Source organism: Flavobacterium sp. GNP010 (genome assembly GCF_056428945.1).
Genome location: NZ_JBWJVK010000008.1, coordinates 1 through 57671 on the forward strand (window position 1 = coordinate 1; position 57671 = coordinate 57671).

Annotated in this window: 50 protein-coding genes (1 of these 50 running past the window's edge); 25 read left to right on the forward strand and 25 right to left on the reverse strand. The window is 34.2% G+C overall.

Features of this window, described 5'->3' with window-relative positions:
* Positions 1–133: 133 nt before the first annotated feature.
* Entirely contained in the window at positions 134–1612 is a 1479-nt protein-coding gene (gene proS / locus AC061C_RS04630) for a proline--tRNA ligase (RefSeq protein ID WP_478290220.1), read from the reverse strand.
* A 100-nt stretch (positions 1613–1712) separates the two neighbouring features.
* Here proS and AC061C_RS04635 point away from each other — a divergent pair, with 100 nt between their 5' ends.
* From AC061C_RS04635 to AC061C_RS04655, 5 genes are all read left to right on the forward strand, one after another.
* The gene (locus AC061C_RS04635; RefSeq protein ID WP_478290221.1) at positions 1713–2741 is read left to right on the forward strand and encodes a hypothetical protein; all 1029 of its coding nucleotides are present in this window, start codon (positions 1713–1715) and stop codon (positions 2739–2741) included.
* 54 nt (positions 2742–2795) lie between these two features.
* The gene (locus AC061C_RS04640) at positions 2796–4382 is read left to right on the forward strand and encodes an OmpP1/FadL family transporter (RefSeq protein WP_478290222.1); all 1587 of its coding nucleotides are present in this window, start codon (positions 2796–2798) and stop codon (positions 4380–4382) included.
* A 274-nt stretch (positions 4383–4656) separates the two neighbouring features.
* Entirely contained in the window at positions 4657–5970 is a 1314-nt protein-coding gene (gene rimO, locus AC061C_RS04645) for a 30S ribosomal protein S12 methylthiotransferase RimO (protein WP_417943736.1), read from the forward strand.
* Positions 5971–6002: 32 nt separating this feature from the next.
* Entirely contained in the window at positions 6003–6482 is a 480-nt protein-coding gene (locus tag AC061C_RS04650) for a hypothetical protein (protein WP_478290223.1), read from the forward strand.
* A 34-nt stretch (positions 6483–6516) separates the two neighbouring features.
* Entirely contained in the window at positions 6517–7419 is a 903-nt protein-coding gene (locus AC061C_RS04655; protein WP_309756884.1) for an N-acetylmuramoyl-L-alanine amidase, read from the forward strand.
* Positions 7420–7604: 185 nt separating this feature from the next.
* Here AC061C_RS04655 and AC061C_RS04660 read toward each other — a convergent pair whose 3' ends face one another.
* Positions 7605–8654: an outer membrane beta-barrel protein gene (locus AC061C_RS04660; RefSeq protein ID WP_478290224.1), complete on the reverse strand. Its 1050-nt coding sequence runs from the start codon at positions 8652–8654 to the stop codon at positions 7605–7607.
* Between the two features lie 812 nt (positions 8655–9466).
* Between AC061C_RS04660 and AC061C_RS04665 the strand changes: the two genes are divergently transcribed.
* Complete coding sequence (locus tag AC061C_RS04665; RefSeq protein WP_478290225.1) at positions 9467–9949, forward strand: hypothetical protein; 483 nt, start codon at positions 9467–9469, stop codon at positions 9947–9949.
* A gap of 130 nt (positions 9950–10079) precedes the next feature.
* Here the strand turns inward: AC061C_RS04665 and AC061C_RS04670 are convergent, their stop codons facing one another.
* The 9 genes from AC061C_RS04670 to AC061C_RS04710 all read right to left on the reverse strand — a co-directional run bounded on the left by AC061C_RS04670 (position 10080) and on the right by AC061C_RS04710 (position 23732).
* Positions 10080–11432 (reverse strand): NAD-dependent succinate-semialdehyde dehydrogenase, encoded by a 1353-nt coding sequence (locus tag AC061C_RS04670; RefSeq protein ID WP_478290226.1) that lies wholly within the window; start codon positions 11430–11432, stop codon positions 10080–10082.
* Positions 11433–11628: 196 nt separating this feature from the next.
* Positions 11629–13740, reverse strand: a complete 2112-nt coding sequence (locus tag AC061C_RS04675; RefSeq protein ID WP_478290227.1) for an ATP-binding protein — start codon at positions 13738–13740, stop codon at positions 11629–11631.
* A gap of 415 nt (positions 13741–14155) precedes the next feature.
* Positions 14156–15697, reverse strand: coding sequence for an acyl-CoA carboxylase subunit beta (locus tag AC061C_RS04680; protein WP_478290228.1), 1542 nt, complete (start codon positions 15695–15697; stop codon positions 14156–14158).
* 110 nt (positions 15698–15807) lie between these two features.
* Positions 15808–17247 (reverse strand): acetyl-CoA carboxylase biotin carboxylase subunit, encoded by a 1440-nt coding sequence (accC, locus tag AC061C_RS04685; protein WP_478290229.1) that lies wholly within the window; start codon positions 17245–17247, stop codon positions 15808–15810.
* Between the two features lie 100 nt (positions 17248–17347).
* Entirely contained in the window at positions 17348–17833 is a 486-nt protein-coding gene (locus AC061C_RS04690; protein WP_478290230.1) for an acyl-CoA carboxylase biotin carboxyl carrier protein subunit, read from the reverse strand.
* 100 nt (positions 17834–17933) lie between these two features.
* A complete protein-coding gene (locus AC061C_RS04695) occupies positions 17934–20171 on the reverse strand; it encodes a B12-binding domain-containing radical SAM protein (protein ID WP_478290231.1) in 2238 nt (745 codons plus the stop codon).
* Complete coding sequence (locus AC061C_RS04700; protein WP_478290232.1) at positions 20168–20812, reverse strand: hypothetical protein; 645 nt, start codon at positions 20810–20812, stop codon at positions 20168–20170. Before AC061C_RS04700 ends, AC061C_RS04695 begins: the two co-directional genes overlap by 4 nt.
* A gap of 4 nt (positions 20813–20816) precedes the next feature.
* Complete coding sequence (locus tag AC061C_RS04705; RefSeq protein WP_478290233.1) at positions 20817–22049, reverse strand: AAA family ATPase; 1233 nt, start codon at positions 22047–22049, stop codon at positions 20817–20819.
* A gap of 399 nt (positions 22050–22448) precedes the next feature.
* Positions 22449–23732, reverse strand: a complete 1284-nt coding sequence (locus AC061C_RS04710; protein ID WP_478290234.1) for an MFS transporter — start codon at positions 23730–23732, stop codon at positions 22449–22451.
* 104 nt (positions 23733–23836) lie between these two features.
* Between AC061C_RS04710 and bshC the strand changes: the two genes are divergently transcribed.
* On the forward strand, positions 23837–25426 hold the full coding sequence (gene bshC, locus AC061C_RS04715; RefSeq protein ID WP_478290235.1) for a bacillithiol biosynthesis cysteine-adding enzyme BshC: 1590 nt from the start codon (positions 23837–23839) through the stop codon (positions 25424–25426).
* Positions 25427–25511: 85 nt separating this feature from the next.
* Positions 25512–25931: a nucleoside-diphosphate kinase gene (locus tag AC061C_RS04720; RefSeq protein WP_039109514.1), complete on the forward strand. Its 420-nt coding sequence runs from the start codon at positions 25512–25514 to the stop codon at positions 25929–25931.
* A gap of 139 nt (positions 25932–26070) precedes the next feature.
* Here AC061C_RS04720 and AC061C_RS04725 read toward each other — a convergent pair whose 3' ends face one another.
* Positions 26071–26367, reverse strand: a complete 297-nt coding sequence (locus tag AC061C_RS04725) for a DciA family protein (protein ID WP_073355171.1) — start codon at positions 26365–26367, stop codon at positions 26071–26073.
* On the reverse strand, positions 26348–26788 hold the full coding sequence (locus AC061C_RS04730) for a hypothetical protein (protein WP_478290236.1): 441 nt from the start codon (positions 26786–26788) through the stop codon (positions 26348–26350). Before AC061C_RS04730 ends, AC061C_RS04725 begins: the two co-directional genes overlap by 20 nt.
* Before the next feature lie 239 nt (positions 26789–27027).
* Here AC061C_RS04730 and AC061C_RS04735 point away from each other — a divergent pair, with 239 nt between their 5' ends.
* Positions 27028–28104, forward strand: coding sequence for a serine hydrolase domain-containing protein (locus tag AC061C_RS04735; RefSeq protein WP_478290237.1), 1077 nt, complete (start codon positions 27028–27030; stop codon positions 28102–28104).
* A gap of 186 nt (positions 28105–28290) precedes the next feature.
* Here AC061C_RS04735 and ftsY read toward each other — a convergent pair whose 3' ends face one another.
* The 10 genes from ftsY to AC061C_RS04785 form a co-directional block, all read right to left on the reverse strand.
* Positions 28291–29271 carry a signal recognition particle-docking protein FtsY gene (ftsY, locus tag AC061C_RS04740; RefSeq protein ID WP_417943721.1) on the reverse strand — a complete coding sequence of 327 codons (981 nt, stop codon included), beginning with the start codon at positions 29269–29271 and terminating at the stop codon, positions 28291–28293.
* A gap of 127 nt (positions 29272–29398) precedes the next feature.
* Positions 29399–29551 carry a DUF4295 domain-containing protein gene (locus AC061C_RS04745; RefSeq protein WP_072941281.1) on the reverse strand — a complete coding sequence of 51 codons (153 nt, stop codon included), beginning with the start codon at positions 29549–29551 and terminating at the stop codon, positions 29399–29401.
* A gap of 75 nt (positions 29552–29626) precedes the next feature.
* A complete protein-coding gene (gene rpmG / locus AC061C_RS04750; RefSeq protein ID WP_016988713.1) occupies positions 29627–29809 on the reverse strand; it encodes a 50S ribosomal protein L33 in 183 nt (60 codons plus the stop codon).
* A gap of 27 nt (positions 29810–29836) precedes the next feature.
* Entirely contained in the window at positions 29837–30073 is a 237-nt protein-coding gene (rpmB, locus tag AC061C_RS04755) for a 50S ribosomal protein L28 (RefSeq protein WP_024980263.1), read from the reverse strand.
* A 72-nt stretch (positions 30074–30145) separates the two neighbouring features.
* Positions 30146–31399, reverse strand: a complete 1254-nt coding sequence (locus AC061C_RS04760; protein ID WP_478290238.1) for a CinA family nicotinamide mononucleotide deamidase-related protein — start codon at positions 31397–31399, stop codon at positions 30146–30148.
* Positions 31400–31581: 182 nt separating this feature from the next.
* Positions 31582–31926 carry an Hpt domain-containing protein gene (locus AC061C_RS04765; RefSeq protein ID WP_309758546.1) on the reverse strand — a complete coding sequence of 115 codons (345 nt, stop codon included), beginning with the start codon at positions 31924–31926 and terminating at the stop codon, positions 31582–31584.
* Positions 31926–32537 (reverse strand): fumarylacetoacetate hydrolase family protein, encoded by a 612-nt coding sequence (locus AC061C_RS04770; protein WP_478290239.1) that lies wholly within the window; start codon positions 32535–32537, stop codon positions 31926–31928. Before AC061C_RS04770 ends, AC061C_RS04765 begins: the two co-directional genes overlap by 1 nt.
* Before the next feature lie 42 nt (positions 32538–32579).
* A complete protein-coding gene (locus tag AC061C_RS04775) occupies positions 32580–33356 on the reverse strand; it encodes an exonuclease domain-containing protein (protein ID WP_478290297.1) in 777 nt (258 codons plus the stop codon).
* A 172-nt stretch (positions 33357–33528) separates the two neighbouring features.
* A complete protein-coding gene (locus tag AC061C_RS04780; protein ID WP_417970242.1) occupies positions 33529–34830 on the reverse strand; it encodes a dihydrolipoamide acetyltransferase family protein in 1302 nt (433 codons plus the stop codon).
* A gap of 84 nt (positions 34831–34914) precedes the next feature.
* Entirely contained in the window at positions 34915–36090 is a 1176-nt protein-coding gene (locus AC061C_RS04785; protein ID WP_478290240.1) for a glycosyltransferase family 2 protein, read from the reverse strand.
* A gap of 359 nt (positions 36091–36449) precedes the next feature.
* Between AC061C_RS04785 and AC061C_RS04790 the strand changes: the two genes are divergently transcribed.
* The 5 genes from AC061C_RS04790 to AC061C_RS04810 all read left to right on the forward strand — a co-directional run bounded on the left by AC061C_RS04790 (position 36450) and on the right by AC061C_RS04810 (position 42378).
* Positions 36450–38312 (forward strand): ABC-F family ATP-binding cassette domain-containing protein, encoded by a 1863-nt coding sequence (locus AC061C_RS04790; protein ID WP_478290241.1) that lies wholly within the window; start codon positions 36450–36452, stop codon positions 38310–38312.
* A gap of 354 nt (positions 38313–38666) precedes the next feature.
* Positions 38667–39473, forward strand: a complete 807-nt coding sequence (locus AC061C_RS04795; RefSeq protein WP_478290242.1) for a DUF2971 domain-containing protein — start codon at positions 38667–38669, stop codon at positions 39471–39473.
* Between the two features lie 320 nt (positions 39474–39793).
* On the forward strand, positions 39794–41365 hold the full coding sequence (locus AC061C_RS04800) for a carboxypeptidase-like regulatory domain-containing protein (RefSeq protein WP_478290243.1): 1572 nt from the start codon (positions 39794–39796) through the stop codon (positions 41363–41365).
* A 79-nt stretch (positions 41366–41444) separates the two neighbouring features.
* Positions 41445–41897, forward strand: coding sequence for a Gmad2 immunoglobulin-like domain-containing protein (locus AC061C_RS04805; RefSeq protein ID WP_478290244.1), 453 nt, complete (start codon positions 41445–41447; stop codon positions 41895–41897).
* 196 nt (positions 41898–42093) lie between these two features.
* A complete protein-coding gene (locus AC061C_RS04810) occupies positions 42094–42378 on the forward strand; it encodes a hypothetical protein (protein WP_478290245.1) in 285 nt (94 codons plus the stop codon).
* A gap of 131 nt (positions 42379–42509) precedes the next feature.
* On the opposite strand, the gene AC061C_RS04815 is transcribed toward AC061C_RS04810, so the two are convergent.
* Positions 42510–44057, reverse strand: coding sequence for an SDR family NAD(P)-dependent oxidoreductase (locus AC061C_RS04815; RefSeq protein WP_478290246.1), 1548 nt, complete (start codon positions 44055–44057; stop codon positions 42510–42512).
* A 171-nt stretch (positions 44058–44228) separates the two neighbouring features.
* On the opposite strand from AC061C_RS04815, the gene AC061C_RS04820 reads away from it, so the two are divergent.
* On the forward strand, positions 44229–45020 hold the full coding sequence (locus tag AC061C_RS04820; RefSeq protein WP_478290247.1) for an O-methyltransferase: 792 nt from the start codon (positions 44229–44231) through the stop codon (positions 45018–45020).
* Between the two features lie 55 nt (positions 45021–45075).
* Here AC061C_RS04820 and AC061C_RS04825 read toward each other — a convergent pair whose 3' ends face one another.
* Positions 45076–45750 carry a DUF6565 domain-containing protein gene (locus AC061C_RS04825; protein WP_478290248.1) on the reverse strand — a complete coding sequence of 225 codons (675 nt, stop codon included), beginning with the start codon at positions 45748–45750 and terminating at the stop codon, positions 45076–45078.
* Positions 45751–46130: 380 nt separating this feature from the next.
* On the opposite strand from AC061C_RS04825, the gene AC061C_RS04830 reads away from it, so the two are divergent.
* The 10 genes from AC061C_RS04830 to AC061C_RS04875 all read left to right on the forward strand — a co-directional run.
* Positions 46131–46817, forward strand: coding sequence for an ABC transporter ATP-binding protein (locus tag AC061C_RS04830; RefSeq protein WP_309760796.1), 687 nt, complete (start codon positions 46131–46133; stop codon positions 46815–46817).
* A 161-nt stretch (positions 46818–46978) separates the two neighbouring features.
* Complete coding sequence (locus AC061C_RS04835; protein ID WP_478290249.1) at positions 46979–47836, forward strand: ATP-grasp domain-containing protein; 858 nt, start codon at positions 46979–46981, stop codon at positions 47834–47836.
* A 339-nt stretch (positions 47837–48175) separates the two neighbouring features.
* Positions 48176–48745 carry a cob(I)yrinic acid a,c-diamide adenosyltransferase gene (locus AC061C_RS04840; RefSeq protein ID WP_478290250.1) on the forward strand — a complete coding sequence of 190 codons (570 nt, stop codon included), beginning with the start codon at positions 48176–48178 and terminating at the stop codon, positions 48743–48745.
* A gap of 162 nt (positions 48746–48907) precedes the next feature.
* Complete coding sequence (locus AC061C_RS04845) at positions 48908–49129, forward strand: DUF2795 domain-containing protein (RefSeq protein WP_007138072.1); 222 nt, start codon at positions 48908–48910, stop codon at positions 49127–49129.
* An 84-nt stretch (positions 49130–49213) separates the two neighbouring features.
* Positions 49214–52555: a preprotein translocase subunit SecA gene (gene secA, locus AC061C_RS04850; protein ID WP_478290251.1), complete on the forward strand. Its 3342-nt coding sequence runs from the start codon at positions 49214–49216 to the stop codon at positions 52553–52555.
* Positions 52556–53040: 485 nt separating this feature from the next.
* On the forward strand, positions 53041–54918 hold the full coding sequence (locus AC061C_RS04855; RefSeq protein WP_478290252.1) for an AAA family ATPase: 1878 nt from the start codon (positions 53041–53043) through the stop codon (positions 54916–54918).
* Positions 54919–55070: 152 nt separating this feature from the next.
* Positions 55071–55757 (forward strand): hypothetical protein, encoded by a 687-nt coding sequence (locus AC061C_RS04860; protein WP_478290253.1) that lies wholly within the window; start codon positions 55071–55073, stop codon positions 55755–55757.
* A gap of 165 nt (positions 55758–55922) precedes the next feature.
* The gene (locus AC061C_RS04865; RefSeq protein WP_478290254.1) at positions 55923–56612 is read left to right on the forward strand and encodes a DUF6624 domain-containing protein; all 690 of its coding nucleotides are present in this window, start codon (positions 55923–55925) and stop codon (positions 56610–56612) included.
* 207 nt (positions 56613–56819) lie between these two features.
* Positions 56820–57389, forward strand: coding sequence for a hypothetical protein (locus AC061C_RS04870; RefSeq protein WP_478290255.1), 570 nt, complete (start codon positions 56820–56822; stop codon positions 57387–57389).
* A gap of 141 nt (positions 57390–57530) precedes the next feature.
* On the forward strand, positions 57531–57671 hold the start of the coding sequence (locus tag AC061C_RS04875) for a hypothetical protein (RefSeq protein ID WP_478290256.1). 879 nt of this gene lie beyond the right edge of the window; 141 of the gene's 1020 nt are visible here — the first part of the coding sequence; it begins with the start codon at positions 57531–57533; its stop codon lies beyond the right edge, outside the window.

Consider the following 57671-nt stretch of genomic DNA (forward strand, 5'->3'; position numbering starts at 1 on the left):
GAACCGCTCTTACATGGATGAAAACCATGCGTCCTAACCGATAGACGAACGGGCCCTGCTTCTCTAATGCGGATGCAAAAATACAACTATTTTTGAAACGTACAATAGGACATGCAAAAAAAATATTTTTTTTTTAATACGCCTTTGCAAACAACACTCGCCCAACTGATTTTTCTCCAGTAAACACGCAACTTCCAGCCTCTTCAGCTCTATCTAAAGGTATGCATCTAATGGTCGCTTTCGTTAGGTCTTTGATCTTTTCTTCTGTAGCTGCAGTTCCATCCCAATGGGCTGATACAAAACCACCTTTAGTTTCTAAAACTTGTTTAAACTGATCAAAACTATTTACTTCCGTAATATGCGTATTTCTGTAATCCAATGCTTTTTCAAACAATTCCTTTTGAATCTGCTCTAATAAATCACTCACATATGATGTAATACTATCTTTAGCTACTACTTCTTTGGTCAATGTATCCCTTCTTGCAACCTCAAAAGTTCCATTTTCTAAATCTTTTGGTCCTACAGCAATCCTCACAGGAACTCCTTTCAGCTCCCATTCTGCAAATTTGAAACCTGGTTTTTGAGTAGTTCTGTTATCAAATTTTACAGAGATATTTAATTTCCGTAAAGTAGCAATCAAACTATTTACCTCAGTAGATATAGATTCTAACTGCTCATCCGTTTTATATATAGGAACGATCACCACTTGTATTGGCGCTAAGCTCGGAGGAAGCACCAAACCTTGATCATCTGAATGTGTCATAACCAATGCTCCCATCAAACGAGTCGAAACCCCCCAAGAAGTCCCCCATACATATTCCTGCTTCCCTTCGGCATTGGCGAATTTCACATCAAAAGCTTTTGCAAAATTCTGACCTAAAAAGTGTGACGTACCAGCTTGTAGCGCTTTACCATCTTGCATTAAAGCTTCGATACAATACGTTTCTTCAGCCCCTGCAAAGCGTTCGGTTTCTGTTTTTATCCCTTTTATTACTGGAATTGCCATGAAATTTTCAGCGAAATCTGCATACACATTCATCATTTTTTCTGACTCTTCCACAGCCTCTGCTTTTGTGGCATGAGCAGTATGCCCTTCTTGCCATAAAAATTCTGCAGTTCTTAAAAACAATCTCGTTCTCATTTCCCAACGCACTACATTTGCCCATTGATTAATTAACAAAGGCAAATCCCTGTAAGATTGCACCCAACCCTTATATGTAGACCAAATAATAGCCTCACTAGTAGGACGAACAATTAATTCTTCTTCCAGTTTTGCATTAGGATCCACCATTAACTTTCCGGGTTTATCTGGATCATTTTTTAATCTATAGTGTGTTACAATGGCACATTCTTTTGCAAATCCTTCCGCATTTTTCTCCTCAGCTTCAAACATACTTTTAGGAACAAATAGCGGAAAGTAAGCATTTTGATGCCCCGTCTCTTTAAACATTCGATCCAATTCCCCTTGCATTTTTTCCCAAATAGCATATCCGTAAGGTTTGATAACCATACAACCTCTCACTCCTGAATTTTCGGCTAAATCAGCTTTCACAACCAATTCGTTATACCATTTTGAATAATCTTCTGCTCGTGTAGTTAAGTTCTTACTCATATTGAATGTTTTGGCACAAATTTTGCATTAATATTTTTAAATAAATAGTTCAGCAAAACTAAGTATTTTTGTAATGTGCAACAATAAAAACTCCATATATATGAAAACTAGTACTCTTCCCTTACGAAACCCAATAAGCTATTACTTTATTGGTGTTTTGAGCATTCTGTTGACATCTTGTGGTTCTTACCAAAACAGCTCTTACTATGATTCTGATGGAATATATGGTAGCACTCCCAGAAGCGCCGTTCAAGAAGAAACACAAAGCGCTCCTAAGAACCAATATAAAGACTATTTTGGATCTTTACAGAATAACAATCAATCAGTAGAAATTTTTACAGACGTTGACAACTATGGCAATTACAACGTCGAAAACGACTCTTTACAAGACAACAATAATTATCCTGGCTGGGGAAGCAACCCACAAAGCGTAAGCATCAATGTTTATGACAATAATTGGGGCATGAACAATTGGTACGGTAACAATTGGGGATGGAATGGTGGTTATGGCTATGGCTTCAACAATTGGTACGGAAACAATTGGGGTTGGAATGGCGGTTTTGGATGGAACAATTGGTACGGAAATAATTGGGGCTGGAACAACTGGGGTTGGAATGGCGATTTTGGATGGAATAACTGGTATGGCAACAATTGGGGCTGGAACAATTGGGGATATTCAAATAATAACTACAACAGAAACTATGCTTATAACTCCGGCAGAAGAGGCTCTGCTTATGCAAACAATAACACTGTAGATCGTACTACTTCAAATTATTCTAGAGGTCAAAGAAATTACTCCACTGGACGAACTGTAGATTCTAATTATAGAGGCTCCAATACTAATTTTGGTAGAGGTTCAGCTACTCGAATGAACAGAACGAGCCCGAATTTCTCTAGAAATCAAGGTCAATCACAAAATAATTCTAATAACAATCCTACTAGAAGAGGAAGTTATAACACCACACGAAACGAGAGCAATAGGTCTGAGAGATCTTATACCCCGAGCACCAGGAATGATAATAATTCTAGATCCTATAGTCCTAGTTCCAATAGCAGATCAAGCAGCTCTGGCAATTATGGTGGTGGCGGAAGATCATCTGGCGGTGGCGGAAGAGGCGGAAGAGGATAAAGAACCCGTCTTAACTTTCAATTTTGATATTAAATTAAAACCAACCAATTAAATATGAAAAAATATATATTCCTACTCGCTTTAGGGCTATCCATAAACAATGCCAGATCACAAGACATCTCTGATGCTATGCGTTACGCACAGGACAATTTAACTGGCACAGCTCGATATAGGTCTATGAGTGGTGCTTTTGGTGCACTGGGCGGCGACCTTTCCTCTTTAAATGTTAATCCAGCAGGTTCTGCGGTGTTTTCTAATAACCAAATGGGATTGACGTTGAGTAATTATAACGTAAAAAACAATTCGAACTACTTTGGTACCTCAACTAAAGACGCCTCTAACTCATCTGATTTAAATCAAGCAGGGGCAGTTTTTGTTTTCAACAATAATAATGCTAACAGCAATTGGAAAAAAGTTTCATTTGGAATCAACTACGAAAATGCCAATAATTTTGATAACAGTCAATTTTCTGCTGGAACCAATACAAACAATTCTATAGATCAATATTTTTTGAGTTATGCAAATACTGGAAATAATGGAGCGCCCGTTCCGCAACAGTTTGTAAATAGAGAAATAGGTGAATCAAATACTGATTTATATTCATTTTTAGGAACTAACTTACCTAACAGCCAATTTCGCCAATTAAGCGGTTTTGCTGCACAACAAGCAATGATTGCGTTTTATAATCAAGGATTTATAATTGATGCTACTGATATAAATGACCCAAACAGTCCATACATATCAAATGTGCCTGCCGGAGCCGATTATTACCAAGAAAATAGTGTAACTAGCACTGGATATAATGGCAAATTATCATTCAACGCAGCTACATCATACAAGGATAAAATATACTTAGGAATCAACTTAAATTCCCATTTTACGGATTACATTCGATCTTCTCGATTTTATGAAGACAATAACGCACCACTTACCAATGATTTTAGTGTTTTAAGAGTACAGTTTGATAATGATTTGAACACCTACGGAACCGGTTTTTCGTTTCAATTAGGCGCTATTGCAAAGTTAACGAATGAAGTGCGCGTAGGAATAGCCTACGAATCCTCAACTTGGTATACCTTGACAGATAAACTATCACAGAGACTTGTTGCAGTAAGTGCCAATACTAGCGAAGAACTCGAGCCTGATGTGGTAGATCCACAGTTTATAAATGTTTATGAACCGTACAAATTGCAAACACCAAGCAAACTGACTGGAAGTTTTGCCTATGTTTTTGGAAAATCAGGGCTCATAAGTGTCGATTACGCAATGAAAGATTACCGAAATACTAAATTTAAACCCGAAAACGATTCCTATTTTAGTGCTCTAAACAGCAATATGAATTCTATTTTGGATACTACTGGAGAACTACGAATTGGTGCCGAATATAAAATTGACGCATTAAGCTTACGAGGTGGATACCGATACGAGCAAAGCCCTTATAAAAACAAAACAACAATAGGAGACTTAACTGGATATTCGGCAGGTTTAGGGTATAATTTTGGTTCAACCAAAGTAGATTTATCGTATTCGTATGCCAAAAGAAATTCGCAACAAGGATTTTTTAGTCAAGGATTTACGGATGGCGCCAGCATTGATGGTATAAACAACACGGTTTCAGTAACGTTATTATTTGAATTGTAAACGCATTATGAATTAAAATAGTGATCCGTCTCGTTATGCAAACAAGACGGATTTTTTTTAGCCCTGATGGTCCTGAAGCATTGGGAGAAATCCTCCCGTTTTTTTCGAGAAATTGCTTCACCTAGCACTCATTTTCATAGGAGTTGAGTGAATTTTGTTTGCAACGCACAGCAGGAAATAGCTCCTAATAATCTGAAAAGGGTTTGAAAAAAGTTCAGATTGAATAAAAAATTGTAATTTTGCAAAATTCCCAAATTATCGGGATTATACCGCTATGAGAACGAAGTCTTTAAAAAAGAATAAAATAAATGTGATCACTCTTGGGTGTTCAAAAAATGTATATGACAGTGAAGTGCTAATGGGTCAACTTCGCGCCAGCGGAAAAGACGTTACACACGAAGCACCTGAGGCTGAAGAGGGAAATATTATTGTAATAAATACGTGTGGCTTTATTGATAACGCTAAAGCGGAATCCGTAAATATGATTCTGGAATATGCCGATAAAAAAGAAAGAGGATTGGTAGATAAAGTATTTGTTACCGGATGCTTATCTGAACGATACCGTCCTGATTTAGAAAAAGAAATACCTAATGTAGATCAGTTTTTTGGTACAACAGAATTACCACAACTATTGAAAGCTTTGGGCGCTGATTACAAGCACGAATTATTAGGTGAGCGTCTAACGACTACGCCCAAAAATTATGCTTACTTAAAGATTTCTGAAGGGTGTGATAGACCTTGTAGTTTTTGTGCCATTCCGCTTATGCGAGGAAAAAACGTTTCACAAACCATCGAAAAATTGGTAAAAGAATCGGAAGGTTTGGCTAAAAATGGAGTGAAAGAATTAATTTTAATTGCCCAAGATTTAACCTATTACGGATTAGATATTTACAAGAAAAGAGCCCTAGGAGAATTACTAGAAGCACTTGTAAAAGTTGAAGGAATCGAATGGATTCGTTTGCATTACGCCTTCCCTACTGGTTTTCCAATGGATGTGTTAGAAATTATGAAGCGCGAGCCTAAAATATGCAATTATTTAGATATTCCGCTGCAACACATTTCAGATTCTATTTTAAAATCCATGCGACGAGGAACTACACAAGCAAAAACAACAAAATTACTTAAAGAATTCCGTGCAGCTGTTCCTGGCATGGCTATTCGAACTACTTTAATAGTAGGATATCCTGGAGAAACTCAGGAAGATTTCAACATCTTGAAAGATTTTGTTCAAGAAATGAAATTTGACCGAATGGGCTGTTTTGCCTATTCTCACGAAGAAAATACACATGCCTACTTATTGGAAGATGATGTCCCTGACACGGTAAAACAAGACCGTGCAAACGAAATTATGGAATTACAATCACAGATATCCTGGGATTTAAACCAAGAAAAAGTAGGACAAACATTTAAATGCATTATTGACAGAAAAGAAGGCGCTCATTTTGTGGGACGTACAGAATTTGATAGTCCCGATGTTGACAATGAAGTCTTGATTGATGCTTCAAAACATTACGTAAAAACGGGTGAATTTGTAATGATCAAAATTATTGAAGCAACAGAATTTGATTTGTACGGAGAACCAGTATAATTTTTCTAATTGATTTTAATTCTTACCACAATATGAAGATGCAATCCTTTAATTCTTACCTACTAATAGGCTTTATTGTTTTTTTTGCTAATACATCTTTTGCACAATTTGGAAATGGTGGGTATGGAAACGGCTATGGTAATGGCTACGGTGGTAATGGTAGAATGAACAACACAATGGATCAAACCAGAACGCCTCAAAAACCGAAAGAAGTTCCTGTTGAAGTAACAGTCGGAAAGATCATGGAAAGACTAAAACCAGACCTTACTCTTGATGAACTTCAAGTTATTGCCATTTCGAATATTTTAATGGAGAGTATCAGAACCCAAGGAATGTTAATGAAAGCTGAAGTAAGCGAAGAGGATAAAATAAAAAACCTGACTGCGCTCTCAGAAACAACCGATAGAAAAGTAACAGAATTATTAAACAAAGAACAAAAAGAGAAATTTATTGCTTTAAATGAAGAAGCCAAAAATCCTAAAAAATCGAAATCAAAAAAAAAATCTAATTAATCGATTCCACTCTGTTGCAAAAGTATAAGCTCGTATGAAAAAAATAGTCTCTTTCCTTTTAATAACTGTTATAGCTTTGTCTTGCGCTACGAATCCTTACAAAAAAAGTGAGAAAATTTACGATTCAAAGCTCAAATCATTAAAGCAAACAATTTCGAATAAAAATTCTCAGCCTTTACCAATTATACCGCACTTAGAGATAAATATCGACACTTTATACACTAAACAACTGCATACGTACAAGGACACTCTTTTTAAGATGGGCCCTACTCCTTTACAAAACGGAATCAATACCGAGTGGATAGGAACTGTGAATTTTAATTTAAGAAAGCCCAATTTTATCATTATTCATCATACGGCTCAAGACTCTTTGCAGCAAACATTAAAAACGTTTACTAAAATAGAATCACAGGTTAGTTCACATTACTTAATTTCTGATGATGGTAAAGTAGTTCAAATGTTGAACGACTATTTACGAGCCTGGCATGCAGGTGCTGGAACTTGGGGGAAAAACACAGATATTAACTCTACATCTATTGGTATAGAATTAGACAATAATGGTACAGAAGTTTTCTCTGAATTACAGATCAACAGCTTATTAGCACTTTTGACAAAGCTAAAGAAAGATTATAATATCCCCGCTCAAAACATTATCGGTCATGCTGATATTGCACCTACACGAAAGAAAGATCCAAGTCAATTGTTTCCCTGGAAAATATTAGCCGAAAATGGTTTTGGTATCTGGTACGATGAGTTTTTAGAAACTGCTCCAACTGATTTTAATGTTGAACAAGGATTGCGTATTATAGGATATGACACCAAAAACTTACCAGCAGCAATAACCGCTTTTAAACTGCATTATATTCAAACAGAAGTCAATGCAATTTTAGATGAAAAAACAATAAACACTATTTATTCTATTTATAAAAAACAATAAGCAGATATATAGATTGCTAATACCAATAAAAATGGTTTTTTGATTCTTTCAAAAAACCATTTTTATTTTATACAACTTCAATTTTGAATGACAACTCAAACTAATGTATTACTGAAAGTCAAAACACAAAAAAACTGCCAAAATTTATAAAGCATTTTGGCAGTCAAAAAAAAATAGTTGAGAAATTAAAAAGTATAGGTTGTTGCCAGTAAAGCATACGCTGTTGAACCTTTTGAAGCTGCAGCACTGTTTGTAAAAATATCCTCCGAAGCAGTATCTAAGCGGAATTCCGGGATAATAGTCAAGTTCCCTACTTTATAATTTAATGATAAAGTATTGCCAACCACACTTGTCCCAGCTAGTAGTCCAAAACCAGCCGTAGCATCTTTAGCATCGAAATACTCCAGTCTGTAGGCTAAACTCAACGTTTCTTTTAATGCAAAGTTTGCATACCCAACCAAAGCAAACCATTCGCCATCTAGTGTGCTATCAAAATCATTTTTAGTCATTGCATAGGTACCGTTGAATCCTAGTGAAAAAGAATCACTTACTTTTTTTGACCCTACAAAATCAAATTGAGTTTTGTTTTCGTTAGAAACAGGATTACTGCTTCCTGAAGTAACATTAAAATACGCACTTCCCTTATCTCCCAAATACCCTAACTGACCAATAAACGCTTTTTGGGTGGAACCTGCTTCAAGTGTTGTCTTAAAATCTGTTGGGTTGGTTACTCCAGCCATAAAGCTGAATTTACCAGAAGTATATTGCGCTTTTACTCCTGTATTAAAAAATGGACCATAAGTAAAGGCATACGACATGCTGTAATTTTTATTATCTACTGCATCAACCAGCTCATATCCGAGATGAGTGCTAAAGCTTCCTGCAATCACTTTCAATGCATCTGAAAACTCGTAAGTGAAATTTAATTGTTTAATCATAAAAGTTGATGCGTCATCATTGTATGTAAATTGGGCAGCTCTGTTTCCAAATCCTAAATCAACAAAAACAGAGGCTTTATCCATTTTATGTGAAGCTTCAATAGACGCCATTCCTAATTCAAATGAATTGTGAGAATTCGTAAAACTAGTAAGACTGTTGTCTATACCAGAAAAATCATATTTATAATACGCATCAGCAGATCCTGCAAATGTTGTTGATGCCGATGCTGGAGCGCTTTGAGCAAAGGTAAAAGATGTTGTTAGCACTAATACAATAAAGGATAGTTGGTTTTTCATGTTGGGTAGTTTTAGTTAGTAGTTTGCTTTGTTTGTTACTGTAGCATATTTTAAAAATCAAATTGAAATAGCTCAAATAAGGCATTTAAATACGCTTTTGAAAATTCATTTTTTTTAGATTTATAGAGCGAATTTATTAACTTTTATCTCATTTTAATTACTATTTTCTAGTTTTTTAACTTGATACACAAAGAATTATCAATACCAAAAAATCATCAAAAAATAATAGCTATTCTATATTTTAAAGAGATAATTTTGAAAATTAAATAATTAAAAAATTTAGATACACCCCCTATTTTTTTTAATTTATTAGAATTAATATTTAAAAAATGAGCCTTAACCGCATTTTTTAATAAAAAACAAAAACAAAACCCCATTAAAATAGGCCGTTATTGTAAATTTAATTTTAAATGATTTTTAATTTTTTCGCAAATAAATAATTCAAACTCAAAATTTTCATCAAGTTAATACACGATTTACAAAAAATTCAGCAAGCATATACATCAAAAATTTGAAGAAAAAAATCAAAAGGATATACCGCAATATCAAGTTATTATTTTGGTCTATTAATTCCTTTTTTTGTAATTTTATGTCAAGATTCAATTTGGACCAAAAATCTATTTTAGGCGTTTAAAAATTTTATTTAAAAAACAGAAGAAGTATTCTTTTAGTCGATTTATTATTATTCATAAGAGGTAGTATAAAAATTATATACCGTCACCAGAAAAGATTTTATCTCCATATTTGTAAATAGTTCTTGTAAAGATCCTAATTACAAATAAGAACTTATACAAACACAAATAGCTACAGATATGAAAATTTCAGTACTAACAGTCTTTATTTTATTCACCTCTTCATTGATTGCTCAAACGCATCAAATGATCAAACACAATGGTATAACAGTTGACATCAACTTAATTAAAATAGAAAATAATGTAGTGTATTATACTTTTCCCCAGAGTTTAGAAGAACAATCCATCAGTAAATATGCTGTGGCAAAATTGAATGAAAAGTCAAAAACCACTCCTTTCATTGTCTCTGAAAAAATTCAATTGAATGGAAAATCCGATTATAATAAAGTTATTGTTCTACAAAAACACCAAACTTTAGGATTGAAAGAGTCTGGAATAATTACTTCCTTTTATTTGGGAACAAAAGGAGAATCTCCGCTATCGTTTACTGAAAATGGTAAAAAGCGATTAAAACAAAATGCTGCCCAAAATGGAGCTCCGTTTATTGTTATTCTTTCTAATAAACCAAAGGATTTAAAAGCTGCGATCTATACCTATGAATAAGTATATAAAGTATCAATTTGTAGCTCGATAGGCTATAAAATAGAATTAAAGTCTATTTAAATCGAGAACGAATTTGTGTAAAACACAATTGCTATTCCCGATTCTTTGATTAAATAACTACGAAAATCTATTATTCAATAATTAATGATTTGGCATTCATAAATTCCTTAATCCCTATTGCACCAAGTTCTCTGCCATATCCTGATTTTTTTATTCCACCAAAAGGAACTCTAGAATCAGAGCGAACTAAGGAATTCACAAAAACACTTCCTGCTTCTATTTTTCTTGACAAGTGGTAAGCATGCTCACGATCCGTTGTCCATATTGAGGCGGCCAAACCATATCGGTGATTATTGGCAATAGCGATTGCTTGATTCTCGTCTTTGACCCTAATGACAGTTGCTAGCGGTCCAAAAGTTTCTTCCTGAAAAGCTATGGAATCTGAATCGAAACACTCGATTAATGTGGGTTGAAAATTGCAATTTTCTCGTGCTCCTCCTACTATTATCTTCGCGCCCTGTTGTATTGATTTTTGTAATTGATTTTCTAATTTTTCTGCTAAATCCAATCGAGCAAGAGGCCCCATAGTAGTCCCTTCCATCATTGGATCTCCTTGCTTGAGCAAATTAATTTTATTGGCAAACAGCGTTATAAATTCATCTGCTACTTCATCGACGACTATAAAACGCTTGGCACAAATACATGCTTGGCCAGCGTTGAGCATTCGCGATTGAGTGGCAACTGTTGCAGCCTTTTCAAGATTTGCATTATTTAAAATTATAAACGCATCAGAACCTCCTAATTCTAGAACTGTTTTTTTAATATGCTTCCCCGCCAATGAAGCCACTGCGGATCCTGCCATTTCACTTCCCGTTAAAGTAATGCCCTGAACTATATTTGACGCAATGACATTTTCTACCAGAGGAATATCTATTGTAATTTGTTGAAAAACACCTTCTGGAAAACCGGCTTCCAAAAAAGCATTTTCGATAGCTTTTGCACAACCAATAACGTTGGGTGCATGCTTCAAAAGAGTCACATTGCCCGACATAATTACTGGAGCCGCATACCGCAATACTTGCCAAAATGGATAATTCCAAGGCATTATTGCAAAAATAGCTCCCATTGGATCATAAACTGACATACTTTTAAAAGGCGTGTCATAGTGCTCATCTTTCAACATTATTTCCGCATTCTCCGCATAGAAATCACAGTTTGCAGCTGATTTTTCAACTTCAGAAATACTTTCAAACAGTACTTTTCCCATTTCATTTGTAATCAAAAAACCGAGCTCTTCTTTCTTTTTTCTAAGAATGTCAGCTAGTTTTTTCATCAGTAATGCTCTTTGTTCAAATGTAGTTTGCTTCCAGTTTTTGAAAGCTCGCTCAGACAACTGCAATTTTTTATTCAATTGGGACTCTGTTAGAACTTCATGTTCTTCTATTAAAAGTTGCGAATACGGATCTATTGATTTAAAAATCATGTGTTTGTAATTAAATTTTAAAAAATATCCTAGAAATAAAACTAAGGTACCGCCAAAAATCATCGAACTTTGGGCGATTAATGAAAAAACATAAAGAGAAATGAAGCAAATCTGATTTTGAAAAATTGGATAAAATAGCACAATTAAATAAAACAGTGCAATGCAAATTGTTTGTGTAAGTTAAATTTGCTGCATTTTATTTATAAATTTCAACAAAAACAGCATCCAATACCTCATATACTTTTTCCTTATCCAGTGGTTTTGTAATGCAATTTACAAAACCCATTTTCATGATTTTTTCTTTATCTTCAAATGAGGAATAGGCAGTTTGTGCGATGACGGGAAGTTCTGGCCTAAATACTTTAATCTTTTCGTAGGCTTCAAAACCATTTAATACTGGCATTCTTATATCCATAAATACTACAGATATGTTTGGATTATTTGCACATATATCAACTGCTTCTTGCCCGTTTTTGGCCCTGATAACTGTATGGTTTTTGGACTGTATGATTTTTTTCAACAGCATGAAATTTATACCGTCATCCTCTGCAATTAAAACAATTTCTTTTCCAAAATTCTTGGTAACCGATTTTACTTTTGTGGGTTGGACTACTTTAGCCGTTTGATCTATATCTAATGGAATGGTAAATGTAAATACAGATCCCAATCCAAGGGTAGACTCTACTTTGATCTCACCACCTAACATTTCTACATACGCTTTTGTTATTGACAAACCCAAACCTAAACCAGATAAATCGTGAGTTGCATCGCCTTCTATCCTTCTAAACCTCTCAAAAATTACTTTCAAATAATTTTCACTTATACCCATACCCGAATCTTCTACTTTAAACTCTAAGCATCCTTTTTCTTTATTAACAGAATAGCCAAAAGCAACAAAACCTCTATCGGTAAATTTCAACGCATTTGTAATTAGGTTAACGATAATCTGTTTTAGTTTTGTTTCATCAGTATTAATATTTTCAAGAATTTTATTTGGGTTTTCAAGAATATAAAACTGAATGTCTTTATCCTTAGGAATCGTAACTTTTATAGCATTATACAATTCGACAATACAATTTTCTATGTCTAATCCTTTATAATTAGGCATAATTTGCTTGGCATCAATTTTAGACATTTCTATAAGGTCTTCAATAATAGACACCAAACTATTTCCACTATTTTTTATAATTTTTAAATATTCAATTCGCTCTTTATTATCTAAATTTGGATCCTGAAGCAAATCACTAAATCCCATAATAGCATTCATGGGTGTTCTAATTTCATGAGACAAATTAGCCAAAAAAGATGATTTTAATCGATCACTTTCTTCAGCTTTTTTCTTAGCTATTTCTAATTGCTTCCGTTGATTGTTATTTTCTTCAAATAAGTTTCCAATATATCCAAACTCACCATCGGACTTTTTTAAACTTTCGATAGCATTACTATTTCCTGTTTCAAGAATACTCTTGATCAATTTTAATGGATTGTATACCCATCGCTTGGTATGGTACGCGTACACAAAAATACTTAGCACAGAAACCAGTACAACAATAAAAAGAATCTCTTTTGTATTTGTATAATTTAAATTGAACCGTCTTTTAAAAAGCACTTTAGCGACCACTTCATTTTTCCAATCCTTTAAATCAATCCCTACAACTACAAAATTATCTTCGTGTGCAATTATATATTTTCTTGGAGCCAAACTTACTTTTGAACTACTGATATTACCAACAGCATTAAAAAAAGATTCATCTAAAAGCCTTGCCATAAAAAAATAACCGGCAGGTTCCGTTTTATTCTTTTTAGGATCATTTGATGCATGAATTGTTGCGCCAAAAACCTCCACAATTCCTTCAGGAATTTTTACATAAAATCGTTTTAGTTTTGATTTATGAAGTGCTGCCATCATCTCTTTTGGAATGAAATCAATGCTTTTGAGCTTAGGAGAGACGGTCTTGTTGATTATTTTTTTATCCAAACCATACACTCCAATATAATCTACTTCATAGGAATCAAATTCACTTTCAATGTATTTATTATACCATTTTACTTCTTTTGTTTTAGTAAAATTGACCAACTCGTCCCAATAGGTAACGTCAATAACAGTGGCCAATGAAGTTTTTGAGTTAAGTCTAAAAAGAGACTTCACCTCTTTATCGTATTGATCGTAAGTAGTTTTATAGAAATGTTTTTCTTCTTTAATAGTATACAAGTAAAGAGAAATATAAATGATCAAAAAGAAAATACTCGTTGAAATTATCAACAAAAGTAATTTAGAGTAGGTATTTAAATTAAGTAATCTCTTCATAAATTATCGAGCAGTAAAAAGTAAATCAAAAAAATATTAGATATATTTGTAAGATATATCGCTTTGTTTTGATGGTGCAAGTTAAGTTATTTTGTTAGAGAAAAAAAGACAACCAAAAATTTTGATACAATTAATTTTATTAACAGTTTACCTATCAACAGAATACTTTTAGAAATGTTTCAAATCCGGTTTAAAAACGCCTTAATTATTCCATCCACTTTGCTAATGTTTTTTTGATGGGAAATTTAAAAACGTAAATTGATTTGCTCGATCGTTTATTTTAAATCCTACCAACTAATCGTTTCAAAAAAAATAGGAAACAAAATATTTTTATGTGGAATTTGATTGTAAATAAAAACTTCATTAAAACAAAAAAACCATCTTAAATGATGGTTTTTAGTGCGGCTATTGCAAACTACAAGGGAATATTACCGTGTTTTCTATTAGGTGTTATGCTTACTTTATTTTCGAGCATGCTAAACGCTTTTATCAATTTGCGTCTGGTATCTTGCGGCAAGATTACCTCATCTACAAATCCACGTTGCGCGGCAGTATACGGATTCGCAAACAACTCCGCATATTCGGCTTCTTTCTCCAAAAGCTTTGCTTCATGATCTTCGGCTTCGTTAATTTCTTTTTTAAAGATAATTTCCGAGGCACCTTTGGCTCCCATCACGGCAATTTCGGCAGTTGGCCAAGCAAAATTCATATCGGCACCAATGTGTTTCGAGTTCATCACATCATAAGCACCACCATAGGCTTTACGGGTGATTACCGTTACTCTCGGCACAGTTGCCTCACTTAAAGCATAAAGCAATTTCGCACCGTGAACGATAATCCCGTTCCATTCTTGATCCGTTCCCGGTAAAAAACCTGGTACATCCACCAAAACCAATAACGGAATATTAAAACAATCACAAAAACGAGTAAATCGAGCCGCTTTTTTTGAACTATTCACATCGAGACAACCCGCTAAGATCATGGGTTGATTGGCAATAATCCCAATACTTTTTCCTCCCAACCGAGCAAAACCTACTAAGATATTTTCGGCATAATTTTTATGAATTTCAAAAAAAGAATCCTCGTCAATAATTGAACCAATAACCTCGTGCATATCATACGGCTTGTTGGGATTATCTGGAATAATAGTCGCTAATTTAGTTCGCACTTCATCATTCAGTGCGTAGGGTAAGCTGTGTGCTTTATCTTTATTGCTTTGTGGTAAATAACTTAGTAACCGTTTCAAGTCTTCTAGACATTCTATATCATTGGTAGAAGTAATGTGCGCTACACCTGATTTAGTAGCATGCGTACTCGCACCACCCAATTCCTCAGAAGTTACGTTTTCATTGGTTACGGTTTTCACAACATTCGGACCTGTTACAAACATGTAACTGGTATCTTCAACCATCATCGTAAAATCAGTCATTGCAGGAGAATACACAGCTCCACCGGCGCAGGGTCCCATAATTGCAGAAATTTGTGGAATAACTCCTGAAGCTTGTACGTTTCTATAAAAAATATCGGCATAACCACCCAAAGAACGAACTCCTTCCTGAATTCGCGCTCCACCAGAATCATTCAATCCAATCATAGGCGCTCCCATTTTAACGGCCATATCCATGACTTTGCAGATTTTCTCAGCATGAGTTTCGGATAAAGAACCTCCAAAAACTGTAAAATCCTGCGCAAAAATATAAACCAATCTTCCGTTTATGGTTCCGTATCCTGTGATGACTCCATCGCCATAATACTTTTCTTTTTCCATTTCAAAATCAGTCGTGCGGTGTGTAACCAACATCCCTATTTCTTCAAAGGAACCTTCGTCCATCAAATAATTAACGCGCTCTCTTGCGGTTAGTTTTTTATTCGAATGTTGTTTTTCGATACGTTTTTTACCGCCACCCAAATGTGCTTCGGCAATTTTATCGTTTAATGTGTTTATTTTGTCTTTCATATTTATTTTTTTTGACCGCCAATTCGCTAATTATATTTTAAACCCATTTAGAGATTAAGTCTCATTTGAAAAAAACAGTACTTATTTTTCTTGATGATAAAAAAAATATTTTAATTCGGTAATCGTACGATTTTTTGATCTTCAAAATATTGTCTCATTGCCACAAGAGCTGCAATTTCAGCTTCTTTAGCCATTTGTTTTTTCAACACATCGGCATTGTAATAATTCTTAACGAAATGCGTGTCAAATTTCCCGGAACGAAACGCCTCATGTTCAAAAACAAATTTCCCAAATGGCAATGTTGTCTGCACGCCTTCCACTTGATACTCTTCAATGGCCTTAAGCATAATTTGAATGGCTTCTTCACGAGTTTCTCCATAAGTGATTAATTTGGCCAACATTGGATCGTAATAAATAGGAATATCCATGCCTTGTTCAAAACCGTTATCTACACGAATTCCTTCGCCAACCGGCAATTGATAGACATCTAAATGACCCACACTTGGCAAGAAATCATTCATAGTATCTTCGGCATACACACGCAATTCCATCGCATGTCCTTTTATTTTTAAATCTTCTTGCTTGATAGCTAATGCTTCTCCCCTAGCCACTCTGATTTGTAGTTCGACCAAATCGGTTCCAGTTATCCATTCCGTAACGGGATGTTCCACTTGCAAACGCGTATTCATCTCCAAGAAGTAGAAATTATTATTTTCGTCCAATAAAAACTCTACAGTTCCAGCTCCTAAATAATCACAAGATTTGGCTACCAAAACGGCTGCTTCTCCCATTTTTTTGCGCAGTTCTGGTGTTAAAACCGAAGAAGGCGCTTCTTCAATTACTTTTTGGTGACGACGCTGGATGCTGCATTCTCTTTCGAATAAATACAGCACATTCCCATAAGTGTCTGCCATAACTTGAATTTCGATATGTCTTGGCGAACCCACATATTTTTCGATAAAAACAGAGCCATCTCCAAAAGCAGCAATTGCTTCACTGATGGCGCGATCCATTTGAGATTCGAAATCAGCTTCGCTTTCTACCACACGCATTCCTTTTCCTCCACCACCGGCAGAAGCTTTAATAAGTATTGGAAAATCAACTTCCTTAGCAATAACTTTTGCTTTTTCGACATCCGTTATTGCCTGATCGTATCCTGGGACCATTGGAATATTGAAGCGCTTAACGGCATCTTTGGCCGCCAGTTTACTTCCCATAATCTTAATTGCTTTCGACTTTGGTCCAATAAAAATGATATCATTTTTTTCGCATTCTTCAGCAAAATCAGCATTTTCACTCAGGAAACCGTAACCGGGATGAATCGCATCAACATTTAAAGATTTCGCAACCTCGATGATTTTACTTCCTAGTAAATAGGATTGACTCGAAGGGGCTTCACCAATACAAACAGCTTCATCAGCAAATTTTACATGTGGTGCATCTCGATCTACAATAGAATATACCGCAACGGTTTTAATACCCATTTTTTGAGCGGTTTTCATCACCCTGATGGCAATTTCCCCTCTATTGGCAACTAATATTTTTTTCATTTTTTATTTTTTAACCGCAGGTTTGCTAATTTTAATTCTCTTACATTCACTTGTATTAAATGATGTATATTTTATTTTTAATTAGCGAAGTAGTGGTGTTTTATTCGAATTCAATTAACAACTGACCTTTATCAACAGCATCTCCTGTAGCAACCGAAATCGATTTAATAATACCATCGCGAGGAGATAGGAAACTATTTTCCATTTTCATCGCTCCCAGAATAATTAAATTGTCGTTTTCTTTTACCTCTTGCCCCACCACAACACTGATTTCCAGAATCAATCCCGGCATAGGTGCTTTAATAAAATTGACCTGTTTAGTAATTCCCGTTTCGAATCCCATTTCTTTGATCAGAATATCCAATGGGTTTGAAATCGCAACAGTGTAGGTGTTGTTGTTTACCTTGACGGTATAGCTTTTTTGAAGAAAATCAGAAGTGATAATTTCCGCTTGATAAGGAATGTTCTCATTCAAAATATGGAACTTATGTGTTGCGATACTTACTACATCTAGATGTGAAACACTTTCCGTTTCCATATCAAAATGAAAGGTGTCGTTTACGTTAACTTTATAACCCATACTCACTTGTTTCTTTGTTTGAATCGTAAAAATAAGTAAAAGAAAACGTTTTCGTAAACCAAAAATTAAGTTTTTATGCTAAAACAGCATTGGTAAGTAAATAAATTTACAACACTAATAATCCGAATTCTCGCAGCGTTTTAATAGGTTTGGAAAACCAAAAAAGCTCAAAATCATCCAAATGAGTTTCGAAATCAGCTTTAACTTCTTGGTAATTATAAATTTTAGCATTCGAAATAGAAATTTTTAAAAGCATTTCCACCAACCATGCTCCCTCCTCTTTACTGGTTTGAATGCTGAAACTTTCTTTTTTATCATGAAAAGTTAGTGTCATTAATTCCCACGAATTCCCTTTTTTAGATTTCGTAAAAATTTCTATCGAAGGCTTACCGCCCAACCAAACAATTTTGGCAGTCGGTTTACTATTAAAATCCTCTTCTTCTTGTAAAGCATCAAAGATAAAATCGGGTGCAATTTTTGTCTTTGGGATTTTAAAGTCAAACCAATCTTGCAATTGGTAATCAAAACAGATTCCGTGCATGAAATTAAATAGTGATTTTTTGAGTCCAAAACTAAACTTATCATGATCAATTCCTGTTGAATCAGTATAATTAATATCGTTATTGGCGAACGTTCCAATCGCTTCGGTTTCTTTTACCACACCAAATTTCTCTGGATACAAGCCAACAGGACTGTGCGCAGTCATGGCAAATTGATGCCAAAATCCGGATTGCAATACACCAACTTCAAATAATTGGCGCACCATTTCCAGGCTGTCCACCGTTTCCTGAATGGTTTGGGTAGGATATCCGTACATTAAATACGCATGCACCATAACGCCTGCTTCAGTGAAATTGCGGGTGACTTTTGCAACTTGTTCAACCGTTACGCCTTTATCTATTAGTTTCAATAATCTATCCGAAGCGACTTCAAGTCCACCAGAAACAGCTATGCAACCAGAAGCTTTTAGAAGTAAGCACAAATCTCTAGTGAAACTTTTTTCGAACCGAATGTTGGTCCACCATGTCACTGCTAATTTCCTACGAAGGATTTCTAAAGCTAGAGCACGCATCAAAGCCGGAGGAGCCGCTTCATCAACAAAATGAAATCCGTTCTCGCCTGTTTGAGCAATCATTTCCTCCATTCGATCGCACAATAAATTGGCGGCAACAGGTTCGTAAATTTTGATATAATCTAATGAAATATCGCAAAACGTGCATTTCCCCCAATAGCAACCGTGGGCCATGGTAAGTTTATTCCAGCGTCCGTCACTCCACATGCGGTGCATAGGGTTCACAATTTCGATAACCGAAATGTATTTATCCAATAGCAAATCCGAATAATCCGGTGTTCCCACTTGCGATTGTTTATAATCGTGTTTCAGGGAATTATTTTTATAAACGACTTTTTCGTTTTCCAAAAGAAAGGTTCGTTTATATTGCTTCTCGACTGCGATCGAAGTACTAGCATTTATAAGTTCTTCGATTGGCATTTCGCCATCATCCAACGTAATAAAATCGAAAAACTCAAAAACACGAGCATCAGAAAGCGAACGCAATTCGGTATTGGGAAAACCGCCTCCCATCGAAATCTTGATATTTGGATGATGCTTTTTTACCCATTGTGCGGAACGAAAAGCCGAATATAAATTTCCCGGAAACGGAACTGAAATTAAGAATAGTGTAGGTTGAATGTCTTCTATTTTTTCTTTTAGAATCGAAAGTAGAATGGTATCAATGTACGTAGGCTCTTGTTGGAGCGCTTCATATAATTCGTCAAAAGAATTGGCAGATCTTCCCAAACGTTCGGCATAGCGGCTGAAACCAAAATTTGCATCGACACACTCTACAATAAAATCAGAGATGTCTTCAAGGTATAAAGTCGCCAAATGTTTCGCTTTGTCCTGCGTTCCCATAGTACCAAAAGCCCAATCGAGTTCTTCCAATTGCGCAAATCGAGAAGCCTCTGGCAAGAAATCTTCTTGACAAATTTGGAGTGCTAAGGTTGGATTTTTCCCTTGTAGAAAAGCAATTACGGGATTAATTGTTTTTAAGTATTCGTCTTGCAAAGCATAAATACGTTTCGAGTTATCCGAAATAGTATTATTTGAAACTTCAAACTTGAAACCTGACCCGAGGCCGAAAGCCGAATTGGCGGAGCAAACTTGAAACAAATCTTCTAATCCTTCTTTCGAAAACAGTTCCAAAATCACTTCGATACCCAAATCCGCCTGAACAGACTCGATATTTTTGGTATTCAGAAACCCTTTGATATAAGCGGTTGCTGGATAGGGTGTATTCAGTTGGGTGAAAGGGGGCGTGATTGCGAATAATTTGGTTTTCAAAGATTATGTTTTTTGAGTAAAAGTCGAAACATTAAAGAAAAAGAATGGTCGGGTTGGGCAAAACGTCTCAAAGCTTCAATTTCATCTTCATTCATAATCCTTCCATTTTCTCCAATTTGATTTTTTCTAATAACATCCAATACATCTTTAAATTGATGCAGTACTGAACTCCTTAAACTATCTAATAAAGGAGAGTCTAATCGATATTTTTTAATAGTACTAAATGCTAATACAGAACCGTTTCTTGCTGTTATACATTCATTCTCAAAAACAAAATGTGTTTCAAATTCTTCATCTGAATTATTAAATGGATTAAGCACATCATTTACAGAAATACTTGTATTTGGTAATTTGTTATTACATATTGTCGAAGATAAATATAAGTTATCCCAATCATAAGCCAAATCTTTCCTTTCAGCAACTTCAATATGATGGTCTATTTCTTTTGGAATTCCTTTTAACTTTTGTTCAGAATAAAAACATTTATGAAAACTTATAGAATTCAAATCAGCAAGAATTTCCTTATGACCGTATTTATTATTATCAGGACGTAGTTTTCCAGATTCAATAAATGTATTAGTCCATTCTTTTTCTTTTTGAATAAGTTTATCTGGTTTTGGTAATCGTTCTAAATGTCTCATAAAACTATTTTATAATACTTTTAATGAGTTTATCTATATCGAAATAGGAGGAATATTCAGGATTAATTGCTTTCAATTTTTCTTCTATCTCTTCTTTTTTAGCAAAATCCTTACTTTCAATTGCTACCTTTCTCTTGTTCATCAAATCTGAAATTTCAGAATTAAAAGGGTTTGTATCAAAAACCTCCGATTGCAAAATTTCTTCTATGGGTTTATTAGAATAAACATCTGTTTCATCAACAATGATAGAATGGTCTTTTTCTGATTTGCAAACAAAAACTTTTGAATTTTCAACCGATGAAACAATAAATGGAGAATGTGTTGTAATAATAATCTGGAGATTAGGAAATATATTTAAAATAGAATTTAAAAATGTTTTTTGCCATTTCGGATGCAAATGATTCTCTGCTTCATCAATTAACAATAAACCTGGTGTCAATAATAACTCTTCCAATTTTAAATTATTTAATTCATATACTGAATACATTTGTCCTAAAAGAGAAATCATTCTTTGAATCAAATATAAATTTCCGCTACTCAATTTATCCAACGAAACATCAAACCCATTTTGAGAAACAATTGGCATATTTGTTTTTCTTTCTACATATTTCAACTCGCCATCAAAAAGTCCAAGTTTAAATATTTTTTTAATAATTGAATATAAAAACTCACCTTCTTCTTTTTCCTTTGGATTATCACTCGATCTATAATAGTCAAAGGCGGTTATCAACTTCAATACTTCAACATTAGATTGAACACCAGTAAAAGCACCGTTCAAATATCCTTTGGAATTCCAAAAAACTAAAGAATCTAATTTAAATTTGGAGTTGTCAGTTTTTGACGTCCAATAACTCGCTACCCAAATATTTCCTTCATGCCCTCCAAAACCATTAGAGACATTATAAAATGATTTAATTTCGTCAGATTTGATTTGAAATTTGTTAAAACTATCTATTTCTTCACTAATTAAGGTGTAATTAGAATTATTAAAATCTAAATTTGACTTAATTTGAAAGTCATTTTCATCTCTAATAATATTCCTTTGCAAACTCCCCCTATGTCCATCATTTGTTCCTAACAAAATTCCTCTTATTGCATCCAAAACAATAGTTTTCCCTGTTCCATTTTCACCTGTAATGATAATAACGGGAGGTTTTTGATTTTCATCTGTAATAAAATCAAGGTGAGCATCCAAAAAAGGACCTATATTTTTGAGGGAAAGATTTTTAATTTTCATAAAAAAAATAATTTTAACGAATTTACTAATTAAATTTCATTTTCAGAAACCCTTTGATACAAGCGGTTGCCGGATACGGCGTATTCAATTGGGTGAAAGGGGGCGTGATTGCAAATAATTTGGTTTTCAAAAGGAAAAGTATTGTGCAAAAGTAAAATTAAAATTTGGTATATTGTGATTTTCCAAATCAATTGCTAAATGAAATTTTGTAAAAACAATAAACCCGGAGCGAATCTATGTTTATCTTATTTTTTTTCGCTAATCTAAAGCTAGAGAATTTTGAATCCGATTACATACGTTTATTAAAGCTAGCAAAATTCTAATTGAATGTTTTAATGTGGCTCAAAAATGAAGACTGAATAATTTCAGTCTTCATTTTTTTTTTCAATAATTGTTTATTTAAAACGCATGCTCCTCTTTGCTGATTACCATCAAAGCAAACAACGAAATACAAGCTGCTACAGTCAAATAAAATCCAACATATGTCAAACCATAAGTACTTGCTAACCAAATTGCAATCATTGGAGCAAAAGCCGCACCTAGAATTCCTGCTAAATTAAACGTTAATGACGCACCTGAATACCGCACCGTAGTAGGAAATAATTCCGATAAGAATGTACCTAATGGTCCATAAGTAAATCCCATCAAAGCCATACCTGTGCATAAAAAGAAAGCAACCATACTGTTACTGCCTGAATTTAGAAAATAAGAAAATGAAAATCCAAAAAAACCGATTGCAATAGTAACATAAACCAACGTTTTTCGGCGCCCAATTTTGTCTGCAATCAAAGCAGAAATCGGAATACAAATGGCAAAAAAGAGTACAGCAAACAACTGCATCAATAAAAAGTCTCTTTTAGAATATCCCAAATCAGTAGTTGCCCAGCTTAATGTAAACACGGTCATCAGATAAAAAACCAAAAAAGCGGTAACTGCAGCAAATGTTCCAAAAATCAATTGATTTTTATGGGATTTGAATAATGTAAAAAATGGAATCTTAACTTCTTGCTGTTCTTTTTTAGCATTTTCAAAAGACGGGGTTTCTGTAATTTTCAATCGGATATAAAACCCAACTACCACTAAAAGTGAACTCGCAATAAAAGGTATTCTCCAACCGTAACTCATAAAATCTTCATTACTCATTAGGTCCGTCAAAACTAAAAAAGTTCCTCCTGATAGCAACAAACCAATTGGAGCTCCTAATTGTGGAAACATACCGTACCAAGCTCTTTTATTTGGCGGTGCATTTTCAATTGCTAACAGTACCGCGCCTCCCCATTCGCCTCCTAAACCAATACCTTGACCAAAACGACAAAGCATTAACAGCAAAGGAGCTGCAATACCAATACTTGCATAACTGGGCAAAAAGCCAATAGTTACGGTCGAAATTCCCATTGTCAGTAACGCTGCAACCAAAGTAAATTTTCGTCCTATTTTATCTCCATAGTGTCCAAAAAAGGCTGAGCCAAGAGGTCGCGATAAAAATGCAATGGAGAAGGTGGCTAAGGATTGCAAAGTAGCCATTGCTCCATCTGAGCTTGGAAAAAACAACTGCGGAAATACCAAAACTGCAGCATTGGCGTAAATATAAAAATCAAAAAACTCAATCGTCGTTCCTATTAAACTGCCAAAAAGAACATGTTTAACTGAATTTTTAGTGCTGGTACTAGAATAATCTTTCATAAAACTGTTACTATATTGAATATAAAAATGAAACTATTTTTCGAAAGTAACAAATAAATAATTCCAATTAATAATGGTATTTTAGCATCATATAAAACTTTACTATGCCAACCGACTGTATCAGCTATCAGGATTCTGGATATTTCTCTACTTTGATGAATGATTATTTAAATCAAAAAGCTACTTTAACTCCCTTATACAAACGATTTCCAAAACTTGAAAACTTTGAAGATCAAATCCTTGAAAAGAAAAATAACTTTGATAATACTAAACGAGAGACTTTAGTTGCTGTTTTACAAAAACAATATGTAAACGTTGAAACTTCCGTTTTGACCCAACAAAATATTGAAGCTTTGAATAATTCAAATACATTCACTGTAACAACGGGTCATCAATTAAATCTCTTTAGTGGACCACTATATTTTCTATACAAAATCATTTCGACCATTAATTTAACAACCGAATTAAAAGCAAAATATCCCACTTATAATTTCGTTCCTATTTATTGGATGGCAACCGAAGATCATGATTTTGAAGAAATTAATTACTTCAATTTTAAAGGTAAAAAATTCAGATGGAACAAAGAAAGTTCAGGTCCCGTAGGAAGATTGTCTACCGATGGTTTAGCTGATTTTCTCGACGTTTATAAACTAGAATTAGGTTCTAGTACAAATTCTGAAACATTAAAAAAATTATTTGAAAATGCTTATGTATCACATAGCAACCTCGCCGATGCTACTCGGTTTTTAGCTAATGCACTTTTCAGCGACTATGGTTTGGTTATTCTTGATGCAGATAATACCGATTTAAAACGCATCTTCATCCCTTACGTAAAAGAAGAATTACTCCATCAATCATCACACAAGCTAGTTTTAGAAACTGCCGAAAAATTAAAAGAGTATACAATTCAGGTCAATCCACGTGAAATCAACTTGTTCTATATAGAGGATAACTTGCGCGAACGCATTCTTTTTGAAGATGGAAAATACAAAGTAAACCATACTAAAATCGAATTTTCTGAATCGGAAATTATTGCTCTTTTAGAAAATCATCCAGAGAAATTTAGCCCTAATGTGATTCTGCGTCCACTATATCAGGAAGTCATACTCCCTAATTTGTGTTATATTGGCGGAGGCGGAGAAATTGCCTATTGGTTAGAATTAAAATCCTATTTTGAATCTGCTCGGGTAACCTTTCCTATGCTTTTACTTCGGAATTCAGTTGTATTAGCAACTGAAAAACAAGCTAAAAAAGCAGACAAATTAATGTTAACTTGGAACGATCTATTTTCAAAACAAAGTAGTTTAATCAATACAAAAACTAGAGAACTATCAAACTTTCCGCTCGATTTAGATACCTTAAAAGAGCAACTACAATTGCAATTTGAATCGTTGTACGCCATTGCCCATAAAACCGATAATTCTTTCTTAGGCGCTTTAAAATCACAAGAGACTAAACAACTCAAAGGTTTAGAAAATCTAGAAAAACGTTTGCTAAAAGCTCAAAAAAGAAAATTAAATGACGCTTTAGAACGCATTACTATCCTACAAAACGAGTTGTTCCCCAATAATAGTTTGCAAGAACGCCAGACAAATTTTTCTGAATTTTATTTGGAATATGGAGAAAACCTGATTCCAACTTTAGTAAAGCAACTAAAGCCATTAGAGCACACATTTAACACAATTGTGCTTTAATAAGAAAATGACAATTTGAATACTGAAATTGTAATAATAATCAATAAAAAATCCTATTTTTGCACAAAATTAAAAAAATAAAAAGATGGCTACTAATAGAACATTTACAATGATTAAGCCTGATGCTGTTGCAAACGGACACATCGGAAACATACTTGCAATGATTACAACTGCAGGTTTCAAAATCGTTTCTTTGAAATTAACACAATTAACTGTTGCTGACGCTCAAGCTTTTTACGAAGTACATGCTGCAAGACCTTTCTATGGTGAATTAGTTGAATTCATGTCAAGAGGACCAATTGTTGCTGCTATTTTAGAAAAAGACAATGCAGTTGAAGATTTCAGAACTTTAATTGGTGCTACAAATCCTGCTGAAGCTGCTGAAGGAACTATCCGTAAAGCATACGCAACTTCTATTGGAGAAAATGCAGTTCACGGTTCTGATAGCGATGAAAATGCTGCTATCGAAGGTGCTTTCCATTTTGCTGGAAGAGAGCAGTTCTAGTATTCAGAACTCAGTTTTTAGTGTTCAGTGACATAGTACTCTGAACAAAAAAAAAGAAAATCCCATTTCAAAATTGAAATGGGATTTTTTTATACCAAAAATCTGAAATCTAAAATCGTTAATCAACAATCTAAAATCATTATCTCAAAACGACATCTTTCACCACATCACGTCTTAATTCCTCATTAATCATGGCCACTATTTTAGACTTCCCGTGGCTTAATTCTTCCCGCAATACAGACGAAGTTAACTCAACATACAACGTACTTCCTTTCAAAACCACATTATTTGTATAACTGTTCACGCCATTGCCCATAAGATTTTTCCAAGCATCTTTCACATCAATCTGATCCATTCCAGGTTGCAGTTTATTGACTTGAATTATTTGCTTCAAAACATCCCCTATCGTGCTTTGATTATTTAGTCGTTTTGCCATTGCCTAGTACATTTATTGCTGTTGCTTTCTTGTAGTGATACTCTATTTTATCCTTATTTAACAGCACTAACTCTTCCGCTGAAAGCGCAATCACTTCCTCACTCCACTTCATAAAAGGTGTTGCATAATCTAAAAAAACCTTTTCATCTGCAAAACGAACAGTTACATTTTCAAACGCATCATTCACTAAAAAAGTACCGTCCAATTGTGGTCTAACTTTCTTCCTAATTCCCTTATTATTTTTTATTTCAAAATAATCATATACTTCATTCATGCTGTAGTCTTTATCATCAATAGAATCAAATACAACTTTTTCTACTTCCCAATAACCATTAATTTTTGAAACATCTTCAGGTTTTATTTTTTGCTGACAAGCAACAAAAAGAAATGCTATTAATAAAATGCTACATGTTTTTTTCATAATCTTAAATATTTTAGGAGCTGTTTCCTGCTTTTCGCTACAATCTTTTTATCCGCCAAAAAAGGCGTCAAAAAAGGATTTTCACTACAATCAGGGCTAGGAAATTTCGTTTATAACGCGTTTATTATAAATACAAAGTTACTCTTATTAAATTCAAAGAAAACAAAAATAGTAGAAACACATTAAACTATTTTCTATATTTTTGGTCTTAAAGGAATTAGTAACTAATAATAAGAAAGATGTCAAAATTAATCTATATCGTACTCATTCTAATATTTTTTATAAGCTGCAATTCTGATTCTGTTGAAACAACTCCGAGTCCAATTTCAACCGAAACACCATACTTCCCACCTATTAATAGTACTACTTGGGAAACCAAATCAATTGCAAGATTAGGATGGAAACAATCCGCTGTGCAACCGTTATTAGATTATTTACAACTCAAAAACACCAAATCTTTCATCATTCTTGTTAATGGAAGAATCGTTTTAGAAAATTATTTTAATGGCCATGATGCCAATGCTTATTGGTACTGGGCAAGTGCCGGAAAAACATTAACGTCTACCGTAACAGGCATTGCACAACAAGAAAACATCATCGACATCAATGCAAAAGTTTCACAATATATAGGAACGGGTTGGACTAGCTTACCCTTGGCCAAAGAAAACTTGATAACCAACAAGCACTTACTCAACATGACTTCAGGATTAGATGACAGCACAGATGATGTCACACCGGCGAACCTCACCTACAAAGCCGATGCGGGAACACGCTGGGCCTATCACAATGTATATGTAAAATTACAAGATGTAGTGGCACAAGCTAGCGGTCAAACTTGGAACACCTATTTCAATACCCGCCTAAAAGATAAAATAGGGATGGAAGGCACTTGGTTTCAACTGGGAAATAATTCCGTTTATGGAAGTAATTCCCGTTCTATGGTCCGTTTTGGTTTATTAATTTTAAATAAAGGGAAATGGGAAACCAATGTGGTTTTGAATGAAAATTACTTTACCCAAGCAACTACTACTTCACAAAACATAAATCTTAGTTATGGCTATTTATGGTGGTTGAATGGCAAAGTCAGTTATCATTTACCACAAAGCCAGTTGCAATTTAATGGAAGCTTAATCCCAACTGCACCAGCTGATATGTTTATGGCATTAGGAAAAAACGATCAAAAAATATACATCATTCCTAGCAAAAAAATGGTCGTAATCCGAATGGGAGATGTAACTAATACTGATAATCCAACTTTTGCATTATCTGATTTTGATTCCGTTTTATGGCAAAAAATTAGTGCTTTGTATCAGTAATTTATTTTGCTTTCATGCGTCTAATAAAACCAAGAATAAAGAAAATAAAACCTATTAGTAACAAAAAATAATAGAAGCCAAGACTTTTATCCCGAATCACATTTGCCAATACAAAAGAAATTATACTCACCAAATAAAGGTACATTGGTGGCGTATTTTTTAAAGAAGAAAAATTCATTCTAACTACTATTTAAAAAAACTGTCTACAAATTCATACTTATTAAACACCTGAAGATCCTCAATTCCTTCGCCAACACCAATGTATTTAACCGGAATTTGAAACTGATCTGAGATCCCAATCACAACGCCACCTTTGGCAGTACCATCAAGTTTGGTAACCGCTAAACAACTAACTTCGGTAGCTGCAGTAAACTGTTTTGCTTGTTCAAAAGCATTCTGACCTGTTGAACCATCTAAAACTAGCATTACATCATGGGGCGCATCAGCAACTACTTTTTGCATTACTCGTTTCACTTTGGTCAACTCATTCATCAGGTTAATTTTATTATGCAAACGACCTGCGGTATCAATAATAACGACATCAGCATTTTGAGCAACTGCAGATTGCAACGTATCAAAAGCTACCGATGCTGGATCACTCCCCATTTCTTGACGCACAATAGGAACCCCTACTCGATCCGCCCAAATTTGCAATTGATCAATCGCTGCGGCACGAAACGTATCAGCTGCACCAAGGACAACATTATAACCGGCTTTTTTAAACTGATAGGCTAATTTACCAATAGTAGTTGTTTTGCCAACACCATTCACTCCCACCACCATTAGAACATAGGGTTTCGTTTGTGTAGGTATTACAAATTGAGTAGATTCACCTGTGTTAGTTTCTGATAGTAAAGCGGCGATCTCATCCCTAAGAATTTGATTCAGTTCGTCAGTACCAACATATTTATCAGCAGCAACACGATTCTCAATTCTGGTAATTATTTTTAAGGTAGTATTCACACCCACATCTGATGCAACCAGAATCTCCTCCAAATTATCTAAGACTTCCTCATCTACTTTCGACTTTCCTGCAACGGCTTTTGTAAGCTTCGAAAAGAAATTTGTTTTCGATTTTTCTAGACCTTTATCTAAAGTTTCCTTTGCTTGTTCGCTAAAACTAGGGTCTTTTTTCTCTGATGAAAATATTTTTTTAAAAAAACTCATTGTAAGATAGTATTAAGAATGAAGTATTTAAGTCCATAGAACCAATACAATTTTCTAACGGTAAATATAGAAAATAAAAAAGCTACTTCCGAATGAAAGTAGCTTTTCTATATAATGTGATTGTTAATTAATTCTTTTTCAAGAATTCATCAACAGCTTCAGGAGCCATAATAGATTCTACGAATGTATATGCACCTGTTTTTGGAGATTTCACCATTTTGATGGCTTTTGATAATCTCTTAGAAGATGTTTGTAACGATGCTACGGTTTTCTTTGCCATGATTCAAATGTTATTTAAATTTAAATAAAATCTACAAAAGCATTGTTTTGAAAATTTTATCAAAATCTCTAGTTATTACTTAATTTCTTTGTGAACAGTTACACGTTTCAAAACTGGATTAAATTTCTTAATCTCTAATCTATCTGGTGTATTTTTTTTGTTCTTAGTTGTAATGTATCTTGAAGTTCCTGCAACACCTGAAGTCTTGTGCTCAGTACATTCTAAAATTACTTGGATTCTATTACCTTTCTTTGCCATCTTGCTATTTTTTTATTTTGGAATGGATTATTTAATAAATCCTTCTGACTGCGCTTTTTTCAAAACTGCAGCGATTCCATTTTTATTAATTGTTTTTATCGTAGATGCAGCTACTCTTAGAGTAATCCATCTATCTTCTTCTGGAAGATAAAAACGCTTCTTAACTAAGTTTACAGAAAATTTTCTCTTAGTTTTGTTCATAGCGTGAGAAACGTTATTTCCTACCATCGCTCTTTTACCTGTAAGGTCACAAACTCTTGACATTATACTTATCTTTTATCGTTATTCAAAATCAGGGTGCAAAGAAAAGAAAAATAAACCTATTAAGCAACATATTTATTGCACATTTTTCAAAATTTCTTTCTGTAATAGTTCTAAACTTTTAATTACCGCTCTATCTATCACTTTTTCACGGGGTTGACCAAAATTAAATTCTTCTACGATTATTTCTTTTGGAGTGGCCAATGCAATAAAAACAGTTCCAAGATCCGCATTTGCATCTCCTTTTGAAGGTCCTGCGTTACCCGAAGTAGCAATTGCATAATCTGTTTTCATCATCGTTTTTACATTCAATGCCATCGCCGAAACTACCTCTCGACTCACAACGGAATGCTCGTTAATAAGACGTTCAGAAACTCCCAAAACATCTATTTTAGCCGATGTAGCATAGGAAACAATACTTCCTTTAAAATAAGCTGACGCTCCAGCTGCTGAAGTTAGTAGCTGTGCTATTTTTCCTCCTGTACAACTTTCAGCAGTTGCAATTGTTTTATTTTGCTTGGTAAGCATTTTACCCACCACAACCTCAATGGTTTCATCTTCGTCAAAACCTACGATGATATCGTGAATGATAGTACTTAATGAGTTTACGCTTTTTTCAAGAGTAGTTTCTAATTTTTCTTTATCTGTGCCACGCGCCGAAAGACGCAAACGAACTCTACCTGGCGCTGGCAAATACGCTAATTTGATACACTCCGGAAGATTATTTTCCCAGTCTTCTATACGTTCTGCCACAACACTTTCGCCTTGGCCGTACGTCAAAATTGTCTGATGAATAATGTAAGGACGCTCATATTCTCGAACCACTTTTGGTATGATTTCATGCTCGACTAAATACTTCATTTCGTAGGGAACTCCGGGTAGTGAAATAAACACCGTATTTTCCTTTTTCATCCACATTCCTGGTGCAGTACCCACTTGATTGTGAAGCACCGTACATTTTGATGGAACCAATGCTTGATCCCTATTTATTTGAGATGCGGGACGGTTCATTACCTTCTGAATCAAATCAATTACATGGCGTTCTACTTTTTCATCAATAATGAGGACATCATCAAAATAATCACAAAATGTTTTTTTAGTAATATCGTCTTTTGTAGGCCCTAAACCTCCAGTAATAATAACTAAATCAACCGTGTTTTGGAGCTTTTCAAACGTTTCTAAAATATGTGTTTTATCGTCTCTTATCGAAATCATTTCATTGATTTCTACACCAATTTTATCCAGCGATTTGGCAATAAATCCTGAGTTTGTGTCGACAATCTGACCTATTAAAATTTCGTCACCGATAGTAACTATGGTTGCTTTCATTTTGTAGTTCAATTATTTTGGTGAGACTTTACTATAAAAAAATGTACGAAGTAGTACACTCTTAATTTTGCGTGAGGGATAGAAGTGAAAATCCTTTTTATTACCACAGAGTGATAACGATGGTAATAAAAAGATTGAAACGGAAAGCCCGACCCACTTTTTCAGTGGGTCACGCCCAAATATTACAAATCGAAATCTTTCTTGATTTCTTTGACAGCATCATTTACTTGGTTTTTTACGCTTTTGAAAGTTTCTTTGATGTCTTTCTTTTTACCCTCGGCTTTGGTCCAAGCTTCTATTTGAAGAATCTCTTCAAAAGCGACGTTCAAACCCATTAAATCGAGCGTTGGTTTGATCTTGTGCGCATAAGCATAAGCGTGCTTGTGGTCTTTCTTTTTTATTCCTTCTTTAATTTGCATTAAATCATCTGGAACTTCGGTGACAAATAAGGTCAAAATTTCGTTTACGAATTCTGCATCGTTATCTGAAAGTGCGTACACTTTTGAAAGGTTGTAGTTTATAGCCATTATTTTACTTGTATTCTAAATAGTTGTTGTCCTTCTAAAAATCCTTCTAAAACGTCATCTGGGTTTACAGCAGCTACTCCTTCTGGAGTTCCTGTAAAAATAATATCTCCAATTTTTAAGGTAAAAAATTGAGAAACATAGGAAATGAGTTCGTCAATTTTCCAGAGCATGTGACTGGAATTCCCCTTTTGAACCGTTTTGTTATTATTCGTTAATTCAAAAGTAATATTTTCTAGTGAATCAAACTTACTTTTTGGCAAAAATTCACCTACTACCGCAGAGCCATCAAATGCTTTTGCTTTTTCCCATGGTAAGCCTTTTGCTTTTAATTTTTCTTGTAAATCACGGGCTGTAAAATCTATTCCTACACTAATTTCATCATAATATTTATGTGCAAATTTAGGCTCTATGTATTTCCCTACTTTGCTAATTTTGACAATAATTTCAATTTCGTGATGTACATCTTCCGAAAATTCTGGAATAACAAATGGATGCTGTTTCAATAGAATGGCCGAATCCGGCTTCATAAAAACAACGGGTTCTGTGGGTCTTTCGTTCTTTAGCTCCTCTATGTGATTGGTATAATTTCTACCGATACAGATGATTTTCATTCCTTATTGATTAAAAAATTTAATGATTGAAAGATTCAAAAATTAGCTCAATTTATTATTTAATTTTCTGAGTTTAATGGCTGTCAAAACTTTCTTAGTGTACAACGGGAAATCCGCATTTTGAATCCAACTGAAATAACCCGGTTCTGTTTCCAAAATTTTATCCACTTTTACTCCTTTGTGTTTTCCAAAAGTAAAAATCTCTTCATCATCCTTATCAAAAGCGATCATTCCTGCAAAATCAGCAATTTTCTTTCTTGTAGTAAATTCTGATAGTGATTTCATATCGTTTTCTAGTTCTGGATAACGGTCTAATTGCGCTTTTAATATTTCGTAAGTCGCTATGGTATCCGCCTCTGCTGAATGCGCATTTTCGAGTATTTTTCCGCAATAAAACTTGTGAGCCGCACTTAAAGTTCGCTCTTCCATTTTATGAAAAACTGTTTGCACATCTACAGAAACCCTATTTTTCATGTCAAAATCTACTCCAGCACGCAACATTTCCTCTGCTAATAACGGTATATCAAAACGATCAGAGTTAAATCCTGCCAAATCACTGTCTTTGATCATAGTATACACTTGCGCAGCCAATTCTTTGAATGTAGGTTCATTTGCCACTTTTTCATCTGTGATACCATGTACAGCAGTTGTTTGTGGCGGAATTGGGATTGTTGGATTGACCAACCACGTTTTACTTTCTTTATTTCCGTTCGGAAAAACTTTCAAAATTGATATTTCTACAATTCTATCTTTTCCAATGTCGATTCCTGTGGTTTCAAGATCGAAAAAGCAAATTGGTTTATTGAGTTTGAGTTCCATTTTTAATTTTTGTGTGGTTACAAATATATAGGTTAAACCCGAATTTGACGCATTATCCTCAAGTAATTTCTTCAAGAATTCTTGTCTAATTGTGAGTTACAAATCGTACAATAAAATAAAAACCCGACTGATTTTTAAAAATCGGTCGGGTCTAAATTGCAATTATATAGGTCTAAACATCTCTGTTTACATCAAATGCCTCTAAGTATTCAGCGACTCTTTTTACAAAACTACCTCCTAATGCTCCATCAACTACCCTGTGGTCATAGCTGTGAGATAAAAACATTTTCTGGCGAATTCCAATAAAGTCTCCTTCAGGAGTTTCAATCACTGCCGGCATTTTACGGATTGCTCCAAGGGCTAAAATTCCCACTTGTGGCTGATTGATGATCGGCGTACCAAAAACACTTCCAAAAGTACCTACATTGGTAACTGTGTAGGTTCCTCCTTGCGTGTCGTCTGGTTTTAGTTTACCCGCTTTTGCGCGACCTCCTAAGTCGTTAACTGCTTTTGCCATTCCTACTAAATTCAATTGATCTGCATTTTTAATAACAGGAACAATCAAATTTCCGTTGGGTAACGAGGCCGCCATTCCTAGGTTGATATTTTTCTTTTTGATGATGTAATCACCATCAACAGAAATATTCATTCCAGGAAAATCTTTCAGCGCTTTGGCAACTGCTTCCATGAAAATAGGTGTGTAGGTCAATTTCTCCCCTTCTCTCTTTTCAAACGTATTTTTATTTTTCTCTCTCCATTTTACAATATTCGTTACATCTACTTCGATGAACGATTGCACGTGAGCTGATGTTTGTACCGAAGCGACCATATAACCCGCAATTAACTTGCGCATTCTGTCCATTTCTATGATTTCATCGCCACCACTTACAGATACCGGAGCTGCTTTTTGAGCTACTGGGGCTGCAACTGGTTTTTGAACAGGTACAACTGGAGCCGAAACTACTGGTTGATTTGTTCTATTTTTTACATACTCTAGAATATCATTTTTAGTAACTCTACCTTCTTTTCCTGTTCCAGAAATCGATGCTAATTCAGCTACAGAAACACCTTCTTCTTTGGCAATATTTTTTACCAAAGGCGATAAGAATTTTTCAGAATCAGAGAAATCAACTGGAGCAGCAACTGCTTCTTTTGCGGCATCCACTGTTTTTGTCACTTCAGCAATAACCTCAGGAGCTACGGCTTCTTTAACAATTGATACAAGCTCTCCACCTTCGGTTTCAATAATCGCTATAGTCTGACCCACTTGAACTAGGTCGTCTTTACCGAACAATTGTTCTACCAAGATTCCCGAAACCTCACTCGGCACTTCACTGTCTACTTTATCAGTAGCAATTTCAAGTACTGCTTCGTCGGCTTCAATTTTGTCTCCAACTTCTTTTAACCAATTTGTAATGGTTGCTTCTGCAACGCTTTCTCCCATTTTTGGAAGTTTTAATTCAAATCTTGCCATATTATTAACCTAAAAGGTGATTTTGATTTTCAGTTTGCGAAATTACTAAATATTTCAAATATAAATTACATTAAATGTAATTTTTTACTCTATTTTTATAACGTCACCTCTCTCATTACTATTGTTACTTCCTATTAAGAAATTAGCTTTACTGGGAAAGATTTTAAATGTAAAGCCTTTATCTATTGAAGACTCCAGAAATGCAATACAGTTCTTAAAAGAAACGAATTCATTGTCTAAAATAACTTCAGTTCCTAGTTTATCATTAACAGATGACGAATTTACCATTTTTTCTGTTTTCAAATCATGAAACAGGATTTTTTTTTGCAAAACTAAACGGAGTTTTTCAACTAATTTTTCGTTAGCGGAATACAATAGATATGATTTTGGAGCGATTTTAATTCTTGGTTTTCCTTGAATCATTTTTATTAATGAGAAAATGACAATTCCTATTTTCATAAAAATCGAAAATACAAATGGCACGCTAAAATGCTTTTTATAAAAGAAATTCATCGCCTCTTGAAAATGTTGCATGTATGTTTCATCCTTAATGGTACTTTCTCCTTTATAATGAATTACAGTCGTTTCATGAAAATAATAATTGGATTTCCCTAGTTTCAAAATACGATACGACAAATCAATATCATCTGAATACATGAAACAAGCTTCATCAAAACCGCCAACTTCAAGGTACAAATCTCTTTTCATAAACATAAATGCACCTACCAAAATATCGACTTTTCCTGTTTGAGTTTCGCTTATATGTTGGGCATAATATTTTCCAACTAATCTAGATTTAAGTGGTACTTTATAAAGACCTACAACTTTTGTAAATGCAACCCAAGGAGTTGGAACGCCGCGCTTACTTTCTGGGAGAAAATTTCCAGTTCCATCAATGAGTTTGCATCCCACAATTCCTAAATCATTCTTCTCGACTGAGCTGGAAGTGACGAAATTTAAAATTTTAATGAACGTATCTTCGGCAACGACGGTATCAGGGTTGAGGATGCAAATATATTCTCCTTTTGCCTGCCCTACGCCGATATTATTCCCTTTTGGGAAACCAACATTATCTTGGTTTCGGATGAGTTTAACGTTTGGAAAACGCTTTCCCATCATTGCACAACTGTCATCGGGAGAATTATTATCAATTACAATGATTTCGCCGTCAATGGTTTCTAATGCGTTTTGAACACTTAAAACACATTGTTCCAGAAAATATCGGACGTTGTAATTGAGGATAATGACGGATAGTTGCATTTTTCAAAGATATATTTTAAGATGTAAAGACGCAAAGGTTCAAAGTTTAAAAACACAAAAACCTACTTCTCTTATGCCCCGATTAAGGGAACATCCTTTATGTTCTTTCTTTAAAAATAAAAAAAAACACTTAAGACAGTTACTATTTATATCGGAGTTAAGCGAATTTCATTTGGAATAACAGCAGGAAAAATAGCCAAAACCAACTCTTTCGCTCCAAAAAAACAGACTCCTTTTTTAGTTTTGACATTACTTAAACTACAAAAACTTGAAACTTGATGTAAATGAATTACTTTTGCAAAAAAGTTATGTTTCGTAACGCATGCATAGCTTTCAATTTATAACTCATATCTTACAAAGTGAATTACCTTTCTGTAGAAAATATCTCGAAATCTTTTGGTGAACGTACGTTGTTTAAAGACATTTCGTTCGGAATTAATAAAGATCAAAAAATTGCCTTCATTGCCAAAAACGGTTCTGGAAAAACGACTATAATGAGTATCATTAATGGTCTCGAAGAATCGGATACCGGCCAAGTCGTATTGAGAAAAGGCATAAAAATGGCATTTTTGTCTCAAAACAATAATTTGCAGGAGGAATTGACTATTGAGGAAAGTATTTTTGCCTCTGATAATGAGACGTTAAAAGTGATTGAAGCGTATGAAAAAGCATTAGGAAATCCGGAAGATGAAGAAGCTTATCAAAAAGCTTTTGACGGAATGGATCAGCATAATGCTTGGGATTTTGAAACGCAATACAAGCAAATTTTGTTCAAATTGAAGTTGGAAAATTTCAAACTGAAAGTAAAAAATCTTTCGGGTGGACAGAAAAAAAGATTATCTCTTGCTATCATTTTGATTAATCGTCCCGACTTATTGATTTTGGATGAACCTACGAATCACTTAGATTTAGAGATGATTGAATGGCTAGAAAGCTATTTTGCAAAAGAAAACATTACGTTGTTTATGGTGACGCACGACCGTTTTTTCTTAGAACGTGTGTGTAATGAAATCATTGAACTAGACAACGGAAAATTATACCAATACAAAGGAAATTACTCCTATTATTTAGAGAAAAAAGAAGAACGCATAGCATCTGAAAATTCAAGTGTAGATAAAGCACAGAATCTTTTTGTGAAAGAACTAGAATGGATGCGCCGTCAGCCAAAAGCGAGAACGACCAAATCGAAATCTCGTCAGGATGATTTTTATGAAATAAAAGAAAAAGCACAAAGTCGCCGTCGCGAAAATAAAGTAGAGCTTGAAATTAACATGGAACGCATGGGAAGCAAGATTATTGAGCTTCACAAGATTTCTAAAAAATTCAAGGATCATGTAATCATGGATAATTTTAGTTTTGATTTTCAACGTGGCGAAAGAATTGGTATTATAGGAAAAAACGGAACTGGAAAATCCACTTTCTTAAATTTATTGACCGGAACTTTGCCGCTTGATGGCGGAAAAGTGGTTGTAGGTGAAACCATAAAAGTAGGGTACTATACTCAAAGCGGAATCAATCCAAAACCGGGTCAACGCGTTATTGATGTCATTAAGGAATACGGGGAATTTATACCTTTGATGAAAGGAAAATTGATTTCGGCTTCGCAATTGTTAGAGCGTTTCTTATTTGATGCCAAAAAACAATATGATTTTGTAGATCGATTGAGCGGTGGTGAATTGAAACGTTTGTATTTGTGTACGGTTTTGATTCAGAATCCGAACTTCTTGATTCTGGATGAGCCGACGAATGATTTGGATATTGTAACGCTGAATGTTTTAGAAAGTTTCCTTTTGGATTATCCGGGATGTCTTTTAGTAGTTTCTCACGATCGATACTTTATGGATAAAATTGTAGATCACTTATTCATTTTTAGAGGTGATGGTGTAGTAGAAGATTTCCCTGGAAACTACTCTGATTTTAGAGCTTATGAAGACAGTGCTGATGTTGCTCAAAAAGAAGAAAACAAAGCCGAAAAGAAAGACTGGAAACAAAACAATCCAACCGGAAATTTGACTTTCAATGAGCAAAAAGAATTCCAGAAAATAGAACGAGAAATCAAAGATTTAGAGATTCAAAAAGTAGCTATTGAGCAACTTTTTTCGGACGGAAAAATTACTGATGCCGACATTGAGAAAAAAGGAAATGAATTGCAAAACCTCATCCAAAAAATGGAACTTAAAGAAGAACGTTGGTTTGAATTAAGCGCCAAAATGGAAGGATAAAATTAGCAATCAGTGTGCAGTCGCAGTTTGCAGCTTTGAACATTATTACTGTTATAGGATTAGATCCACAACAAAATTAAAATTTTGTTGTGGATTTTTTTTTGAGTATAAAATCAATTTGTAATTATTAAGAAAATTAAGATTTAATTTAAAGTCCGATTGGTGTTTTGTAGTTTGTTTTTTATATTTTTGAGAAATATAAATTTTGATGTTTCTCAGACCAAGATACTTAATAATCGTAGATTGAGATGATTTCTTCATTTTATTTACAAGTTAGCAGAAAGTTTATGAAATATAGAGACGAAGATCCACTCGAATTATAATTTTTAAATGACGATTTAATAGCGTCAATATATGTATCTTTGGAGATATTTAGATCTTCATAAATTCTTGTCTTTTGTTTCTAAAAAATCTTTGTTTTTTACTCGTTTAGACAAATTTGAAGATAAGCGTGAGGGAATAACGACAAAGCACTTGTATTTTAGACGAATCAAAAGCGTTATCGAAAATGATACAATTTTTGATAGCCTACGCGAAATGATAACGGTTGATGTTTTAGGAAGCAGAATGAATATTATTTCAAAAGAACTTGAAACAATTCAACGATTCAATTTTGCTAACTGCTGGCTTTTATCTCGAGATAATTTTGAATCTGCTGCTATGTGGAGTTTATATAGTAATCCAAACAGCGTGGCAATCAAAATTCCTTATAAAAACTTCAAGGAACTACTATTAGAAAACGGGTTTGATAATGACGGTTTTGGACGAAGAATAATTTGCTCTCCCGTTAATTATAAAGATTTTCAAAATACAAATCACATTTTCAATCCAGATCAAGAAGAAATTGAGGACAGCGTATTTCAAAAAGACGTTAGTTTTGAACATGAAAAAGAATTTCGGATGATTCTTAGAGAAGAACCCACCGATTTTCCTCCTATAGAATATCATGAAAACAGCAACAACGAACACATGGAGAAAATTCATAAATCAATATATGATTATCCAGGAATTTCTCTAGAACTCAAAAATTTTGAAAAGTATCCATTTCAAGTTGTCCATCATCCAAAATCTCAAGATTGGGCAAAAACAAATATAGAGGCAATTATTAAACAATTCAATATTCCATTTTCTATATCAAACTCAAAACTTGAGTTAAAATAAACCCCATGTCACAAATCTATAGAAATCATCTCATACACTCACAGCGCAACATTGCATTAGTTGCAAACAAAAGGGATTACAGCTCATCACAGATGAAATAGTTCTTGATTACGCTGCGCAAATATCTCCGACTTTGCGCCCAAAATTATAGTCTCAAAAAAACACAACAAACCCCACCCCAAGTTCATAATCGTAACTTGAGATGGGGTTTTTCGTATAGATACATTAACAGAAAATTAGCACAATTACGCTACTTGAGTATTGAAATAACATATACATTTGGCTATCAATTTCAATCATCAAACTGTAAATCAAATCAAATGAACGTAAAATCTACAAACACATCCATCAAAAAAAAATCTAAATTCATACCATACCTGCTCTTATTGAGTACGATTTTCTTTTTTCAATATTCTTGGTCACAAAATATTTCAGTAAAAATAATTGATGCCACTACTAAAGAACCTATTCCCTACGCCACCATCAATATTGATAAAAAAGAGCATTTGATCTCAAATGCCGAAGGTTTTTTTAACCTATCTGAAACTGCAATTCAAGACGAAAATACACTAATCATTACGTATCTTGGTTATAAAAATCTTGAAATTAAAGTGAGTCAATTATCAAAACTAGAGTATATCATAGCACTCACTCCTACTATTTTTGAATTAAATGATGTACAAGTAAATGGTGAAAAACCCAATCCTTATGCTATCATGGCTACGGTAAAGGCTAATCTTTCTATAAATTATAGAAATACCGATAATCCTATTAAAGACATGTTATTTGTAAGAAAATCAACGACGACATATCCTAAAGAAGTTGTAGTTGATGTAAATCAGTCTACTGGTTTTTCAAAACAAGCACTCAAGCAAGTCAATAGTGATGTTCAATCTTTTACAAACACTTTAATCGCATCACCTCCAAAAGAGTATACAGACATGTTGTGTAATTTATTTACTCATACTATTAAAAAAGACAATAAGTCATTTGAATTACATAAAATGAACGTTCTAAAAGCAACGGTTCTCAAAAATGAGGGAAGTGCAACCTCATCAGAAGAGTTGAAACAAATAGGCATAAAAACAATGCTAAAACACTTAGATTCTACAAAGTATTACCGCATAAAAAGTGGACTCATCAGTTCTCGAGATACCATTTCTTTAAGAAAAGATTTCAACAAAAACAAAATAAAAAATAACAAAACAGATCAAAGTACGCTCTTAACAACTACCAAATACAATTTAACACAATTCATCCAGAACAATAATTTAGGTAAATCTTCTGAGCATGATTTTATAAATAATCCAGAACTGTACCGTTACAAATTTGAAGGAACTACTTTTACTGAGGATAACGATTATGCATTTGTACTTACGTTTTCACCAAAAAAAGGCAGTGCAAAATATACAGGTAAACTCTACATTAATGAGTCGGATTATGCCGTTCTTAGAGCTGAATACCAGCTTGATGAAGGAGAAAAACTTAACAATGTTAATTTAAAATGGCTTTTAGGCATTAAAGTAGCCCAAAATAACAACAAAGGAATTTTAATGTTTCGCAAAAAATCTGAAAACAAGAATTATTACCTGCACTATGCTTCTGAAGAAAATGGAAATTATTTTTATGTAAACCGTCCTTTGAAATTTATTGAAATCACAAAAGAAGACAAAGATATTCTATCATTAGACATAAAATTTGAAGGAAACTCTACGACTAAAACTGAATTTTTAAATCTATCACATTCCCTTGTAGCAGATACTGATGTTACTAAAGTTGTTGAAAATGAATTCAAACTTATAGCCATAAAATCATACGATCCTAAAATATGGAAAGGATACCATGCTATTGAACCATTGTCCGAATTAAAGCGATTTAAAGCTAAAGAATAATACCTCCACACAATGTTTCGATATCAAATCTTTTTAAAACTAGTTAGTTAATTAAAAAAAAACTTATCCAATATAATTTATGAAATGGACATTTTTGTTATCGGCAATATTATTATTCGCATGCAATAAAAAAGAAAATCAGCGCAGCACAATTGTGAATGACACTTTAATAACCATTCCTGAAATCACTACAGTAATAAAGGATGAAAAGTCAGAAATTCATTTGCCAAAGCAATATTCTAATGAACGTTTTAAAGAAGTAACTGTCGAACGCATCGATGAAAATAAATTCAGAATTCGCGGAAAAGGGCAAATCTTTGAGGCAAGCTTCAACTGGATAATTGAAGACGGACAGGACGAGTTAAAGGCGGGGTTTCAGACCACTGATGCCGGAGCTCCTGAATGGGGTAACTTTGACTTTACAATTGCGGTTCAGAAAAAACAAGAGAATTCAAAATTGACGCTGGTTTTGTTTGAATCAAGTGCTAAAGATGGCAGCCGTCAACATGAATTGCCAATTGTTCTTTTTTAATTTGAGTTAGCGAAATACACAGTAATTCTTGATTACGCTGCGCAAATGCCTGTGACTTTGCGCCCACAATAGCAATCACAAAAAACTTCTGAAAATCCAATTCTGTTGTAAATTTTATTTGTAATTTAATTGATTGAAGACCTTACTTTCGTATTACAAACAACCAAATTAATCTATAAAACTGAAAATTACAATTATGGAAAACAAAAGGCTTATTGGAATCGTCCTCACAGTAGTAATTTTATTGCTCATTCCATTAATAGCAATGCAATTCACAAATGAAGTAAACTGGACCCTGTTCGATTTTGTGGTTGCTGGTGTTTTACTTCTCGGCACTGGTTTTATTTGTGAGCTTGTCATAAGAAAGGTAAAAAAAACCAATCATCGAATCATTCTTTGTGGAGGTATTCTGGCAGCGCTTCTCCTAATTTGGATTGAACTTGCAGTCGGTATTTTCGGGACACCCTTAGCCGGATCATAATCCGCAAACCGTGATTGCGCATTAATAATCCAAAAATTAACAGCAACAAAAAACCACAACAAAATCCAATTCTGTTGTGGTTTTTTTTCTATGACAATTTTAAATTCCCCCTTCGGGGGTTAGGGGGCTTTCTACCAGGCTATCGGATTGTAATCTTTTAAAAACTTGCCGCACCAATGTTTTCCAGTATTAATTCCGTCAAACAACGGATCCATCACTCGAGCAGCGCCATCAACAATGTCTAATGGCGGTTGAAAATCTTGTTCTTCCTGTTTTCTTTTAGCTAATTCTGCAGGATCTTCGTCGGTTACCCAACCCGTATCTACTGCATTCATAAAAATTCCGTCTTTTGCCAAAGTTCCCGCGGCAGTATGCGTTAACATGTTCAAAGCGGCTTTTGCCATATTGGTATGCGGATGTCGGTCTTCCTTGAAATCGCGGTAAAACTTACCTTCCATTGCAGAAACATTGATGATGTGTTTTTTGCCTGTGTTGTCTTTCTTCATCACTTCGGAAAGGCGGTTACACAATACAAATGGTGCTACAGAATTCACCAGCTGCACTTCGATCATCTCCGTGGTTTCTATTTGTCCTAATTTTAGTCGCCAGCTGTTTGTTTTTCGTAAATCTACTTGCTGAAGGTCAGCATCGAGTTCTCCTTCTGGAAAAACTTCTTGTGCTACCAAGGCATTGTCAAACGAATAGGGAATCTGCGATAATTTGGCGGAAGCCCGCAACCCAATTCCAGGTTCTGGTCCGTGCCAAGTGACAGGCATATTTTCATTGGATGAAAAACCAGTGGTCAACACTTTTAATTCATCCAGACAATTCGTATGATCCAGTAATAATTCCTGTGCCTGTTGTGGCAAAGAAGCAATGGAACGTTCTTCGTTTTCCATTAAATGGCTGTAGAATCCGGCAGGACGTCTCACGGTTTGCGCCGCATTATTAATTAGGATATCCAGTCGCTTGTATTTTTGTTCGATAAAATTGCAAAAAATCTCCACACTCGGAATGTGTCGCAAATCTAATCCATGAATTTTCAAACGGTGTCCCCAATCCATAAAATCTGGCTCTTTAGAAAATCGCAAAGCCGAATCGACAGGGAAACGTGTAGTTGCCACAACGGTTGCTCCTCCCCGTAAAAGCATCAACGTAATGTGATAGCCTATTTTTAATCTAGAACCTGTAATAACGGCAACTTGCCCCTTTACATCTGCGGTTTGGAAACGTTTGGCATAATTAAAATCACCACAATCAGCACACATCGAATCGTAAAAGTGGTGCATCCTAGTAAACTCGGTTTTACAAACGTAACAGTTTCGTGGAGTTTCTAATTCTAGTTGTTCTTTGCTTGCCAAATCATTAAAAGCCAAAAGCTTTGGTGCTATAAAAATAGTCGCTTCACGTGCAGACCGAATTCCGGTTTCCTTCCTTGCGGTTCTATCTTGCTTTTCTTTTTTGCGTTTGGCAACTAATTTCCCATCTTTTTTGCGTCGGGAAAACTCGTCACGGTCTGGGCGAGAAAATTGACCTGCAGCTTTTATTAAAGCCGTTCGTTGTTCTTTTGGGATATCAAAAATTTGATCCGTATCGGAATTTAATTGGGCTAAAATAGCGATGCATCGCTCAATTTCATCTGAAGTTATGGCCGTTTTAGTAACTGGTAATTCAATCATTATTGTAAAAAGTGAATGTAATATTGGTGGAAATTCTAAGCGCGCAAAGATAGGTTTTAAAGTGAATAGTGAGTGGTGAATGGTAACAATTCAGAACTACACTTCTCACCTTTCACTTCTCACTCCTTATGACTTTTTTTATATCTTCGCACCTACCTTCTAACAATAACTATGTTTTTTCAAATAAAATCGTATTTACAATTCCTTTGGCACTCTAAAAATGAGCATGCGGTACATTCTCCGTTTGTGTTTAGTTTACTAACAAAATGTTTCTATGATAAAAAATCAAAACCGGAATATGCAGTATTAAGGAAGTATAGAAACTCGCTTTTAGCAAATAAGAACACTATTGAAGTCACTGATTTTGGTGCGGGTTCGAAAGTTTTCAAATCGAATACAAGAGTGATTGCTCAGATTGCCAAAACCGCTGGAATATCTAGAAAACGAGCCGAATTATTATTTAGAATTACCCACTATTTTCAGCCTGACTCTGTTTTAGAAATTGGAACTTCGTTGGGATTGGCTACTGCTGCACTTTCTTTAGGGTCCCAAAGCGTCGGGATAAAAGCCAAAATTACAACGCTAGAAGGTTGTCCTAACACAATGGCAATTGCAAAAAGTCAATTACAATTATTCAATTTTGATAATGTAAATCCAATCGTAACTGAGTTTAGTAGTTTTTTGGGTGACATACAACTTCAAACTTTAAACTTTAAACTGATCTATTTCGACGGAAACCATTCCAAAAAAGCAACACTAGACTATTTCGATTTATTACTTCCTACGATTACAAATGAAACGGTTTGGATAATCGACGACATACATTGGTCGACAGAAATGAAAAATGCTTGGGAAATTATAAAAACCCATCTAAAAGTAACGGTCACCATAGATACCTTTCAGTGGGGATTGGTCTTTTTTAGGCGGGAACAACCCAAACAACATTTTATAATTCGAATCTAAAAAAAAAATGACAGCCATTGCTGACTGTCATTTTTCAAAAGTGAATTAATAAACCTTATTCTTTAGCTCTTTGCATTTCGCCATTTTTAGCTCCCATTCTATTCAATGTATACATTGGTGCGAACTTCAACTTTAAACCAGCAATTTTTCTGTTATCGTCTCCTGAAAGACCTTCTTTTTCAACCGTATTTTTTCTGCTGTCTAATGCTTCGTACATCAATTTAACTTCATCCCAATCCTCACGAGAATACGCATCCTTGTTATTATCTACAGTATTTACAAAATTTTGATAAATCCCAAGAATATTATCTTTGTTTACCCAACTAAAATTCATGTCTTCGCCTATTTTTCCTTCACCAAACAAAGCGTTTCTTAATTGTTGTTTTGGGTTAGCCGCTACAGCAACTTTAGCATTTTCTTGCACTTCTGCTTCATATTTAGCTTTCATAGCTTCATACTTTGCAGTAGCAGCAGCCAAACGTTCTTGTGCTGCTGTATTATCTTTCATATTAGCTAACGCCGCTTGAGCTTCTTCACTTCTTAATTGATAGGTTGTTTCAATTCCTTCCCAATTTTCTTTTGCATCCTCAGAAGCAACATTACCCAATGAGTCCACATACATTACATATGAATCTACGGTTTTTTCTGCCTCTACAGCTTTTTCATCTTTACATGAAGTAAATCCTAAAGCGATTACCGCTATTCCTAACACCATTTTTGTACTTTTCATAACTACTTGATTTGATTATTATTATTTCTGTAAATGTAAGAAACATTATTCAATTCATAATTATAATCCAAAAATGTTATAAATATTACATATAATTATGAAATAAATGAAATATATGTGTGAATTATATAAATTAACCCTTAAATAGTATAAATTACAATTAACTGTTTTGGTGTATAAAAATTGGCTTTTTTTGTGAAATCAGTAAAAACAAAAAGAGTTTGACTTTCCCCTGTGAATTAAAATTTAAAAGTCAGGTATAAAATGTAACAAATTTTAAGAAACAGGTACTTATTATTAATTCAAAAGTGTTTTGTACTTTTAAAATCTAATTTAATAGCTGCCTGCGCATCGTCAAAGGTCAAAAATCATATCATCTAATGGCAAACCCGCTCATCCAAATAACCAATATCAAACGAGATTTTGTTCTTGGAAATGAAATCGTTTACGTACTTAAAGGCATTGATTTACAAATAAATAAAGGAGAATACGTTGCGTTAATGGGCCCCTCAGGTTCTGGAAAATCTACTTTAATGAATTTATTAGGATGTTTAGACACACCAACTTCTGGGAGTTATATTCTGAACGGAAAAGATGTCAGCCAAATGCGAGATGACGAATTAGCCGAGATTCGGAACAAAGAAATTGGATTTGTTTTTCAAACCTTCAACCTTTTACCAAGAACTACCGCATTAGATAATGTAGCATTACCAATGATCTATGCTGGGTTTTCAAAATCGGAACGAAAAACAAGAGCTACCGAAGTACTCGAACAAGTGAACCTTGCCGATAGAATGGATCACCAACCCAACCAACTTTCTGGAGGACAACGCCAGCGTGTGGCTATTGCGCGTGCTTTGGTAAACAAACCTTCTATCATCCTTGCCGATGAGCCAACTGGAAATTTAGACAGCAAAACCTCGTTAGAAATCATGAAACTTTTTGGAGACATCCATGCCAACGGAAATACGGTAATCTTGGTAACACACGAAGAAGAAATTGCCGCTTATGCCCACAGAGTCATTCGTTTGCGCGACGGACTCATTGAAAGCGATACAACCAAATAATTTTTTTTTCGGGAGCTGATCCGGCTATCCGCTACAATCTTTTCTAAAACCTTTCAGCCAAAAAAGGCTGCACGCTTTTAGAAAAGGATTTCCACTACTATCCGGGCTAGGAAATCCCATTAATAATTGCGTTCACCATCATCATACAATACCTCTATAAAATGAAAATCGCCATTTTAACCTGCGAAAAACTTCCTGACTTAAATCCGGAAGATCAAAACATAATTAAGGAATTAGCCAAACACAACATCGACGCTAAAGCCACTATTTGGGACGATAAAACCGTTAATTGGACCGACTTTGATTATTTGATTTTTCGAAATACTTGGGATTATTTTGAGAAAGAAACCGAATTCAAAATTTGGCTCGACCAAATAGAAAAACTGGGAATCAAAACACTCAATCCTATCGCAATAATCCAGCAAAATATTCATAAGTTTTATTTGCGCGATCTTCAAAAGCTGGGAGTTACAATTTTACCAACCGTTTTTATTGACAAAACGAACCATCTTAATCTTAATGAAGTGATTCCGTCACACTGGAAAAGAGCCGTTATAAAACCAGCATTCTCAGCAGGATCATATCTCACCGAAGTATTTGATGTCTCCGATATTCAAACAATCAACGAAAAGTATAAAAGTATTGCCGCTGAAAAAGAGTTGCTGCTACAGGAATTCATGCCCGAGATTCAAACAATAGGAGAAACTTCCTTTATCTTTTTCGATAAAAAATTCTCTCATGCCGTTAACAAAAAACCCGTTGATGGGGATTTTAGAGTTCAATCGCTATTTGGAGGACAGTATACTTTGGTTCAACCAACTACAACACTTATTGAAAAAGCCCAAAAAATTGTCAATACATTTCCAGACCATTTATTATATGCCAGAGTAGACGGAATAATCACAAATAGCGAACTTCATTTAATGGAAATTGAATGTATTGAACCCGATTTATATTTCAATCTCAGCGAAAATGCACTGGAACGCTTTGTTAACGCAATTGTGGAATTAATAGCTTAATTTTTATACTTAAAAATAGCAACGATCAACTCTTATGTTTGAGTTAATGAGCAATTAAACGTGTTTAATATCGTACTATTGAATGTGTGCAGTATTATTAAACATATAAGTCATTTAAGCATTAAACCTTAAGTGACCTTATTAATATTTAAGTTATATAAGCTCAACTAAAATTAAACTTATATGACTTATATGGTAAAAAAAATGCGACATTGTATTATTCTTATTGCTTAGTTACATTTGCAACTTGAATTCAGTAATTATATTTTAGATTTATGATTTTTATTCACAACAATAAATCTGAAATCTAAAATCGTTAATCAACAATTTATAATCTAAATGAAAGTATATACAAAGACAGGAGATAAAGGAACCACAGCCCTTTTTGGCGGAACCAGAGTCCCTAAAGACCACGCCCGAATTGAAAGCTACGGAACCGTTGATGAACTCAACTCACACATAGGATTAATTCGCGATCAAGAAATGAATGCGCATTATAAAGAAATACTTGTCGAAATTCAGGATCGTCTCTTTACGGTTGGTGCCATTTTAGCAACACCGCCAGAAAAAGAAGTCAAGAAAAACGGCGAACTGCGTTTAAAAAAACTGGGCATTATAGAATCTGATATAGAATTATTAGAAAATGAAATCGACAGCATGGAAAATGCCTTGCCACCCATGACTCATTTTGTACTTCCTGGAGGACATATCACTGTGTCATATTGTCATATAGCACGATGCGTTTGTCGCCGTGCAGAGCGATTAGCAGTGCACTTAAGCCATAATGAACCCGTAGCTGATATCGCAATCAAGTACTTAAACCGACTTTCTGACTACCTTTTTGTGTTGGCACGGAAGTTGTCTCACGATCTTAATGCGGATGAAGTAAAATGGATTCCGAGACAGTAGTTAGCGGTTTTTAGTCGAAGTTTTTTATACGAAAACGTTAAACTTTAAACCTGAAACTTTAAACTAAAAAAGACGTTCTTAACTTTAACTAAAAATAAATCATTTTTTACTTGTCTTTTTCAGTAAAAAATTTATTTTTGCACAAAACTAAATAGACTATACATGTATTGGACATTAGAATTAGCATCTTATTTAAGCGATGCACCGTGGCCTGCTAACAAAGACGAACTTATTGACTACGCTATTAGAGCAGGAGCTCCATTAGAAGTAGTAGAAAACCTTCAGTCTATAGAAGACGAAGGCGAGATATATGAATCAATGGAAGAAATTTGGCCTGATTATCCTACTGACGAAGATTATCTTTGGAACGAGGACGAATATTAAAAAGTAAACCAAGAAAAAGTCTCAAAAGAGGCTTTTTTTTTGTTTAAATTTACAGAATTACACAAACAGAAATAAAAACATATTATGAGTTTTATAAATAGTATTATTAAAGTCTTTGTTGGGGATAAATCCCAAAAAGATGTCAAAGTTTTACAACCGTTTTTAAACAAAATTAAAACTTTTGAAACTCCGCTAATGGCATTATCGCATGATGAGCTTAGAGGACGTACTGCTTTTTTTAAGGATAGAATAAAACAAGCACGCGCTGATAAAGACGCTAAAATTGCAGCACTTAAACTAGAGGTAGAAAGCATTGAAGATATTGACAAAAGAGAAGATATCTACGTTGCTATAGACGCATTAGAAAAAGAAGCTTACGATATTTCTGAAAAAACGTTGTTAGAAATTCTCCCAGAAGCATTTGCCGTTGTAAAAGAAACAGCAAGACGTTTCAAAGATAATACTGAGATTACAGTTACTGCATCACCTCTTGATCGCGAACTTTCAGCCACCAAAAGCTACATTACCTTAGATGGTGAAAAAGCAATTTGGGCAAATTCATGGAGTGCTGCAGGGAAAGAAATTACGTGGGACATGATTCACTATGACGTACAATTAATTGGCGGAATGGTGTTGCATGAAGGAAAAGTAGCTGAAATGCAAACCGGTGAAGGAAAAACATTGGTAGCCACCTTACCGCTTTACTTAAATGCATTGACAGGAAACGGTGTGCATCTAGTAACAGTGAATGATTACTTGGCAAAAAGAGATAGTACTTGGAAAGCGCCATTATTCGAATTTCACGGGATGACTGTTGAGTGTATTGACAATTACCAACCAAGTTCAGAAGGCAGAAAAAAAGCATACGACGCCGATATCACGTACGGAACAAATAATGAATTTGGTTTTGACTACTTAAGAGATAACATGGCACATTCGCCAGAAGACTTAGTGCAGAGAAAACACAATTATGCCATTGTCGATGAGGTCGATTCAGTTTTGATTGATGATGCCAGAACACCATTAATTATTTCAGGACCGGTACCACAAGGAGATCGTCATGAATTTAATGAATTGAAACCAAAAATTGAAAACTTAGTTAGCATACAACGCCAGTTGGCTAATGGTTTTTTATCTGATGCAAAAAAATTAATTGCGGCAGGCAATACCAAAGAAGGGGGATTCCAATTATTAAGAGCTTATAGAGCATTACCAAAAAACAAAGCATTAATTAAATTTTTGAGTGAAGAAGGAATTAAACAATTGCTTCAAAAAACCGAAAATCAGTACATGCAGGATAACAAGAGAGACATGCACAAGATTGATGAGGCATTGTATTTTGTTATTGAAGAAAAAAACAATCAGGTAGAATTGACAGATAACGGAATTAAATACCTTTCTGGCGATACCGATTCAGACTTTTTTGTACTTCCAGACATTGGAACTGAAATTGCAGCTATCGAAAATAAAAAATTAGATAAAGACGCCGAAGCCGAAGAAAAAGAACAATTATTTCAAGATTTTGGAATCAAAAGCGAGCGTATTCATACCTTGACACAACTTTTAAAGGCTTACGCTTTATTCGAAAAAGATGTAGAATACGTGATCATGGATAACAAAATCATGATTGTAGATGAGCAAACGGGTCGTATCATGGACGGTCGTCGTTATTCTGACGGATTGCACCAAGCGATTGAAGCCAAAGAAAATGTAAAAATTGAAGCTGCTACACAAACATTTGCAACCGTTACGTTACAGAATTATTTCAGAATGTACAACAAACTGGGAGGAATGACTGGAACTGCAGTAACAGAAGCGGGCGAGTTATGGCAAATATATAAATTAGACGTTGTAGAAATTCCGACGAACAGAGGAATGGCCAGAAAAGACAAAGAGGATTTTATTTATAAAACGACTCGTGAAAAATTCAATGCCGTAATCGAAGACGTAACGGAATTATCTAAAGCAGGAAGACCAGTTCTTATTGGTACAACTTCGGTAGAGATTTCAGAATTGTTAAGCCGAATGTTGAAAATGAGAGGCGTTGCACACAATGTCTTGAATGCAAAAATGCACAAACAAGAAGCACAAATTGTTGAAGAAGCAGGAAAACCTGGAGTGGTAACTATTGCAACCAACATGGCGGGTCGTGGTACCGATATTAAATTATCTGCCGAAGTAAAAGCCGCTGGAGGATTAGCCATTGTAGGAACAGAACGTCATGATTCGCGTCGTGTAGACCGCCAGTTACGTGGTCGTGCCGGACGTCAAGGAGATCCGGGAAGTTCTCAGTTTTATGTATCTCTTGAAGACAACCTAATGCGTTTGTTTGGTTCTGAAAGAGTGGCAAAAGTGATGGACAGAATGGGATTACAGGAAGGCGAAGTGATTCAGCATTCTATGATGACTAAATCTATTGAGCGTGCTCAGAAAAAAGTAGAAGAAAACAACTTTGGTGTTCGTAAGCGTTTATTGGAATATGATGATGTGATGAACGCACAACGTGAAGTCGTTTACAAACGTCGTCGTCATGCCTTATTTGGAGAGCGATTGAAACTCGATATTGCAAACATGCTTTATGACACTTGTGAATTGATTGTAGACCAAAACAAGGCAGCGAATAATTTCAAAAACTTCGAATTTGAATTAATTCGTTATTTCTCTATTACTTCACCAGTTACTGAAAGTGAATTCAGCAAATTGACGGAGATGGAACTTACCGGTAAAATATACAAAGCAACGCTGGAATATTACACCGAGAAAACCGAAAGAAGTGCCAGAGAAGCATTCCCAATCATAAAAAGTGTTTACGAAGATAAGAACAACCAGTTTGAGCGTATTGTAGTTCCTTTTACGGACGGAATCAAATCGTTGAATGTAGTTACTGATTTGAAAAAAGCATACGAAACTGAAGGAGCTCAACTTGTTGCTGATTTTGAAAAAAATATTACCTTGTCTATTGTAGATGAAGCTTGGAAGAAACACTTGCGTAAAATGGATGAGTTGAAACAATCCGTTCAACTTGCGGTTCACGAACAAAAAGATCCATTACTTATTTACAAACTCGAGGCGTTCAATTTGTTTAGAGCCATGATCGACAATGTAAATAAAGAAGTGATTTCGTTCCTGTTCAAAGGGGATTTACCGGCTCAAGAAAACCAACAAATTCAAGAAGCGAAAGAAGTACGTCAACAAGACGATTATCAATTGAGCAAAGACGAGATTGTGAGTAGCGAAGCGGCCAACCGTGAGGCTGGACAAACCCAACAAAAACAAGTAACCGAAACCATTGTGCGCGACATGCCTAAAATCAATCGCAATGATAATGTTACGATTCAAAATGTGGCCAACGGACAAACACAAGAAATGAAATACAAAAAAGCCGAGAGCCTAATCGCCTCAGGACAATGGGTATTAGTGAACTAAAACCTTTTATTTCAAGATTCATAAAACTCCACTGCGCAAGTAGTGGAGTTTTTTTATACATATTTTTTTTCGGGAGCTATTCCCGCCATACGCTGCAAGCTATTGGGTTTCAAACCCTTTTTCTAGGCACTGGCAGGAGCTTCCGTTGGTCGCTCTGCCACCACCAGAAAAAAGTAGTTTTCAACCGGCATAGGCTTTCCGCTGCTGTCGGGGCTAGGGATTTAGCGATACATAACTTTGTTTACGGTTTCCCATACTAATCCTGTACTCAAAGAATCTATGTTGGAAAATAAATAAACTACTAATATATTTTATAAGTATTTTCAGCGATTAATTTATATATTTGAAAATAAATAAAGGATGACGCTCATCAGACCTATCTATCCTATTTTGAGGTGCTAGGTCTGATTTTTTCAGACGTATATACAAGTTACCAGCAATTATCCCGCAGAGTCAGAAATCTAAAGCAATTTAACATACAAAATATGGAGGCAATCCTAAAACAACTCATAATAGAATGTTTATTTCATAAAGAAATCTATTCAAAATTAGCTGTATCGGCAGAGAAAATTTTAATATTTGATGATATCATTAATCTTGCAAATAAAGTTAATCAACAGCTTTCTGAAAATGAAAATGTTGACACTAATTATATTCGTTTGTATACTGATCAAGCTAATAGAATAATATCAGTGATGCCATTTAGAGGACATAATGATCCAAATTTTGTAGATCATCAAAATGAACACTGGAAAACACAGATCATAAATAGTTTTGATAATCATCAATACAATAATTTAACTAATCATAATAAAAGTCTAAAATTTCAGGTAGAATTTTTTGAAAAGATTGGCAATTTTAACTCAAATATTGTACTTGTTGGTGCTAACGGTAGCGGAAAAACTTCTATTTCTGAAAAACTAAAAGAATACTTAAATAAAAATGGTGTTGTAATTTCTGCACAACGTATATTGTTATTACCTGTATTTGAAACTGTAAGTAATCCTGTTGTCACAGCTAGTAAACTTAAGGAAGAACAAACAAGAACAAAAACTTATAAAGATGCGGATCAATTTCGTTATATGAGTACGGAATTTGAAATAGTGCTAAAGCATTTATTAGCAGAAAACATAGCTGTTGGAAATAAATACAGAAAAGATGCATTTGAAAAAGTAAAAAGCGGGCAAAAAATTGAAGATCCTCAAAAAACTAATCTAGATTTAGCATTTGAAATATGGAATTCACTCATTGAACATAGAGAATTAGATTGTTCTGATGGAATTAATATTAAAACTTTGATTAAGGGAGAAGAAACTTCATATCCAAGTATTCAGATGAGCGATGGTGAAAAAGTTCTATTATATTTAATTTCTCAGGTATTACTTGCACCTGATAATGGATTTGTCGTAATAGATGAGCCCGAAATGTACCTGCATAAAACTATATTGAAAAAATTATGGGATGAACTTGAAACTAGAAGAAATGATTGTTTATTTATATATCTGACTCACGATCTAGATTTTGCATCAAGTAGAAACATTGCCAAAAAAATTTGGATTAAATCTTACTCATATCCTGATTCTTGGGAAATGGAAGAAATTCACTCTAATGAAATTCCAGAAGCACTTCTTTTTGAACTTTTAGGTAGTAGAAAAAATATACTTTTTTGCGAAGGAACTAAAGGGTCTTTAGATGAAAAAATCTATTCTTTACTTTTTCCAAATCATACAATAACCTCAGTGGGTTCATGCTTTAATGTTATGAATCATACAAAAGCTTTTAACAAATTACCAGATGTACATACTAATGCTTTTGGATTAATTGATTCCGATCACCATTCAAATGAAAGATTACAAAAAATAAAAGAAGAAAATATTTTTAGTTTTGGAGTAAGCGAAGTGGAAAATCTTTTTTTAGATGAAGATTTTTTAAAATCGTTTGCGTCTATGTTTCTTAGTGACGATTCCAAAATAGAACTTATAAAAACAGATGTATTACAAGAATTAGAAAGAGAAAAAGAACTCCAGAATTCTAATTACATATCTGCAAAAATAAATAATATATTTACAGATACAGACCTTTCAAAAGGTAATACTCTCGACAAAGTGAAACAAAATTACTCTTCTTTCTTAGAAGAAATTAAAATTGATGATTTCTATATTCAACGACAAACTGAGATTGAAGACATTGTATCTACCAATAATTATGAACGTGCTATTGCAATCTTTAATAATAAAGGTTTAAAAAGAATTCCTTCTCGACACTTTGGAGTTACTGACTTTACTGAAAAATGTTTTAAATTACTGCAAAATGACCCTAGTAAAGTCGAACTTTTTAGAAAATATTTCCCGAGTGAATTATAACTGCTGGTAACAGCTGTTTTGAGGTAGCTGGAGTTTTAGTGGAATTACCGTTTCGCATCGAGTTTTCGTTAAGCCGAAAATTGAGCGGTTACGAACTTCCAGCCATCTCAAAGCAGCGACACGTTAGTTTTAATTATAAAAAAAAACACAAAATGAATCTACTAAAAAAAATCTCTTTTCTTGCTTTATTTATTATTTTGAATTCTTGTAAAGACAATTCATTTTATTCAAATACCGATACTTATAAAATTGAGATTAAAAAAGCAGAATATTTTCATCAAGATTTCACTAATCGTATTCAAGAAACACCTCTAAATATTAATGCAGAAAGTATAACGCTGAAAGAAATATTTGCTATACTAATTAAAACTGATACCAGTAATATAAAATTTGATAATGAAAAACTTGAAAATAAAAGCTACGATGTACTTATTAAGCAAAAAGACAAAAACATTCCCATTAATGAAGTTGTTTTAAAAAAAATCATCAAGGAATTAAATCTAAAACTAAATATTGAGAAATATCAATCATTCAACATTACAATTAAAGACAGTTTACAATATTCAAAGTATACAAGTAAATCCAAAAATAAAATTTCTTCAGTTACCATTTCTAAAGACTCCATTAAAATATCTAATTGTGATTTACGTAAACTAGCGGAAATATTGAACTCAGAATTTCCAGAAAAAATCACTTGTAACAATAATTCTGAAAGAATTAATTATCAATGGAAAAAATCATCATTTGAAAAATTAAAATTACAAGTGAAAAATGATTTAGGAATAAATTTTTTAAATACAGATAATGAAGTAATAATATACAGAATTAAAGATAACTAAAGCTGACCTCCATTTTGAGCTAGCTAGAATTTAGTGGAACTACCGTTTCGTATCACGTTTCTGTTAAACCGAAAATTGAGCGTTTAGAAATTACCAGACATCTCAAAGTGTTGGCGAAATTTTACAGGATAATAAAGAATCAAAAAAAAATTTTAATACAAAAAAATGAAAAATAATATCTTACTACTTATCGTTATTTCAATTGTAACCTTTAATTGTAATTCGCAAACTAGAATAAATCAAACATTAAAAAAAGAATTGAATCAAATACTTTTTTTAGATCAAATCTACCGCGAATATATTGATAATAGTACCACAGAAAAAAGGCGAACAGAAATTGCAACTTTAACAAATGAAAATCCCGAATATCTTCACAAAAATATTTTTAAAATTATCCCTAAAACTGACTCCATTAATTTCATTAAAATTGAGAAAATTATTGCTAAATATGGTTACCCAGGAAAAACATTGGTTGGAGAACCAGGAAATACTACAGCTTTTTATGTAATTCAACATAATCCTGCTAGAATTCCTCAATATTATCCAGTAATTGAAGAAGCGGCGAAAAAAGGTGAAATTCCATTTCGTTTGTCCGCAATGATGCTTGACAGAAAACTTGCAAATGAAGGTAAAGAACAAATTTACGGAACACAAGTTTATGGAAAAAAAATAGTAAATAAAGAAACTGGCAAAGAAGAATTTTTCAGTTATGTAGTTCCCATTAAAGACCCCGAAAATGTAAACAAATTACGTAAGGAAGCAGGGTTTGAATCCACGGTTGAAGAAAACGCAAAAGATTTGGGGATTGAATACAAAAAATATACTTATGACGAATTGAATAAAATACTAAAATAAAAGCGTTTGCTTACAGCTAATACAACGTATTTGGGAAGTTGGCTTAATGGGAATTTGGTTTTGTATTTGGGATAATTTGCTTCGCCTTTTCGCTATCTCTCGGGTGGGAAATCCGAAAACAGTTCTTAATTTAGTACCAAATCTCCTGTAGTGACGGAACGAAAGCGGTCAGACTGATACATCAATAAAAACAGCAAATCATAGTACATGCAAAAACAAAATTTGACAAAGATAAAATCCTTTATTGTAGGTGTTGTGACATTTTTAATTTTCGGTTTCCTTTTTTGGGAGCATTTTCATGGCGGTGTCACTAGTCATCATTTGCTACACCAACAAGATCTTCCTTCAATCTCAAATTGGTGGAGTGGTATACTATTGCCTATTCTTACTTGGTTTCTTTTGAGTAGGATTGAAAAAAGACTTGATAAAAATAATTCCCAAACACCAAAGACGAATAATTCTTTTAGCACCATTTTTTGGCTTTTTATAACAGGGTTAGCGTTTGGAATTTTGCTTTCAACTTCTTTTACTTATGAATATAAACCGTTCTTAGACAATGTTCTTTACATAATAATTATACTCAGCTTTATTATCCCAGTATATTACTCAGAATTTATTTTAGGGTTTATTCTTGGTATGACGTACACCTTTGGAGCAATAATTCCAACAGTATTTATACTAATAGTAGCAGTTATTGGTTTAGTCGCCTACAAACTTATCAGACCAATAATTTTGAGTCTGACCACCAGACTTGGGAATAGTTTTAATAAAAGCTAGAACCACTAACATCAGTTAGGCAATATGGTTGCTGATGTGTTCCTATAAAACATTTGGACAAAAAATCTGCCACATCTCCAAGTGCAAAACATTGTGCGTCAATTTAGAGTAACAGAAATCAATTTAATAATTTAATAAATCATGAAACAAAAAAAAATATTAATTCTACAATTATCAATATTAATCGGATTATTTCAATCTTGTTCAAATGAAGATAATCAAAATTCACCACCAACTATAACATCCGTTTATGTAGCCGGTTCAGAAAGTAATGGCACAAAT

Coding starts and splice junctions, on each gene's coding strand:
- proS (WP_478290220.1), bottom strand. CDS start 1,612: ATGAGTAAGAACTTAACTACACGAGCAGAAGATTATTCAAAATGGTAT.
- AC061C_RS04635 (WP_478290221.1), top strand. CDS start 1,713: ATGAAAACTAGTACTCTTCCCTTACGAAACCCAATAAGCTATTACTTT.
- AC061C_RS04640 (WP_478290222.1), top strand. CDS start 2,796: ATGAAAAAATATATATTCCTACTCGCTTTAGGGCTATCCATAAACAAT.
- rimO (WP_417943736.1), top strand. CDS start 4,657: ATGAGAACGAAGTCTTTAAAAAAGAATAAAATAAATGTGATCACTCTT.
- AC061C_RS04650 (WP_478290223.1), top strand. CDS start 6,003: ATGAAGATGCAATCCTTTAATTCTTACCTACTAATAGGCTTTATTGTT.
- AC061C_RS04655 (WP_309756884.1), top strand. CDS start 6,517: ATGAAAAAAATAGTCTCTTTCCTTTTAATAACTGTTATAGCTTTGTCT.
- AC061C_RS04660 (WP_478290224.1), bottom strand. CDS start 8,654: ATGAAAAACCAACTATCCTTTATTGTATTAGTGCTAACAACATCTTTT.
- AC061C_RS04665 (WP_478290225.1), top strand. CDS start 9,467: ATGAAAATTTCAGTACTAACAGTCTTTATTTTATTCACCTCTTCATTG.
- AC061C_RS04670 (WP_478290226.1), bottom strand. CDS start 11,432: ATGATTTTTAAATCAATAGATCCGTATTCGCAACTTTTAATAGAAGAA.
- AC061C_RS04675 (WP_478290227.1), bottom strand. CDS start 13,740: ATGAAGAGATTACTTAATTTAAATACCTACTCTAAATTACTTTTGTTG.
- AC061C_RS04680 (WP_478290228.1), bottom strand. CDS start 15,697: ATGAAAGACAAAATAAACACATTAAACGATAAAATTGCCGAAGCACAT.
- accC (WP_478290229.1), bottom strand. CDS start 17,247: ATGAAAAAAATATTAGTTGCCAATAGAGGGGAAATTGCCATCAGGGTG.
- AC061C_RS04700 (WP_478290232.1), bottom strand. CDS start 20,812: ATGAGACATTTAGAACGATTACCAAAACCAGATAAACTTATTCAAAAA.
- AC061C_RS04705 (WP_478290233.1), bottom strand. CDS start 22,049: ATGAAAATTAAAAATCTTTCCCTCAAAAATATAGGTCCTTTTTTGGAT.
- AC061C_RS04710 (WP_478290234.1), bottom strand. CDS start 23,732: ATGAAAGATTATTCTAGTACCAGCACTAAAAATTCAGTTAAACATGTT.
- bshC (WP_478290235.1), top strand. CDS start 23,837: ATGCCAACCGACTGTATCAGCTATCAGGATTCTGGATATTTCTCTACT.
- AC061C_RS04720 (WP_039109514.1), top strand. CDS start 25,512: ATGGCTACTAATAGAACATTTACAATGATTAAGCCTGATGCTGTTGCA.
- AC061C_RS04725 (WP_073355171.1), bottom strand. CDS start 26,367: ATGGCAAAACGACTAAATAATCAAAGCACGATAGGGGATGTTTTGAAG.
- AC061C_RS04730 (WP_478290236.1), bottom strand. CDS start 26,788: ATGAAAAAAACATGTAGCATTTTATTAATAGCATTTCTTTTTGTTGCT.
- AC061C_RS04735 (WP_478290237.1), top strand. CDS start 27,028: ATGTCAAAATTAATCTATATCGTACTCATTCTAATATTTTTTATAAGC.
- ftsY (WP_417943721.1), bottom strand. CDS start 29,271: ATGAGTTTTTTTAAAAAAATATTTTCATCAGAGAAAAAAGACCCTAGT.
- AC061C_RS04745 (WP_072941281.1), bottom strand. CDS start 29,551: ATGGCAAAGAAAACCGTAGCATCGTTACAAACATCTTCTAAGAGATTA.
- rpmG (WP_016988713.1), bottom strand. CDS start 29,809: ATGGCAAAGAAAGGTAATAGAATCCAAGTAATTTTAGAATGTACTGAG.
- rpmB (WP_024980263.1), bottom strand. CDS start 30,073: ATGTCAAGAGTTTGTGACCTTACAGGTAAAAGAGCGATGGTAGGAAAT.
- AC061C_RS04760 (WP_478290238.1), bottom strand. CDS start 31,399: ATGAAAGCAACCATAGTTACTATCGGTGACGAAATTTTAATAGGTCAG.
- AC061C_RS04765 (WP_309758546.1), bottom strand. CDS start 31,926: ATGGCTATAAACTACAACCTTTCAAAAGTGTACGCACTTTCAGATAAC.
- AC061C_RS04770 (WP_478290239.1), bottom strand. CDS start 32,537: ATGAAAATCATCTGTATCGGTAGAAATTATACCAATCACATAGAGGAG.
- AC061C_RS04775 (WP_478290297.1), bottom strand. CDS start 33,356: ATGGAACTCAAACTCAATAAACCAATTTGCTTTTTCGATCTTGAAACC.
- AC061C_RS04780 (WP_417970242.1), bottom strand. CDS start 34,830: ATGGCAAGATTTGAATTAAAACTTCCAAAAATGGGAGAAAGCGTTGCA.
- AC061C_RS04785 (WP_478290240.1), bottom strand. CDS start 36,090: ATGCAACTATCCGTCATTATCCTCAATTACAACGTCCGATATTTTCTG.
- AC061C_RS04795 (WP_478290242.1), top strand. CDS start 38,667: ATGTATCTTTGGAGATATTTAGATCTTCATAAATTCTTGTCTTTTGTT.
- AC061C_RS04800 (WP_478290243.1), top strand. CDS start 39,794: ATGAACGTAAAATCTACAAACACATCCATCAAAAAAAAATCTAAATTC.
- AC061C_RS04805 (WP_478290244.1), top strand. CDS start 41,445: ATGAAATGGACATTTTTGTTATCGGCAATATTATTATTCGCATGCAAT.
- AC061C_RS04810 (WP_478290245.1), top strand. CDS start 42,094: ATGGAAAACAAAAGGCTTATTGGAATCGTCCTCACAGTAGTAATTTTA.
- AC061C_RS04815 (WP_478290246.1), bottom strand. CDS start 44,057: ATGATTGAATTACCAGTTACTAAAACGGCCATAACTTCAGATGAAATT.
- AC061C_RS04820 (WP_478290247.1), top strand. CDS start 44,229: ATGTTTTTTCAAATAAAATCGTATTTACAATTCCTTTGGCACTCTAAA.
- AC061C_RS04825 (WP_478290248.1), bottom strand. CDS start 45,750: ATGAAAAGTACAAAAATGGTGTTAGGAATAGCGGTAATCGCTTTAGGA.
- AC061C_RS04830 (WP_309760796.1), top strand. CDS start 46,131: ATGGCAAACCCGCTCATCCAAATAACCAATATCAAACGAGATTTTGTT.
- AC061C_RS04835 (WP_478290249.1), top strand. CDS start 46,979: ATGAAAATCGCCATTTTAACCTGCGAAAAACTTCCTGACTTAAATCCG.
- AC061C_RS04840 (WP_478290250.1), top strand. CDS start 48,176: ATGAAAGTATATACAAAGACAGGAGATAAAGGAACCACAGCCCTTTTT.
- AC061C_RS04845 (WP_007138072.1), top strand. CDS start 48,908: ATGTATTGGACATTAGAATTAGCATCTTATTTAAGCGATGCACCGTGG.
- secA (WP_478290251.1), top strand. CDS start 49,214: ATGAGTTTTATAAATAGTATTATTAAAGTCTTTGTTGGGGATAAATCC.
- AC061C_RS04855 (WP_478290252.1), top strand. CDS start 53,041: ATGGAGGCAATCCTAAAACAACTCATAATAGAATGTTTATTTCATAAA.
- AC061C_RS04860 (WP_478290253.1), top strand. CDS start 55,071: ATGAATCTACTAAAAAAAATCTCTTTTCTTGCTTTATTTATTATTTTG.
- AC061C_RS04865 (WP_478290254.1), top strand. CDS start 55,923: ATGAAAAATAATATCTTACTACTTATCGTTATTTCAATTGTAACCTTT.
- AC061C_RS04870 (WP_478290255.1), top strand. CDS start 56,820: ATGCAAAAACAAAATTTGACAAAGATAAAATCCTTTATTGTAGGTGTT.